The sequence below is a fragment of the Rhodoferax sp. genome (genome assembly GCF_030646845.1).
GTDB lineage: Bacteria > Pseudomonadota > Gammaproteobacteria > Burkholderiales > Burkholderiaceae_C > Rhodoferax.
Map to the genome: position 1 here is coordinate 1 of NZ_JAUSLE010000058.1, position 56,854 is coordinate 56,854.

Sequence of the window (56,854 nt, forward strand, 5' to 3'; positions counted from 1 at the left end):
TGCCAACAACACCGAATTCGGCCTGGCCAGCTACTTCTACAGCCGCGACGTGGGCCGCGTTTTCCGGGTCAGCGAAGCGCTGGAGTACGGCATGGTGGGCATCAACGTCGGCATCCTCGCCACCGAGCATGTACCATTCGGAGGAGTCAAACAGTCGGGGTTGGGCCGCGAAGGCTCTCACTACGGCATGGATGACTATGTGGAACTGAAGTACCTCTGTATCGGGGATGTACTGACGTGAACGTCCGTCTTGCGATCGGGAATCCAAGAGGGAGATACACGAAAAAATGACATGAAGCCGAATCCATACCGTGTTCTCCAATGTCAGCTTCTGTTGGTCGCACCAGATCAAAGTCCGCATTGGAGGATCGACTCCCACTGACCGCTCCTGGCCCGTTCCTGGCGCCGTAACGACCCAAAGCAGTCCTAGCGACTATTCAAGTCGTCGCCTGCTAGCCGACATTCAAGATCTCACGAAATCCATTTGTGGAAGACAGCTTCAGGGAAGGTCTATCCAAAAGGCGGTCGTCGCGTGGCGACCAGATCCAGTCATCCGCATACTCCGTCTTTCCAAAAGTATCTAATCCATAACTGCACGTTGAAATTTCGAACTCGAGAACCCATAGCGAACATTTATAGCGCAGACGTGATCTCGGGAAAGTCAACCAATCGAAAGAACAACGTTACCCGTAACCGCTCCGTTTTCGACCGCGTGATGCGCATCAGCAATCAAAGCCAAGGGGAGTTTCATTCCAATGTTGTGCAGCAGCACCTCTTGCCGCAGAAAATCGGTCAAGACTTTGATGGCGCGGCGACGGTCCGAATCGCTCAGGTTGTAGACAATAAAAAACCGGACGCCAAAGTTGCGCGAAATCATCGGGAAAAACGGCAAAGTGAACTGCCTTGCGCCACTGCCATACACCACCCACTGACCATCCGGACGCACGACCTCCATGTCAATGGCCGCATTCGCCGCGATGTCCATTTCGATCACGCGATCGACACCAGCGCCCTGTGTTTCCTCCAGCACACGGTCCACGACGGGTTCCGTTCGGTAGTTGATGGCCACATCGGCACCAGCGGCTAGCGCCAACGCGGCCTTTTCCGGTGAGCTGACTGTCGTGATGACCTGGCGCGCACCCAACAAGCGCGAAAACTGCACGGCGTAGTGGCCCACCGCTCCCGCCCCCCCCGCGACGAGAACACGTTGACCTTCAACGCCACCGTCTGTCAGTACGGCGTGCAGCGCCGTCAGCGCGGGAATGCCCAGGCAGGCACCGACTTCACCAGGTACGTTGGCTGGCAGGGGAACTGCCTGCTGCTCGGGCACGCACACTAACTCTGCTGCGGTTCCGAAAGGTCGCGCCCAGCCAGCGTTCCAGAGCCAGACCCGCTCACCGATTCGTGCCGGATCCACACCCGCACCGACTGCATCGATGATCCCCATACCGTCGCTGTGCGGAATCACGCGCGGAAACGGCATTATCGGGCCGCGCGCGCCAGAGCGCGCCTTCACGTCGGAAGGGTTCAGGCCAGACCACTGCAACCGCACGCAAACCTCGCCGGTTGCGGGCTGGGGGTCGGGCAAATCGCCCACCAGTAGCACTTGGTCAGCGGGCCCGGTTTGTTCGTAAAAAGCAGCTTTCATCTCAGGCTCCATTCGCTTTGATTGCAGACAAAAAGACACTGTAGCGGACGCGATCGCGCTGCCGAATCAAGGTACTCCGAACCACATCAAATTTGCGGACTTCAGTGCCTTGCATCAGGATTTACCCGCGCACTCATAACTTTTCACTCGGTGAAATGTTGTTCGAGATGGCTACAGCTTCGGATACGCGGGAACACATCATTCGCACCAATCCAAGACCACGTATCGGATCGAGGAAAAACAAATGACGCTTGGACATCGAAGTGGGAAAAGTGATTCCCACCGGCCGGCGCGATGGAGACAAGATGATTGATTTGAATGGCAAAGTTGCAGCCGTTACTGGCGCCGCAGGCGGTATTGGTGCAGAGGTGGCTCGCACCTTGGCAAAGGCAGGGGCACGGGTTGTTTTGGGTGATGTGCAAGCCGAGCGTGGCGAGCAAGTCGCCAAGCAGATTCGCGAAGCCGGCGGCCAGGCCGTGTTTGTTGCGCACGACACGTCCGTTGAAGATCAGTGGATTGCGTTCATCGAAACCGCACTCAACAATTTCGGCGGCCTCGACATCGTGGTCAACAACGCCGGAATCGAGCAGACCTGCTTCCTCGAAAACATCACTGTCGCTGACATTCAGAAGCTGCTCTCCGTAAACGTGACCGGTGTGCTCATAGGTCACAAGCATGCTGTACGGGCGATGAAGCCAGGCGGCCGCGCGGGCAAGGGTGGCAGCATCATCAATCTGTCGTCGGTGGCTGGCCTGATCGGCACACCTGGTTTGGGCGTGTACTCCGCGTCCAAAGGTGCGGTCCGTCTGTTGACCAAGGCGGCGGCCGTCGAGTTTGGTCGACTCGGCTATGGCATTCGGGTGAACTCCATCCACCCGGGTCTGGTGGAAACTGACATGGGTGAGAAATTGCTTAACGACTTCGTTAGTCTCGGCATGTTCAAGGATCGCGACGATGCCTACACGCAGATGAAAGCGGCGCATCCCCTGGGCATAACCGGCCTGCCAAGTGACATCGCCAACCTGGCACTGTTTCTCGCCTCCGACCTGTCGCGCTGGATGTCGGGTGCCGAACTCGTCGCCGATGGCGCGATGACGGTCAGCTAAATCTGCGCAAAAGCTGCTGGCACTAAACGAGGAGATCAACACCATGAGTGTGATGAAGATGTTTGACCTGAGCGGCAAAGTAGCCGTGATCACGGGCGCAGGCAACGGCCTGGGCTACCAGTTCGCCGCAGCGATGGCAGAGGCGGGTGCGGATGTCGTTTGTGCTGACATTGATATGGTCAGGAATGAAGAGACTGCAGCGCGCGTTGTGGCACTCGGACGCAAGGCCCTGAGCATCCAATGCGATGTGACGCGCGAAGCAGATGTCGCAGCGCTTTTCCAGTCTGCAGACAAGGCGTTTGGTCGTGTCGACATCGCGTTCGCCAATGCCGGTATTGCGGATCTCGCTCCGCAGCCGCTGCATGATTATCCGACAGACAACTGGAATGCAGTGATAGCGGTCAACCTGCAGGGTGTCTTCTACACCGACCGTGAAGCGCTGAAGCTCATGGTGCGCCAGCAAAGCGGCAAACTGATCAACGTTGCTTCGATGTGGGGCTTGGCCGGAGCATCGAGCGTGGCACCCATTCCAGCCTACAACGCCGCCAAAGGCGCGGTGGTAAACCTGACGCGCGAACTCGCACTCGAATATGCGACGCAAAACATCCAGGTCAATGCGATTTGCCCCGGTTTTTTTCGTACCCGATTGGCTGACGGCAAATACGACGACCCTGAATTCGTCGCTGCGATCACTGCGTTCACGCCGATGAGGCGCGTCGCCGACGCCAGCGAGATCAAGGGCACGGCGCTGTACCTCGCCTCAAACGCTTCGAGTTTCACGACAGGATTGATGTTAGTCACCGACGGTGGCTGCATGGCCAAGTAGATCCCGCGATAGTTCTTTCCCTCAAACCACCAGGAGACAAACATGAATGTAATTGACAAGATTGCCGCAGACACAACCACCCAACCGTTGCCCTCGCGGCGGACCGTGCTCGGTGCCGGCGGCGCAGTGGGGTTGGCTTTGCTGAACCCTACTTCCATCTTCGCCCAGGGTGCCGATGGCGCCAACACGATTCGTGTCGGCTTCATCAGCCCGCGTACGGGTGCTTTGGCAAGCTTCGGCGAGGCCGATGGCTACGTGCTCGAACTGGCTCGCAAGTCGTTGAAAGGCGGACTGACGGTGGGCGGAAGGAAATACGCAGTCGAGATCCTGGACCGCGACACGCAATCTGATCCGGCCCGCGCCAGCCAGTTGGCAAAGACCTTGATCAATTCCGACAAGGTCGACCTCATTCTCGTGACGTCCGCACCCGAGACCGTGAACCCGGTTGCAGACGCTTGCGAAGGTGCGGGCGTGCCCTGCCTCTCGACCGTGACACCTTGGGAGGCGTGGTACTTCGGGCGCGGCGCCAAGCCCGGCGAGCCATCACCGTTCAAATGGACATTCCACTTCTCGTTCGGCGTGGGCGAGTTCGTCAAGAGCTACACCTCGCAGTGGGGCCAACTGTCCACCAATAAAAAAGTGGCTGCACTCTACCCCAACGACGCTGATGGCAACGCCATTCGGGCCAGTCTGGCACCGGCATTGCAGAAGGCTGGCTTCACCATCGTTGATGCGGGTCCGTACGAGACGGGCACTACCGACTTCTCAGCGCAGATCGCGAAGTTCAAGGCCGAGAAGTGCGACATCTTCAACACCTTTCCAATCCCACCGGATTTCGCCACTTTCTGGCGTCAGGCTGCCCAGCAAGGCCTCACAAAAACGATGAAGATCGTCCAGGTCGCCAAGACCGGTCTGTTTCCGTCCAGCGTAGAGGCACTGGGGCCGCTCGGCTTCAATCTCTCCAGCGCCTGTTACTGGCACAAGACATTCCCCTACAAATCGCCACTGACAGGTGTAACCAGTATGCAGTTGGCCGACGGCTACGAAAAAGCCGCCAACAAGCAGTGGAACCAGCAACTCGGTGCTTCGATGTCGCTGCTAGACGCCGGCTTCGAAGCCTTGAAAGCCAGCACCAATCCGAAGGACAAGGCCAGCGTGGCCAAGTCGCTTGGTTCATTGGTGACCACGACCACGGTGGGCAAGGTCGACTTTACCAAGGGACCGGTGCAGGGTGCTTGCACCACGCCGCTGATTGGCACGCAGTGGGTCAAGGCCGCTGCAGGTTCGAAGTACAAGTACGACTACGTCATCACCGAGAACGCCGCCGATACCAATGTCCCGGTGGCGGCCAAGCTGCGTCCGTACGCCTGATCGAACAAGTTTGTCACACCATGTCGTCAATTGATGCATTGATTTCCGCACGAGGACTGCGCAAGCAATACGGTGCACTGGTCGTCCTTGACGGCGTGGACTTCGAGGTTCGGCGCGGCGATGCGATCGGCATCGTCGGGCCTAACGGGGCCGGCAAGACAACCCTGCTCAGTGTTTTGTCCGGATCGCAGGCCGCCACGGCCGGAACAATTGGCTTTAAGGGCAATGACGTGTCATCGCTGGACGCCGCGACGCGCTGCAGGATGGGCATCGTTCGGACCCACCAGGTGCCGCAACCCTTCAGTGGCATGACTGTGTTCGAAAACGTCTTCACGGCCGCAACGCACGGGGGTGGATTCCGTCGCACCGAAGCCTATGACCGTTGCATCGATGCGATCGAGCTCTGTGGCATGACGAAGGTGGCCAATCGGCGCGCCGCGACACTCGGCCTGCTGGATCGCAAGCGGCTGGAGTTGACCCGCGCACTGGCAACCAACCCACAGGTGTTGCTACTGGATGAGATCGGCGGCGGCCTCACCGACGGTGAGGCGGCGGAACTCGTGCGGACCATCAAGGTGCTGCACAGCCGGGACATCGCCATTGTTTGGATCGAGCACATCGTGCACGTGCTGCTGCAGGTAGCGAAGCGGCTGGTATGCATGGACTCCGGCCGCGTGATTGCCGAGGGTGATCCACAAGAGGTGCTGTCCAACGCCACCGTGGTCGATGCCTACCTGGGAGGCGGACGATGAGCCTCCTGAAAATTGAAGGCCTGGAGGCCAGACACGGTCTTCTGACGGCCGTACAAGGCATCAGCCTGGACATCGAGCAAGGCGAAACGCTGGCGCTCGTCGGCGCCAACGGCGCTGGCAAAACAACGTTGCTTCGAACGCTGGCGGGCGTGCATCCGGTGGCGGGCGGCCGCATCGTCTTCGACGGCCTAGACGTGAGTGCGCTGCCAGCGCACCACCGGGTCGCAGCTGGACTGGCTTTGGTGCCCGAAGGGCGCAAGCTGTTCCCTGCGATGACCGTGCAAGAAAACCTGCTCGTAGCCCTGTCTGCCAAGCGTGAGGGCAACTGGAACCTAAGCACGGTGCTCGAAGCCTTTCCGCAACTCAAACCCAAACTGAAGGCGGCAGCCGGCACCTTGTCGGGAGGTCAACAGCAGGCCGTGGCCATTGGCCGCGCGTTGATGACGAATCCGCGAGTGCTGCTGCTGGACGAAGTGTCCCTTGGCCTCTCGCCGCTGGCGGTCCAAGGCGTCTATGACTCACTGCGTACGTTGATGGGCAAGGGCACGGTCCACGGCACCACCGTCGTGCTGGTCGAGCAAGACCTGCAGCGAACGTTTCAAGTCGCTGACCGCATCGTATGCATGCTCGAAGGCAAAGTAGTGGCCAGCGGGCGGGCTGACGAGATGACACGCGAGCAAGTGATGGAGTATTACTTCGGCCATCGCACGTCCACAGCAGGCCCGACTTCACAACCGACAGGAACAACATGATCTGGCTGAACCAACTCGTCCAAGGCCTGATGCTGGGTGGCTACTACGCGTTGCTAGCGTGTGGTCTGTCATTCATGTTCGGCGTGATGGGCATCATCAACCTGGCGCACGGCAGTCTGGCGGTGCTGGCGGCTTACATGCTGTTCGTCTTGGCAGAACGCTTTGAGGTGCATCCCCTGCTGGGTCTCGTTGCGGTCATCCCGGTGATGGCGCTGATCGGGTGGGTGCTGCACCGGCTCGTTCTGGAGCGCAGCGCCCGCGCGGGCGCCCTGATCCCCTTGCTGAGCACCTTCGGTCTCGCGAGCGTGCTGGACAACTCCATGTTCCAGGCGTTCGATGCCGACACACGTTCACTGGCTCCCTACATCGATTCGCTCAGCTACGACGGCTGGACACTGCCGGGCGGCATCATCGTTGGCCAGCTCGCGGTGCTCACACTGGTCGTCGCCATTGCGCTGCTCGGTGGACTGCATCTCATGCTGGCGCACACCGCGTTGGGCCGGCGCATTCGCGCCGCAGCCCACGATCCAGACACTGCGCAGCTGGTCGGAGTCGACGCACGGGCCGTCTATGCGGCTTCAACTGCTATCGCGATGGCCACCGTGGCGATCGCTGGTGCCTTCCTCGCAATGCGGGCCACGTTCGATCCCTATACCGGCCCCTACCAGCTGATCTTCGCATTCGAAGCTGTGATCATTGGTGGCGGGGCACTGTGGGGAACGCTGTTGGGAGGCATCGTTTTGGGTGTCGCGCAGAGCATAGGCGCGCAAGTGCACCCACAAGGCTTCCTCATCGCCGGGCATGTCGTCTTCCTGACGGTGCTGCTGGCACGGGTGTACGCCGCAAACACCCTCCGCCGCTGGATCCGATCTTCCACTGGCCGATTCCGCAGCCGAGCCTGAACGCCATGAACCTGACTCCACACCCACCCGTTGCTACTACCACACGCACCGCCGTACGTGTCACACGATGGACCCTGCCATCGATTGCGACAGTGTCGCTGGTGGCTGCTGCCCAACTCGTGCTCGTCGCGGGACCGCTATTCTTGTCGCCCAACGCGGTCGAACGACTCACTACCCTGTTTATCTACGGCATCCTGGCCCTGATGTGGAATGCATTGGCTGGCTACGCTGGACTGCTGTCCGTGGGACATCAGGCGTTCTTTGGGCTGGGTGCGTATGCAGCCATTCGTCTGGCTGACTGGGGTGTCAGTCCGTACCCGGCATTGCTGTTGGCTGCGACGCTGGTCGGGGCGCTTTCAATACCGATAGCCGCCTTCATGCTTCGACTGCGCGGCGGTGAATTCGCAATCGGCATGTGGGTCATGGCCGCACTGTGCCATCTGCTGGTCAACCTGGACAAGCTCGTCCAAGGTGAAACTGGCACCTCGCTCATCGCGCTGCAGGCTTACGCGGCCGATGACCGTCGCAGCTACACCTATTGGGCGGCCTTGGGCACCATGGCCGCCCTGGCCTGGCTGGTATTCGTGATGTTGCGCGGCAAGATGGGTACGGCGGCGCAAGCGATACGCGACAACGAGGAAGCTGCAGGCTCGGTGGGTGTTCGGGTGTTGTCCTCCAAGCGCCTGATCTTCGTGCTGTCGGCCTTCGGCTGCGCTGCTGCGGGTGCATTGTGGCTTGCCAGCTCGATCACGTTTCAGCCCAAGACGTACTTCAGCGTGCAATGGACGGCCTACATGATCTTCATGGTTCTGGTCGGCGGCATCGGCACCTATGAAGGGCCGATCCTCGGCGCGGTTCTGTTTTTCACCATCGAAACCCTGTTTGGTGCCACTGGTGTGACCTACCTCATTGGCCTCGGCGCAACCGCGCTGTTGTTTGCCCTTTTGATGCCGCGCGGCATCTGGGGTGAGATAGAGCATCGCCTGGGGTTGCAACTCCTGCCGGTGGGTTATCGACTTAGTGGTGGCACGGGTGACCCGCCACCGAAATGATGGGTTCATCGCAAACACGCCAGGAAGCCTTTGATGTCCTGAACGACGCACTGCACGCGTTTGTCAGAGTCAGACCCACCGGGCAGTTTTCGATGGCAGAGAGCCCACTGCACGGATGGAACATCGCGATCAAGGACTGCTTCGACCTCGCGGGCGATATCGCCAGCGTCGGGACGCCAATGTTCGCGGCACGACGGGCGACAAGAACCGCCACCGCCGTACAGCGATTGCTGGATGCCGGGGCATGTATCGTCGGCCACACCCAGATGGTCGAACTGGCCTTTGGCGGCTGGGGCATCAACGCTGCCATGGGCACGCCGCGCAACCCATGGGACGGCCGCACCGTGCGAGTGGCCGGCGGATCGAGCAGTGGCTCGGCGGTCGCCGTGGCGGCGCGCATGGTGCCTGCGGCCTTGGGCAGTGACACAGCGGGATCCATAAGGATGCCGGGTGCGTTGTGCGGTATCACCGGGCTCAAAACCACTTTTGGACTGATTCCAGAAGACGGCGTGTTTCCCCTGGCTCCGTCGTATGACAGCGTTGGCCCGATGGCGCAATCCGCAGATGACTGTGCAAGACTGTTCGAGGTCCTGACGGCAACCCGCCTTCCGCCGATGCAAGCGCCACATAACAGCCGGCTCCTCGTTTTGGATAGCGCAGCCTATCCGGTCCCGGTGGAACCCGGCGTTCAGCATGCACTCGATGCGGCGGTGAATGTTTTCACTCGCCTGGGCACGCATCTGAGCAAAAGCTCGCCCCCCTTCGCGCTGGCGGACCTGACACGCGATGCAGGAACACTGATTGGCGCTGAGGCTTGGACCGTACACGGCGCGCGGTTCGAGATGGACCCGAGTGCTTTTGGAGCGGGCCTGCAGCGTCGCTTCGAACAAGCGCGCATGGCGGACTCAGGCTCGATCGCCGCCGCGCGTGGTGCGCGTGTCCAGGCCAGCGAGCGCTTCCGGCGCTGGCTGCAGGCCGATGAGGTCCTGCTTCTTCCGACAGTGCATTGCAGCGCACCGGCTCTCGACTCCGTCGACGAACGCGGATCCCCGCTGGGGCAGTTCACGCGCTGGGTCAACCATGTTGGCGGCTGCGCGCTCACCCTGCCTGCAGGATTCGACACGCTCGGAATGCCGGTCGCAATACAACTCGTTGGTCGGGCTGGCACTGAGGCTCGCCTGTTGGCACTTGGTTCCGCATTCCAGCAGGCAACGGACTGGCATCGACGGGTGCCGGACCTCGCGTGGGCCACCGATCCTTGAACCAGTGCTCCGCGACGACTATTACTGGAACTAGCTTGCCTTCGGTAAAAGCTTCAACAGCCGCATCGCATTCTCTTTCAAAATCAGCGGCTGGACCTCGGGCTTGAAGCCCGCTTCAGCGAAGTCCTTCATCCAGCGATCAGGCGTAATCAGCGGGTAGTCGCTGCCGAACAGGATGCGGTCCTTGAGCAAGGTGTTCGCGTACTGCACCAACTGTGGCGGGAAATACTTGGGGCTCCAGCCCGACAGATCGATCCAGATGTTGGGCTTGTGCATCGCTAAAGAAATCGCCTCGTCTTGCCACGGCCAGCTCGGGTGCGCGATGACGATCTGGATGTCGGGAAACGCGATCGCCACATCCTCCAGCAGCATCGGGTTCGAGTTCTGCAGCCGGAGGCCGCCACCGCAACGCATGCCCGAACCAATGCCTGAGTGCCCGCTGTGAAAGATGGCTGGCAGTTGGTATTCGTTGATGACTTCGTAGATCGGCCAGGCCATCCGGTCCTGCGGCTCAAAGCCTTGCACCGTCGGATGAAACTTGAAACCCTTCACGCCGAAATCCTCAATCAGCCTTCGAGCTTCACGCGCGCCCATCTTGCCCTTGTGCGGATCAATGCTGGCAAACGCGATCATGATGTCGCTGTTGGCCATGGCCGCCTCGGCGATTTCCTCATTGCTGATGCGCTGCCGCCCCAGTTGCGCCTCGGCGTCGACCGTGAAGTTGACAAATCCGACCTTGCGCTCTCGGTAGTAAGCCAGCGTTTCGTCCATCGTCGGGCGCCTGCTCGATCGGAAATACTTGTCGGCCGCGCGGTCGTATTCTTCCCCGTAGTTGTCAAACGGGTTGCGGCACGACACCTCCAGATGGGTGTGCGTGTCGATGGCGATTAGGTTGTCGATGTCCATGTCGTTTACTTCATTGATCGGACAGAAGGCAATGCATGCAAGGATGTCTGGCGTGCACCGATTATCTTCATGCCGCGGCAGTTGCCCGGTTTTTAGTGTAGGCCAGCACCTGCTCGACGATCGCGTCCGCAAACTGTGGGTCGTTGATGTGGCAGTTGAATTCGCGAGCCACTACGGTCTTCGGCAAAGCCTCCTTCAAGGCGTCGAGGAACACCGGGCACATATCCGGATCGTGCAGGTGGCCGTCCGGGCTGTCGTGGTGCGAGAAGCCTGTGAGCGGCACGAAGAACGACACGGGGCCCTTGGCATCGGCAATCAGACCGCCCATGTGCTTGGCCAGTGCCTTGAGTTCGCTCGGCTCGGTGCGTACCGCCGTCAGCGCGTGGTTGTGCATGTGGTAGCGGTGGTTGGGGAACATCGACTTGGCCATGTCGATTGGGCCGGCCACCATGAAGTCGGCATTGCCCGGTGCAAAGATCACCGGCACGCCCTTGGCCAGTGCCGATTTGGCGCGGTCCGGGCCGGCATTGCACAGGCCGTTGTTGAGAAAGTCGTTGATTTCCACCAGCGAGGTGTCTACCACCGCCACGACATCGCGCTCACTTACGATCTGGTCCATCGCCATGCCACCGGTGCCCAGAGTGTGGAACACCATCACTTCGAAGCCCTTGGCTTCGAGTTGCTTGCGCACGTTGACGGTGCAGGCGTCGATGGTGCTGAGCGTGGTCATCGCCACCAGCGGCTTGGGCTCAACGCGTGTGGGTGAATAGTTCTTGGCCATCACTGCAGTGGCCAGCGCCGCATTGCGGAACACGTCGCGCGTGATGCTGTTCAGGCCGGCGATGTCGCACACCGGGTTGAACATGTTGATGTCCTTGGCGCCGATAAAGGGCTTGGTGAAGCCCGACGCCATGGTGGACACCATGACCTTGGGCAAGCCGTAAGGGAACATGCCCATGACAACGGTGCCCAGGGCCGTGCCCATCGAACCACCCACGCCGATGATGCCACTCAAGCCGTGTTTGGCGTGGTATTCGAGGGCGCATTTGACCGAGCCTTCGATCATGACCCCTTGGCATTTGCCTTCGTGCTTCAGGTCGCGCACTTCTTCCAGGGTCATGCCGGCTGCCGCCGCAATCGCCTCCGGCGGGATCTCGACGCTCGAATCGGTTGACCTGCGTATGCTGGCGTCGAGGTGGACCACGTCCACGCCCTGCGACTCCAACACCTCGCGAATGAATTTCGCTTCCACTGCCTTGGTGTCCAGCGTGATGATCATCAGGACTTTGGGTTTGTTGCTCATGCTTGTCTCCTTCTTGTGTTGCTACACGGTAGGTATGCGGTTGCCGTCGAATTGCGACTTTCCGCGGGTTTAAAAAATGGGCGTTTGTGAAATCGAATCAGGTGGTCGGCAGTGCTTTCAGCTCATCGGCCAGACGCTGGAAAAAGGAAATGCTCTTCGGGTTGGCCATCGCATCGGGGCTGGCGACCTTCTCGGCCAAAGCGCCCAACAACAGCTTGCGCACCGGCACTTCCATCTTCTTGCCGGTGAGCGTGCGCGGTATCTCGTCTACCTGGTAGATCTCGTTGGGCACATGCCTGGCGGAGGCCTTGGTCCGGATCTGTTGAACGATCTGCGCCTTCAAAGCGTCGTCGAGCACCTGGCCGGGCGCCAGCACCACAAACAGCGGCATGAACGACGGACGCCCCAGGTATTCGAGGTCAACCACCAGGCTATCGCGGATCTCTTTCAGTTCCTCCACTACCCGGTAAATTTCGGCCGTGCCCATGCGGATGCCATACCGGTTGATGGTTGAATCCGATCGGCCATAGATCACTGAGGTGCCGCGCGCCGTGAACCGGATCCAGTCGCCATGGCGCCAGAGGCCGGGATACATCTCGAAGTAACTCTCCAGGTACCGCCGATGCTCCGGGTCGCCCCAGAAATAAATCGGCATCGACGGCATGGGCTTGGTGATCACCAGTTCCCCCACTTCGTCGATCACCGGCTTGCCGTTGTCGTCGAACGCATAGGCGGACACGCCCAACTCGCGGCACTGGATCTCACCCGCAGTCACCGGCAGGATTGGCGCACAGGCCACGAAACCGGACGCGATGTCGGTGCCGCCGCTGATCGAGGCGAGCCACAGATCGGTCTTTACGGCGTCGTAGACCCAGTGGTACGCGTCGATCGGGAGGGGTGAACCCGTGGCATTGATCGCGCGCAGGCTCTGCAGTGGCGCGATGTCACGCGGCCGCAGTCCGTCCTTCATACAGTTGATCAAATAGGCTGCGCCGCAGCCGAAGAGAGTGACCTTCTGTTCGTCGATGAAGCGCCACAGCGCCTTCGTATCGGGCCATGCCGGGTTGCCGTCGTATAGCACGATGCTCGCGCCGGTCAACAAGGCACCGATCTGCAAGTTCCAAACGATCCAGCCGGTACCGCCAAGGAACAGCAGCCGGTCGGCGGGTCGCAGGTCGTGCTGCAGCGCCATGGTTTTCTGGTGCGTCAGCACGATGCCGCCCTGGCTGTGCACGATGGCCTTCGGCAGTCCGGTGGTGCCAGACGAATAGACGATCCACAGCGGATGTTCGAAAGGAAGGCGCTCGAAACGCAACTCGGCATCTGCCGCAATCGCCTCCGACCACTCCATGCGATCACGCCAGGCCGGCGGTTTGTGGGACGCTGCGCGGCAGATCGGCCCTGCCACATGGATGACGTGGTGGACGCTTGGCAACGCCAGAAGCAACTCGTCGACCAGTTCGCGCCGGTCGTGCGTCTTGCCGTTGTAGCTGTAGCTGTCCACTGCAAACAGCACTTTCGGCTCGATCTGGCGGAACCGGTCCAACACCACGGTGGCGCCCATGTCGGGCGCACAACTGGACCAGATCGCGCCGAGGCTGGCGCAGGCGAGGAAGGCCACCACCGTCTCGGGCCGATTGGGCATGTACGACGCCACCCGGTCTCCAGGCCCCACCCCCAGCGCACGCAGGCGGGCGGCCAGGGCACCGGTGTCGCGCTTCAGGTCGGCCCACGATACCTCGTGGGTGCCGGTGTCCTCGCTGCGCGCGATGATCGCCGGACGCTCGTCACTTGCACAGCGAAACACGTGTTCAGCGTAGTTCAAACGAGCGTTCGGGTACCACTGCGCCCCAGGCATGGCCGAGCTGCCCAAGACGGGTTCACAGACGCCATCGGCTTGCACCCCGAAAAAGTCCCATATCGACTGCCAGAAAGCCTCCAACTCGTCCACGGACCACTGCCACAAAGCGTCGTAGCTGTTGAAGGTCAGCCCCCTGTCTGTAGCCAGCCAGCGCATGTAGGCAGCGAGTCGGGTCGGCTCGATCTGATCCGGTCTGGGCGTCCACAGCACCTCGACAGGCGCAATCATTGAATCTGATGTGCTCATGACAACAACTCCAGCAAGCGGTCGACGCCGCTGATCGACAGATGGGGGCGGCTGCCCGCCGGCAGGTTAGCGAAGTCTTCGGCATTGCTTAAGCCCGTGTGCACACCGATCGACATGGCACCGCCACGCAGGGCCATCGCGTTTTCCAGGCTGATGTCATCACCAACGATCGCCATCTGGGCGGGCTTCAAGCCCCCTAGGCGTCCGCTGGCACAGCTCATGGCCTGGGCTGAGGGTTTGCCAACGACCACCGCCCTTTTTCCCGTGACGCTTTGCACCGCTGCCGAGAGGGCGCCCGAGATGCCCAGCGTGCGGCCTTCCCGACTGGCCACGACGGCGGCCTTGGAGACGGTATAGAACGCGGCGCCAGCCCAGACAGCCCTGCATGCAGCATCCAGGTCTGCCAGCACGAAGTCAGGGTGCCAACCTATCAGCACCGCGTCCGCATCGTCCGCCCGCTCCGGCGAACGCACGACGTCAAAGCCCGCCTCTACCAGGGGCTTCCAGACACCCTCGCCGCCGAGCACCAGCAGCCGCTTGTAGCGACGGCGCTGGAAAAGATCAACCGCCACGCTGACAGGCGTCATCGTGTGCCGTTCGTCGAGCTCGATGCCGATTGCCGTCAGGGCCTCGGACAACTTCTGCGGCGTCTTGGTGCTTCCGTTGGTGAACCCCACGTGAGGGACTCCTCGTTGACGCAACAAAGCCAGCAATTCGCAGGCGCCGGGCAATGGCTGGTAGCCACTCAGTCGCTTGTCCGCGAGCGCCAGGGTGCCGTCGATGTCAAAAACAAAGCCGCGTACCTCAGCCAACTTTGCAGCGGCCAGCGTTGGGTCTGAAGATGGAACTGTGCTCGAATTCATGTCGCTGCTCCGGTGGCCGCGCCGGGCTGGTTGGCACGCAAGTCCAACAGGAAACCTTCCCGCTCGACCCGTGCATGGGTGACATCGGGCCGGCGTGCCAACTCGCCAAGCAGGCGCTCGACTGGACTGGCCACGGCGCTGTAGTTCTGGCGGCACGGCCCTGCGGCCACCATCGCATCCACCTGTTCGGCGGGCATGGTGGCGCGCAAAATGAACTCTTCGTCGGACAGGCCCGAATCGAACCGGCGGCGCAGTTCTGCCAGTTCCGGCATCGCGCTCTGCGTGGCCAGTTCGCGTGCCCGGGGCAACTGTTCGATCCGGTCGCGAACGTTCTGGTCCATCGGTGCGGGTGGCGTGCCGAAGCGGCCGATCACGTAGCGGATGACTTCGTCAGGCACGTTGGCGTAGCGCTCCGGTGCCAACACATTCATCACGGCCATCGTGCCAACCACTTGAGAAAACGGGGTGACCATAATGGGGTAACCCAATTCGCGGCGAACGCGTGCGACCTCCTCAAACACCTCTGGCAGACGGTGCTCCTGGCGCATCTCGCGCAGCTGGCGCCGCATGGTTCCGATCATCCCGCCGGGCAACTGGTGCTGGAAGTAGCGCATGTCATATTCCTGCGGCACGCCGGGCGCGAGACCCTCGGCAGAAGCGAGCGCAGCAAAGTATTTGCTGACGCGGCCGACGGCTTCCATGTCCAGATCGACCGAGACGCCCTGGCTTTGCAGATTGGCGACGACGTTCTCGATGGCGGGTTGACTGCTGCCGTTGCCCAATGGCTGCGCGGCGGTGTGAAGGGTCTGGACGCCCAGCTCGGGGGCTTCTGCATAGGTGAACGGGGCCAAGCCGATCGTGCAATGCGAATGCAGCTCCAGCGGTTTTCCGCCCAGCGCCTCGCGCAGTCCAGGGAGCAGCGTGCGGGCGCGCTCGGGCGTCAGCAAGCCGCCCGGGTCTTTCAGGTAGACGCGGGTGATGGCTGTTACAGCAGCGAGCTTGCGTGCTGCATCGGCAAAATGCGCGTCATCGTGGATGGGGCTGACGGTGTAGACGATGGCGCCGACGATCTCGCGAGCGCCCGCTTCCGCGATGGCTGTAGCGCTGTCGGTCACAGCCTGCATGTTGTTCATGGGGTCCATCACCATGAACCGCTCGATGCCGTTGCGCACCAACAATTGGTAAGACAGCGCCATCAACTCGGGGTGCGCCGTTTCCCAAGAAATGAAACGCATGCCAGTGGAGAGGAAGCTCAGTGGCGTGCGCGGCATGCGCGCCTTCATCAGGCGGATGCGCTCCCAAGGATTCTCCTTGTGGAAGCGCACCGTAACGGCCATGTGCGTGCTGGTGGAAAAGTCGAGTGCGCGGTAGCCGACGCGGTCGAGATCGGAGGCAATCTCCAGCATCATGCCGGTGCGCAGGCCGGTGGCACCCCACAGGCTCTGGTTGCCGTCACGCAGCGTGGTGTCGATGAAGTCGAGTCGATTGGCGCTCATGAGCGTTGTCCTTCAGAAGCGGTCAGTGTTTCAGATTGGCCAAAGACTGCCGCGCCGGAGCCCGCCAGAAATCGTCCGAGAAAACCGGTGTCGAAGCCACCTTCGATGAACTCGGGCGTGGCCAGAACAGCACGGTGCAGTGCGATGTTGGTGATTACGCCTTCGATGCGCACATCGGCCAGCGCAGACTCCAGCAGGCGTCGGGCATGCTCGCGGTCGCTTCCGGTGGCAATGACCTTGGCGATCATCGAGTCGTAGTACGGAGGAATCATGGCGCCGGCTTCCATGTGGGTGTCCACGCGCAGGTCCGTCCAGGCCGGGAAGTGGGCTGCGGTGAGCCTGCCGGGGGCCGGTCGGAAGTCGTGCGTCGGGTCCTCGGCATTGATGCGGCACTCAATCGCGTGGCCCGTCAGTCGAACGTCGGCTTGCTGCAAGCGCAAGGGATGTCCCTGCGCCACGATGATTTGTTCGGCCACCAGGTCGAGCCCGGTGATTTGTTCGGTCACAGGGTGTTCGACCTGGATACGCGCATTCATCTCTAGGAAGTAAAAGCGTTGGCGCGCGACATCGACCAGGAACTCGATCGTGCCCAGGCTGCGGTAATTGATATGTTTGGAGAAGCGCACCGCTGCAGCGTGCAGATCGCGGCGCATGGCATCGCTGAGGTTGGGCGCGGGTGCTTCCTCGACCAGCTTCTGGTAACGGCGCTGCACCGAGCAGTCGCGATCACCCAGGTGAACTACGCTCTCGCCGTCGCCCAGGATTTGCACCTCCACGTGGCGACCTTGTGTAACGAAGCATTCCACGTAAACCCGGCCGTCACCGAATGCCGCCAGAGCTTCGGAACTCGCGAGGTCGAACAGCGCGCTCAGCTCGACGGGAGTATTGGCGCGCTTCAAGCCACGCCCGCCGCCGCCGCCCACGGCCTTGATAAGTACGGGGTAGCCGATCTGTTCCGCCATCTCCAGCGCTGCAGGCAGGTTGTCGACTTGCCCGCCAGGCGCAATGGGCACCTCGGCCTGTTCGGCGCAGCGCCGGGCCTCCAGTTTGTTGCCCACGCGTTCGATCTGCTCAGCCGTCGGGCCGATGAAGATCAACCCGTTCTCTTCGCATGCACCAGCGAACTCCGCGCGCTCTGACAGGAAGCCATAGCCCGGGTGAATGGCCTGAGCGCCGACACCTCGAGCCGCCTCGATCAGGGTGCCGATGCGCAGGTAGCTGTCTGTGGCACGCGCCGGGCCGATACACACAGCGCGATCAGCCAGGCGTGCGCCCATGCTGTTGCGGTCGGCCGCCGAGACGGCGAGCACCGACTCGATGCCCAGGCGCTTGAGCGTGCGGATGATGCGCACGGCAATCTCGCCGCGATTGGCCACCAGCACCCGTCGGATCGGGCCGTCCATGGCAAGTTGGTCTGCTGTCTTCATGGCTGCGCTCACGCCGGACGCACACGCATCAGCACCTGATCGAACTCGACCAGGTCACCGTCGCGGGCCAGGACCTCGACAACCACGCCTTCTACCCTGGCGGAGATCGAATTCATCAACTTCATGACCTCAATGATCCCCACGGCTGTGTCCCCGTTGACGCGACCACCGACGGCGACAAAGGGCGCAGCACCGGGCTTGGGGGCGCCATAAAAGGTGCCCAGCATCGGAGCTCGGACTTCAAGCAAGGACGTGTCGCCACTGACTTGGGGTGCCGCCACAGGCGCTGAAGCAGAAGCCATCGGCGCCGCCACGGGCGCTGTAGGAGCGGTGGGAGCTGGGCTCGAGACCGCACCTCCCCTGCGCAGTGACAGCTTAATGCCATCGGCTTCAAGATGCAGCTCATCGAAATGCGAACTGTCCAACAGTTGCAGCAGACGCTGAACGTCTTCGTGGGAAAAACTCATGAACATGTCTCCTTGGATGCGACTGCGACTGTGCAGTAAATAAGGAGACACGACACACCAACCTGAATGGCAGTGCCCAGTGCTATCTTGTCTCCAGTCGATTTTTTTACACCCCGGCATCTCAGATCCGGGATTGGAGAGAGTATTTGCGGCAAGCAAGTTCATCAGGTAGGATCACGCACCAGGTTTTCTCCTGGTGAAACTCACTGGAATCCTGCAAATCATGCGCGAATACAAAGTCAAGACGATTCGTGCCCTGGACCGGGGCCTTGAAGTGCTGCTGTACCTGCACCAGGCACGGGCTGCCAGCTTGCATGATCTGTTCCTTGCGACGGACCTCCCGAAGGCCACCTTGACGCGATTAGTCGTTACCCTTGAGAAGCGAGGGCTGGTCTGGCAGCGCCTGGCCGACGGCGCCTACATGGCCAGCCACACCCTGCAGCCGCGCGCCGCGCAGCTTAGTGACGAAAATTATCTGGTCGAGGTGTCGGCTCCGGTGATGGAGCGTCTGTGTCGCAAGGTCAACTGGCCGTCTGTACTTGCCGTCCCGCGCCTCGATTGCATGGAGGTGATTGAAACCAACCGACCCAAGTCCTACTTCTCGCATGTGCCGGTGGGTCCGATCGGCTTTCGCATCAACATGCTGCGATCTGCGTCTGGCCGCGCCTACATCGCCTTCTGCAGCGAGAGCGAACGTCAGGCGATGCTGCAGCGCCTGGTGGCCAGCAGCGAGCCAGGCAATTTCATGGCGCGCCAGCCCGTGATGGTGGAGCGACTGCTCGACGAGACAAGGCGGTTGGGGTACGGACACCGAACCCCTGACTTTGGTGGGCACTTCGACCAGACCCGCAGGGAGTGGAACGACGACAGAGACTCGATTGCTGTACCAATCTGGGCGGGTGACGAAGTGATCGCCGCGCTCAATTTGACCTGGATGCACAGGGTGGCGACAGTGCCGCAAATCGTGAAGAAGCACCTGCCCGAACTCACCGCCGCATCACGAGAGATTTCAATGCGGCTCGTCGGAGCCTAGACCCCGCACGGGTACACCGTCGCGCTCCTCGCCGCGATGGATCAATCCCTAGTCCACAAGGCAGTCGTATGTACGATCGAAATGACTGTTTTCTCCCTTTAAGTGTGGCTAGTGAATGACTTCAATGGGCACTGTTGAGTCGGTCGCGACATGCAGCTTCCTGGCAACGCCATCACTCAAATTTCAAACTCCAGATAGCTGCCATTCGCGAAAGTCGGCAGATGGCCCAGACTTGACCGCCACCTTAGCTCAACGAGCACCCGCTTACGCTGCACAGAGCCGTTCGCACTGCGCTCTTGACCCGTGTGTTTACGACTTTAGGAAATCGTCTCCAAAATCCAACGCCCCGCAAACCCGCATGGATGCTAGAGGCGTGTTTACGACTTTAATAACCTGTTTACGACTTTAATTGCGCGGAATAATTCATAACGATGACGCTTGGCCCTACTCCACCGTGACGCTTTTCGCGAGGTTGCGGGGCTTGTCCACATCAGTGCCTTTGGCGCAAGCGGTGTGATAGGCCAGCAACTGCAAGGGAACGACGTGCAGCAGCGGCGACAGCTCGCCGTAGTGTTCGGGCATGCGGATGACGTGCAGGCCTTCACCCGACTCGATCCGGGTGTCGGCATCGGCCAGCACGTAGAGCACCCCGCCGCGGGCACGTACTTCGTGCATATTGCTCTTGAGCTTTTCCAGCAGTGCGTCGTTGGGGGCAACCGTCACCACCGGCATGGCAGCGGTGACCAGCGCCAACGGGCCGTGCTTGAGCTCACCAGCCGGGTAGGCCTCGGCATGGATGTAGCTGATTTCCTTGAGCTTGAGCGCACCTTCCAGTGCAATGGGGTAGTGCAGCCCGCGGCCCAAAAAGAGCGCATTCTCCATCTTCGCAAAGTCTTCCGCCCAGGCGATGACTTGCGGCTCCAGCGCCAGCACAGCCTGCAGGGCAGCAGGCAGATGGCGCATGGCTTTGAGGTGGCGTGCTTCTTCCGACTCGCTGAGTCGTCCCCGCGCTTGGGCCAGCGCCAGCGTCAGCAGGAACAGGCCGGCCAGCTGGGCGGTGAATGCCTTGGTGGAGGCCACGCCGATCTCAATCCCGGCGCGGGTGATGTAGGCCAGCTCGCATTCGCGCACCATGGCGCTGCTGGCCACGTTGCAGATGGTCAGCGTGTGGGTCATCCCCAGGCTTTGCGCATGACGCAGCGCCGCCAGCGTGTCGGCCGTCTCGCCCGATTGGGTGATGGTGACCACCAGCGTGCGCGGGTTGGGCACCGAGTCGCGGTAGCGGTACTCGCTGGCTACTTCCACTTGCGTGGGGATTTTTGCGATGCTCTCCAGCCAGTACTTGGCGGTGCAGCCACTGTAGTAACTGGTGCCACACGCCAGGATCAGGACGGAATCAATGTCCTTGAACACGCGTGCCGCGCTGACACTGCCGTCAAACAGTTCCGGCACGATGCCGTCCACGCCTTCCAGGGTATCGGCGATGGCGCGCGGTTGCTCGAAAATCTCTTTCTGCATGTAGTGGCGATAAGGCCCCAACTCGGCCGCACCGCTGTGCGCCTGCACGGTCTTGACCGGGCGCTGCGCCGGTGCCACTGGTTTGTGGTTTTTGTCCACCAGCCAGTACTTGCCGAGCTGAATGTCCACCACGTCGCCTTCGTCCAGGTACACGATCTGATCGGTGACACCGGCCAGCGCCATGGCATCGCTCGCCAGAAAATGCTCCTGGCCGTCTTTGCCAATGCCCAGAATCAGGGGCGAGCCTGCCCGAGCGCCGATCAGGCGATGCGGCTCGTCCTTGCAGAACACGGCGATGGCATAGGCACCGTGCAAGTGCCCAACCGCCGCCTTGACCGCTTCAAACAGGTCACCGTCATACAGGCTGTCGACCAGGTGCGCGATGACCTCCGTGTCGGTCTGGCTCAGGAACACATAGCCCTTGGCCTGTAGCTGCGCCCGCAGTTCATCGTGGTTTTCAATGATGCCGTTGTGCACCAATGCGATGCGGCCCGGGCGGCTGGCGGCGTCAGGCCCGGGGCCATGACTGAAATGAGGGTGTGCGTTGTGCACCACCGGTGCACCGTGCGTGGCCCAGCGCGTGTGGGCAATTCCGGTCGTGCCTTCGAGCTTGGTGGCGCTGACCTGCTCGGCCAGCTCCGCCACGCGGGCGGTACTGCGGGCGCGCTGCAAGCCGTTGGCGTAGACCGCGACGCCACAGGAGTCATAACCGCGGTATTCCAGCCTGGCCAACCCCTGCACCAGGATGGGAACGATGTTGCGAACGGATACCGCGCCGACGATGCCACACATAGACTACTCCAGAAATTAATGCGCCAATGGTAAAAGCATGTTGATGAAATAGTTCGTTGAATTTTTAACAAAATTGAATTTGTATTTCATAAAATTTTGCGTTTGTTTAAAAATTACATTTTTATTAAAATAGTGGAACAAATAACGATGGATTCAATTGATATCCAACTGCTTGAGCAGCTGCAAAACGACGCATCGCTCAGCAATCAGACCTTGGCCGCTCGAGTTCACATTTCGCCCCCCACCTGTTTGCGACGCGTCAAGCGGCTGCGCGACGGCGGCCTGATTGAGCGCGAGATTGCGGTGCTCAGCGTAGACAAGCTCAGCGTTGTGGCCGGTCATGGCCTGTGCGCGATTGTGGAGATCACGCTGGACCGCCAGGACAATGACGCGCTGGAGGCGTTTGAGAAGCGCGTGGCCAAGGACGACGCTGTGCAGCAGTGCTACCGCGTCTCACCCGGACCGGACTTCTGTCTGGTGGTGCACACAGCGCATATGCCGGACTACCTGACGCTGGCGCAGCGGCTGTTTACCAGCGACGCCAATGTGCGCAATGTCAAAACCTTCTTCAGCATCAAGCGCAGCAAATTTGGGGCACGGGTGCCGCTGCCGCTTTGAGTTGAGGGCGGTTAGCCCTGGCTCGTCGCACGCGCCAGCGGCAGCGTGAAACTGATGCTGCAGCCCGCATCCGGCGCGCCATTGGCCCAAACAACGCCGCCGTGTCGTTCCACGATCTTTCGGGTCAGCGCCAGCCCCATGCCGATGCCTTCAAACTCGCGGGCACTGTGCAGACGCTGAAAAGCATGAAACAGCTTGTCCTTGTATTGCGCATTGAAGCCAACGCCGTTGTCCGTCACAGTGATGGCGCACTGGCCGCTGGCATGCGCCTGCCAGGTGACCTTGATCTCGGCCAACGGTCGGGGGCCGGTGAATTTCAGCGCGTTGGACAGCAGATGGGTCAACGCTTGCCGTATTAGCGCCGCATCACACTGCAGCGCAGGAAACTCGGGCGCCACCTGCCAGTCAACGGACCGCCCCGCCAAAGCCGGCGCCAGGGCGATGCAGACATCGCGCACCAGCTCCCCGGCATCCACCCTGGCCAACTGGAAAGTCGCCTGGGTCAGACGCGACAGTTCCATCAGGCCGTCAATCTGCCGGCCCATCTGCCGTGCGGCATGGCTGACCGTGTCCAGATGTGCCGCAGTGGCCGCGTTGCTCTGGTCGCCCAGATCTTCCCGGATGATCTGCACATAGGCGTTCACGTGACGCAGCGACGCCCGCAGATCGTGCGACACGGAGTAGGTGAAGTCTTCCAGCTCCGTGCGCGCCTGGTTCAACTCGCGCTGGAGCAGCTCATTCTCCTGCTGCAAAGCCGCCAGCCTGCCCGTCATTTTGCGGGCCGTTTCCAGTCGGCAATGCTCACCTGCTTGGCCCGGGCCACGCTCAAGGCGCCGGGCGGCGTGTCTTTGGTAATGGTGGAGCCGCCGCCGACGGTGCCGCCCGCGCCCAGGGTGATCGGCGCCACCAGCACGCAGTTGCTGCCGATGTGCACGTCGGCTTCAATCACCGTGCGGTGCTTGAAAGCCCCGTCGTAATTGGCCGTGATGGTGCCGGCGCCGTAGTTGACGCGCTCGCCCACCGTGGCGTCGCCGAGATAGGCCAGGTGGTTGGCCTTGGCGCCGCGCGCCAGCGTCGAATTCTTCACTTCGACAAAATTTCCGATATGCACCTCGGCGCCTAACCGGGCGCCCGGTCGCAAGCGGGCAAACGGGCCGACCAGCGCCCCGGCGCCGACTTCCACCGCGTCTTTGCTGCCGGGTTTGCCACCTTCGATATGGGTGAACGGATGGATGACGGCGCCGGCCCCAATCGTGGCATTGACGATCACGCAGTTGGCCCCGATGCGCACCCCTTCACCCAACGTCACCTGGCCCTCAAAGACACAGTTGACGTCAATCGAAACGTCCTGTCCACACTGCAAGTCACCGCGCACGTCAAGACGAGCGGGGTCCGCCAGACGGACGCCCTGCTCCATCAGCTGCACCGCCGTGCGCGCCTGAAAAGCCCGCTCCAGCTCGGCGAGTTGCACCGGGCTGTTCACGCCCTCCACCTGCAAGGCATCGGAGATCTTGTGCGCCACCACCGGCACACCATCGGCCACCGCGAATTTCACGATGTCGGTGAGGTAATACTCGCCCTGGGCGTTCTGGTTGTCCAGACGCGCGAGCCACGCTTTCAGCCGTGCGGCGGGCACCGCCATGATGCCGCTGTAAACCTCGGGAATCGCCCGCTGCTCGGCGCTGGCATCCTTGTGCTCCACGATGGCCTGCACGACGTCACCCCGGCGAACAATGCGGCCATAGCCAGTGGGGTCGGCAAAGTCGATCGTCAACAGCGCCAGTTTCTCCCCGCCACAGGCCGCGATGAGCTGACGCAAGGTCTCGGCCTGCGTCAGCGGCACATCACCCGAGAGCACCACGACAATCCCATCATCGCGCAGCGCCGGCACGGCTTGCTGCACCGCGTGGCCGGTGCCCAGCTGCGGTTCCTGCCGCACGAAATTTATATCAAATCGGGCTGTAGCCCCCGTGGAATATGCGAGAGATGCTTCAACTTCGATAGCACCATGACCGGTGATCACCACCACCTGGCGCGCCGACAGTTGCGCTGCCGTGTCCACCACATGCTGCAACAGGGCACGTCCGGCCAAAAGGTGCAACACTTTGGGCAGCTTGCTCTTCATGCGCGTGCCCTTGCCTGCGGCCATGATGACCACATCCACCGGATTTATATTGGCTGCCATGTCTCCATCCTTCATATCTTCAGGTTTCTTCAATCGGTTAACTTGTTGCTCCCGAATTATCGGCTGGCTGCTGGCCATCGCCGCGCTTTCGCTGTTGCAGGCTTGCAGCGCCATCAAACTGGCCTACAACAATGCGCCGGAGCTTGGCTACTGGTGGCTGGACGGCTATGCTGACTTTGACGACAGCCAGTCCCTGAAAGTGCGCGCGGAGTTGGCCCGGCTGCAGCTGTGGCATCGGACCGACGAGCTGCCAAAGATCGCCGACATGCTGCAGGAAGCGCGACGACTGGCTGGCGCCGACCTGGGCCCGGCGCCAGTCTGCGCCCTGTATGCAGAGGCACGCGCCCGGTTCAGCGCCGTCACAGCGCAGGCAGAACGCGCCGCGGTAGAGGTGGCATTGAGTCTTGGTCCTGAGCAGCTGGCGCACATCGAGCGAAAATTTACGAGGAAGAATGCCGACTGGCGCGATGAATGGCTGGTGATCCCGGCCAGCCAGCGGCTTGAACACCGCCTCAAAACCAATGTAGAGCGCAGCGAAGATTTCTACGGCCGACTCGAAGAACGTCAGCTCGCCACATTGCGGGCGGGGTTGGAAACTTCCATTTTTGATCCGCAGCTGGTCTATGCCGAGCGACTGCGACGGCAGCAGGATTTGCTTCAGACTCTGCGCCTGGCCAGTGGTGCCGGGCCCGGTGTGGTGCGCAAACCCGGCCAGGCCGAAGTGCTCACCGCGCTGCGGGCCTACTTCGATCGCTCTCTCAACTCCCCAAACCCAGCCTACCGTGCCTACAACGACAGGCTTGTTGCCGAGAGCTGTGCCGTGTTCGCCCAGGTCCACAACAGCACGACCCCGGAACAGCGCAGCCGCGCCGTGCGGCGGCTGGCCGCCTATGAGCGTGATGTCGTGGAGTTGAGTGGGCAGCGTTGAACAGCGAGCATTTCTGACTTCGGCACGGGGCATCTGACGCAACGCTTCTCGGCTGACCCAGCCCCGCCGACCGTCATTTCCGATCCAAGGCGACCACCTCTCCCGTGCTGCTTCTCTTGAGGTAGAGCCTGTCGTCACTTGTCCGGAATTCGGTACAGCCTGAGGGGAACGCGCCCCGAAACTCCAGGCACAAACGCCCGTCCTCAGTGCGCCACGTGGCGGTGTCACGTTGGCCGGTACTGACGTCGAAGAACAGGTAGCCCGAGGGCTTGTAGTCCATCCGCCAAGTGACACCGTTGGCCAGTTTGGCAGTGAACACCTGGCCGCCCAGGCGATCGGCCAACTGGGCGGCATTGGGCGCTTGTGCGCCGGCAGGAAAGTCGACAGGAACCGCACTCGGGGTTTGACTGTGTACGACGCTGCAGCACAGGGCTGCTGTGATGGCAAGTTGTTTGATCATGATGGCTCTCTTCGGAGGTTGCGACCTACAAACCCAGCTGGCTCTTCATTGCGGCCCAGGCGGTGGGATTCAGGCGTTTCGCGGTGCTCACACTGACGTCCAGGGATGGTTTGGTTTCGCGCGCCCGGAACACCCAGTTGCCAGAAATAACGCCCGGTGCATCCTTGACCTCGGCATACAGATTCGTCTGATTCATGATGGTTTCGGCATGGCCAGCAAAGCGCATTACCCGCATGCCGCCAATGGTGCTGATGCTGAAGGTACCGGTCTGCGCTGTGACGCAGTTGGACGCCACCGTCTGCGCACTATTGAGGTCGCAGTCGTAGAACTGCACGGTGCCTGCCGTCGGGCTGGTGGTGCCGGTAAAGGCCACGCGCAGGTTCTTGAGGTTGCCGCTGCTCAGGCCCAGGGTCAAACTGCCGGCGGCAGTAGCCAGATTGACGCCCGAGCTTGGCTTGGCCGCAATCAATTGCTCCAGCGTCGTCGCCTCCAATTGCGGACGGCCGTCGGTGTTGATGCTGTTGATGTAGATCGGCTGGGTCAGGTTGAGCGAGCTGCGGGCGCGGATGACAGAGCCCGACGGGAAGGTGGCTGAGCCCAGCGCTGCCAGCAGGCCGGTGGCGGCTACGCCGTTGTTGATGACGTTGGTGGCGGTATCAGCCTGCAGGTTGTTGACCACTTCGGTCATGACCTGGCCGGCAATGCCGGACGGCACGGTATAGCCCACACTATTCGAGGCATTGCAGAAGGTGCTGCGGTTCGGGTTACCGCGCGTAGCGGTGATGGGAACGGTGTCATCGCAACGCACCCAGCCACTGGAGGTCAGGTAGGCCTGGTTGTAGAGAACGCCATTCGCGGTGGTGCCGCCGCCGGTCTTGCCGTTGCGCGCGTCCACTATGAGCACGCCCGCGGTCCCGGCCGGTTTGGCCAGGAAGTCGAGGGTGCGGAAGAAGTGGTTGGAGGGATCGGTAAAGTTCAAGCTGGCCAGGTCGCCTGCCGCGGCTTCAACTTCGCCCGTGGGATCGCCCACCTGCAATACTGCTCCGTGTTCGAGGGCGTCTCCAGTGGCCTTGGCCATCACTCTGGCGTTGTCCTGCACCTGGGCGTTGTTGAAGGCCGGGTCGTTTTGGTAGTTGTCGATCTTGGCTTCTGCAATGGCCAGCTGTGCGGCAACGTTGCTCCGCGCCACGGCTTCGGTCATGCCCGCGGAAACCCCGGCAGCCATGAGCGTGGTCAGCGGGTTGATCTGGCCGCTCTGGCCCGGCACCTGCTTGAGCACATAGGGCTTGGCGGTGAGGCTAGCGTAGGGGTCGGCCGCGTCGATGGTGGTGTCTGCACCGGCAGGACTACCCGGCACCATGGGTGCGATCAGCGATGCGGCCGCCACTTGCGCCGCCGTCACTGCGGCCGTATCGTAGGTCAGGCTATAGGCGCCGTCGTCGCCGGTCCTGGCTGATGCGGGCTCGTTGGCATCGCAGACGTTGTTGGCATTGAGGTCCATGCAAACCACAGCGTTGCGGACGGCCTGGTCAACCATCACGGCGCCCGTGAGGATGGCGGTGGGGACGGCAACCGTGAGAGGGGCGATGGGGCTGGGCGTGCTGCCGTCCGAAGACGAGCCGCCGCCGCATCCCGCCACCGAGATCATGGCTGCGTTGACCAGGGCCAACGACAGCCGATTAAGTTGAGTTTTCATGACTTTCTCCATTGAGTTACATACGACACCTACCCACCACGGGCAGCGCAACAATAGGCAGCAGAACGGGTTCTCACATCATCCGAGTTGATGACGAAATGTGCTGTGAAGGGCGTTCCGCGGCATTTGGTGCATACGTCACAAAACCGCAGGATCAGAGTTACAGCCTGAGATGGCTGCAAGTTTTTAAGCTCGCCTCAGCGCACTGAAAAAGCGTCTGCAACCGCAGATGCAGCGCGCTGATGGAGGCAAAAATCATGCTGCACTTTGACGAAAACGACACAGCCGCGGGCACGCCTTTCATGGAGCCAGGCTTGCTGCAGGCCGTGCTCAACCAGGTGGATTACGGACTGGCCGTGATCAATGCTGACACACGCCAACTGCTGTTTGCCAACACACCGGCTCAAAACGCCCTGCATCCGGCAAGCCTGCAGAAGACCGGGCTGTGCGTGACCGATGGCCGGCTGTGCACGCGCCAGCACGTTCACGCGCAACAGCTGACACTGGCGCTCACCCGCACCAAATCGAGTTTGCGCGGCCTGCTGAGCCTGAGCGATTGCGAGAGCGGAACCACGGTCGCGGTCATGCCCCTGCCCACGCCCGCGCTGCCGACGCCAGACGCCAGCGCCTGGGATGCAGCCACCGCATCGGCCCCCTGTTACGCCCTGCTTCTGTTTGCCAAGCAGCAGTTGTGCGATACCACCAGCATCACGCTGTTTGCAAGCGAGCGCGGCCTGACGCGTGCCGAAGGTCAGGTGTTGGCACAGGTGTGTCGGGGCTTGCGTCCGTCCGAGATCGCCACACACCACGGCGTGCAGATCTGCACGGTGCGCTCACAGCTGCGCAGCATCCGGCAAAAAACGGCGAGCGACAGCGTTCGCGAACTGGTGGAGAAAGTGTCAGTACTGCCACCGCTGGCCCGCCAGCTGTCCAGTGGAGTGACCGGAATCAATGGCCGCGCCATGGCGTTTGGCTAACGCCATTGGTCATATTGACCTCTAGCCCTCGTGGAATGGGCGCAACAAGCTATCAAATATATAGCAACCGGCGAGTCCAGGGGTTCCAGACGCCGTTTGGGGCGGGCACAGCGTGAGTGCGGGCGTGGCGCGGTGCGCGGTTTTCGGTACAGTCAGGTAAACCACCCCGACTGCGCCATGTCCACCGACCAAGCCGATCTTGCCCGCACCTTTGCCACAGACGAGCGCCACCCTGCCCTGCTGCGCGAACTGGCCGCGCTGGGGGACGTGCGTCGCTATCGCAAGGGCACCATCCTGCTGCACGAAGCCGACGTCGGTGACTCGCTGTTCGTCGTATTAGCCGGCCAGGTCAAGGTGTTTTGCACCGATGCGAACGGCAAGGAAATCACCTTCGGCGTGTTTGGCGCCGGCGAGTACTTTGGCGAGATGGCACTGGATGGCGGCCCACGCTCGGCCAGCGTCATTACGCTACAACCGACGGCGTGCGCCCTGGTCACCCGCAGCACGCTGCTCGCCTTTATCGCGCAACGCCCGGAGTTTGCACTGGAACTGTTGTCAAAGGTAATTCGACGCTTGCGCATGGCCACCACCAGCGCGCGCAACCTGGCATTCATCGACGTCTATGGCCGCTTGACCGGCTGTTTGCAGAGCCTGGCCACGCCACAGGCTGACGGCACCCGGCGCATTGAAGAGCGCATCACCCACCAGGAAATTGCCAGCCGTGCCGGCTGTAGCCGCGAAATGGTGAGCCGCATCCTGAAAGACCTGGAGAACGGCGGCTACCTGCGCATTCAGGAGCGACGCATTGTGCTGGTCAAGAAGTTGCCGCTGCGCTGGTGAATCCCGGTGTGGCTCAGGTACCTGAGCCACACCTGCGGGGAACGATCCGGCTTCGACTTGCGTCCTGCGCTTACATATCCTCACAATTTGGAGTAAAAGCACCGATTCATCATCAATTTTGAGGATGTCCCCCATGCCTCCAACCGGCACCATCTCTGGTACCGATACGCAGAAGCCTGCAGACCTGCTGCATCTCGCGTTGCCGATAAGCCAAAAGGTGATCCTGGTGATTGATCTGGTGGAGTCCGTTCGATTGATGTCAGCCGACGAAGCGGGCACGGTGGCGCGCTGGCACGACTTTGTGCGCCACGCCCAGACCCACGCTATTCCCGCCCACCAAGGTCGCCTAGTGAAAAGTCTGGGCGACGGCCTGATGCTTGAGTTCTTGCAGGCACGCGACGCGGTGAATGCCGCGCAAGCGCTGCACCAGGCTTTAAGCCGCAGCAATGCCGGATTGAGCGCCGCGCTGCAAATGCATCTGCGTGCGGGCATCAACGCCAGCCAGATCTACTCCGACCAGCTCGACATCTACGGCGCCGGCGTCAACTTGGCCGCGCGGCTCGCGACACTGGCCGGCCCCGGCGAAACCGTGGTTTCCGCCAGCGTGCGCGATGGCTTGACCGACGGGCTGGATGCCAGCATTGAAGACTTGGGCGAGTGCTACCTCAAGCATCTTGAGGCGCCGGTGCGAGCCTACCGGGTGGGCGTGGAGGGGACGGCGCCGGTGGTGGCGGCACGGCTTGACTATGAAGTCGCGCTGCAACCAACGATTGCGGTGATCCCGTTCGAGTCACGCAGCACGGCGCCCGCGTTTGACGCGGTTGGGGAGTTGATCGCCGATGGCGTGATTGCGCAGTTGAGTCGATCACGGGATTTCACGGTGATCTCACGCTTGTCGGCCACCGCGTTTCGCGGCCGTGGCGCGTCGCTGGGGGACATTCAGCGCTGCCTGGGGGCCAACTACGTACTTTCCGGCACTTATTGGGTCATCGGCAACCAGGGTGGGGGCAAGCTACTGGTCACCGTCGAGTTGGCCGAGTCGAAAACGAACCAGATTGTCTGGCTGGAGAGGTTTCATACCGAGGTGGGTGATTTGCTGCAGAGCGAATCCGAATGCGTCCATCGGATTGCGCAGGCGACCCACATCAGCATTTTGAACCGGGAAACCGAGCTGGTTCGCCAGCAACCCATGGCCACCTTGTCGGCCTACGCCTTGAAACTGAGCGGTATCGGCCTGATGCATCGTTCACAGGTGGCGGACTTCGAGACCGCCCGTCTGGTCTTGAGCGAGCTGACCGAAAGACACCGGCGTGTTGCGGACACCCACGCCTGGCTGGCAAAGTGGCATGTGTTGCGGGTCATCCGGGGAATCAGCGCGACACCGGCCGACGATGCCCACCACGCGCTGGACGCCTGTCAACGTGCTTTGGATGTGCAACCGGAACACCCGCTGGCGCTGGCAGTCAAGGGATATGCCCTGTGCCAAATGCTTGGCCAGCCTGAGCAGGCACGTGACTGCCTGGACCGGGCGATAGCTCTTTCACCCAACGAAGTGCATGCGCGGCTGTATCGCAGTGTCTGGTCGTCGTTATACGGCTCAACCAGTGAGGGGGTAGAGGAGGCTGTCATGGCCAAACAGCTCTCTCCGTTCGACCCGCACGCCTATTTTCTGGAGACCATTCTTGCCAGTGCGTACGCCTTCAATCACGAATACGACAACGCGATCCACGCGGCCAGGCGCTCACTGAAACTCGACAAAAACCATGCCCCAACCTTGCGCGCCTTGCTGCTGGCCCAGGTGGAAGGCGAGCATCTGGAAGACGCACAGGACACTCTCAAGCGGCTGTTGGCGACGACACCGGGCTTGACCATTGGCGCCTACAAAGCGATGGGCAGCGATGAAAGTCCGGGCCGCCAACGGGTGATCGCGGCGCTCAGAACATTGGGTGTGCCAGAAAACTCTTGATTGAAGGAGAACGATGATGCCAACGTATCGGCCTTGGAGTGGTAGCTTTGGGGGAGGGGCTGGCGGGGGCGCCGGGGGCGGTGCTGGTGGCGGTGCTGGCGGGGGCGCCGGTGGAGGGGCCGGGGGCGTTGGCCCGATGGCCGCTTCTGATGCCTTGCGCAAGAGTCGGGATGCGATTGTCGATCCCGGCGACGACGCGCCCTACCCGCTGCATGCGACCATGCCGGATTTCCCCACGTATTCGATCGTCCCGCAACAAGACATTGAAAATCGCTTGTGGCACTGGGATGCCTGGGTGATTCCCTATATCGCCGTGCCTTCTTTGCTTCAACCCCTGGGCTTCAGAGTGGCGTGGGACAAGTCATCGGCAACCTTGACCGTCGGTACTGCCGCTGCGCTGACGCTGAATCGTCCGAGCCTTGACCAATTCAAGACCGAACTCAAGGACGTGATTGCCGATGCCGAGTTGCGGGAAGATCGTGCTTCGGAGATTCTGATGCAAGTGTCAGACACCTGGTCTTTCTGGGCCACCATACTGCCGGTCGGACCGGGCAAGACCCCCGCCACGTGGCGGCTGATGACCATAGCGCAGCAACTCGCGCTGCACGTGGAAATGCGGTTCAAGCATGAACTTGCCTGCGCACGCCCCGATGAATATTCGGCCCAGGTGCAACCCATGATTCGCACGCCGGGTCACGGCAGCTACCCGATGGGCCATATGTGCGAAGCAGTCCTGACAGCCAGGCTACTTGCCGAACTGACAAAACCAAGAAAAACAATGCCCGCGTGGGATGGCCTCCAGCAGCAGCTCTTGAAGTTGGCCGAGCGCATTGGCGAGAACCGGATAGTCGCCGGCCTGCATTTCCAGGTGGATTTGCACGCTGGACGCGCCGTGGGTGATTGGTTGGGAAACTACTTTTCCCAGGCTTGTCAGCTCGAAATTACAGGCGACATTCCCTTTCAGCATATTGAGTTTGACCCACTGGCACCGACGGTGCCCAAGACTGGTCCGACGGTTGAAGCACTGTTGACGCCCAACGATGTTCTGTCAACGCTTTGGCGCGCGGCCAGGAAGGAATGGGAATGGCTAAATGCCTAGAGACAGCACGACAATGAAATATAACGTCACGCACTAGCCCATCATGAGCTTACCCACCAGCCATCCTGTGGTTGACCACCTTGCCATGGCCGACTTCCCCGCCTCTGCGCAGGCCAAACTGGACCCCTATCTGCTCGCGGCCATCAGCACCGGATTCGCAGACTATTCGCTTGGTCTTGGTGACACATCCACAGTGGCGATCGGATTCAAAGTAGTCGCGACGCCAACGCAGGGCGCCGAAGATGTAGAACACGAACTTGGCCGCTTGTTCGCAAGCACCGGTCACGAACGGCTGACCACTGCGCACCTGGGCAGTCTTGTGCAAACAGGATGTGCGTACTTGACCGCCAATGTCAGTTTTGATCTGTTGCGTCAACTCGCGGCGGCGGCCGTGGTGACCGAGATTCAACTTTGCGCCAACCTGGCGCCTAATCGACCAGTGCCCAGGCTGGTTGCAGATCAAACGGGCAAGTCAGCGTCACGCAGCCCACTGCGTGCAGCAAAGGACAAAATTCTGGGCTTGATTGATCACGGCTGTCCTTTTGCGCACCGCGCGTTTCTTGCGGCCGGCAAGACGCGGGTCTTCGCCATCTGGGATCAAGATGAGCTGCCGGACTTTCCGGTGAAGATGGGATCGATTCCCAGCGGCTACGGTTATGGTCGCCAGGTGGGCGCCGACAGCCTGAATCAGTTCATTCGGGATGCCACAACAACGGGCCGCATAGACGAAGACCTCTGCTACCGGCTGGCCGAATACGGCGCGGTCCGAAGCCGCTCCACCCACGGATCATTGACCATGGGTTTGTTGGCATCTCGGTGGCTGTCCCCCAGCCTGTCCGCTACCGGCCGCTCCCAGCCTGTCGCCGAGGCGGCGGATGCAGACATCATTTTCGTTCAGTTGCCCCGCGATGTCCTGCTGGCGCCGGCGCGCGGCAGCATCGATCGCTGCACACTGGACGGCATTCGCTACATCCTGGATTGCGCGCCTGACAATGCCCATGTTGCGGTGGTGGTGGACTACGGCACGGAAATGGGACCGCACGACGGCAGCTCCTGGTTTGAGCGTGCGCTCGATGCCATGGTCGATGAAGCCCTGCGTCAACGCAACATCAAACTCGACGTGGTCTTTCCTTCCGGCAATTCCCATGACAAATACCGCCATGCCGTCGTGTGGCCTGGAGCCTGCGTGGCCGATTCGCAGGCGGAACTGGGCTGGTGGATTCCCAAAGGCAATGACGCGCCCGTCACCGTTGAGATCTGGATGGAGCATGTTCATTCAGATTTTGAATTCAGTCTGATACCGCCTGGCGCTGCATCGACGCCGATCACGTTCAACGCGAACACGGACATCATTCGGGCGTGGCCCGCTGCGGGCGCACCGCTGTGCGTGATTGTCGACCGGCAGTTTGGAGAGCAGAGACAAATAGTGCTGCAGGTCAGTCCGACCAATTTATCGCGTAAACACCCGGCGGCGGCGCCTTCTGGCATCTGGACTCTTACCTTCAAAGCCTCAGCCGGTGCACTGGCTGGCCCGCTGTTCGCCTACGCTTGCTGGGGTGGGCAAAACCCGGGCATTCCGAAGCGCCTGGATGCCGGCCGGTTCATTGTTCGCCCCAATCAAATGGGTCTGGTTTCGGTGCAAGGCGATGGCAGCATTCTGGGTTCTGCCTGTGGTGAAAAGACCTTGATGATCGGGGGCCATGAAATGTGGGGCCACCTGGACCGCGCCAACTATTCCAGTGGTGGCGCATGCAGGGGTGGGCCACTCAAAAACAAGGCAAACGGAGCCAATTGGCTTGCAGCGACCGAGGAATCACCTGTTCTGGGCGGCTTGCTGTGCCTTGGAACACGCAGCGGAAGTCTGGTGCGAGCGCGCGGAACAAGTTTTGCCGCGCCTCAGGTCGCCGGGAAAATCACTGCAAAAGCCAGCCGCTCAGTCCCTCATGTCCCCTACCCCGGTCCCTTAAAGGCGGGGTACGTGAAGAACTGCAAGGCACGAAAAGAATATGGTGAAAGAAGGCTTCAGAACTAGTAATTACCGTCAAGTGCGGAGATGGGATGGCCACAAAACAAGCCGCCAACAACAATCATTTCACGAGGAATATTTGACGTTGTTGTAGACCTTCTTGAAACAATCCGGGTTTCAAGCCTGCAGCGCCGCCCACATTTCCTTGTCGCGCTCGGCCGTCCAGATGCGCGGGTTCTTGATGCCGCTGGCTTCGTCATAAGCACGGCTCACGTCAAACGGCAGGCAGTGTTCGTAGATGAAGACATGGCCAAAAATGGGGTCCATGCTTTTGCGCGTGTGGTCCATCGCCGCCTTGAGGTCCAGGCCCTGGGCCGCAGCCTCCTTGCCACAGCGGAACAGGGTTTCAACCCAGCGCTGGGTGTAGTCCAGCGCCTTGTTCACATTGGCAGCACCCTTCATGGCTTCGCCACGGCCCGGTACGATCGCCTCGGCCTTGAGCGCGCGCAAGGCCTCCAGTGTGGCCGGCCACTCCTCAAGCTGTGCGTCACCCGTGTAAACACCGGCCTCGTACTCCACCAGATCGCCTGAGAACAGCACTTTTTCTTCCTCGACCCAGGCAATGGTGTCGCCACGGGTGTGGCCGGGGCCCGGATGCCAGACTTGCACCTTGACGCCGCCCAGGTCCAGCGTGAGCTTGCCCGGGACTTCACCTTTCACCGGGTTGCCGCCACCGATCACCAGCGTCGGCCAGGTCAGCCCCGGCACTGAATCAGCACCGCGGAACAGGCGCGGAAAACGTTCCATCTCGCTTTGCATGTCCTGCGCGCCGCGCTCGATGATGAGCTCCAGCGTGCCCTGGCTTGCTATGACTTCAGTAGCACCTTCGGCAATGTAGGCGCTGGCTCCGAGCACGCGCACGGCATGGTAGTGGGTGAGAAGCACATATTTGATGGGCTTGCTGCTAATCGTGCGAATTCTGGCAATCAGGTCTTGCGCCATGGCGGGCGTGGCAGTGGCATCGCTGACCATGATGAATGTGTCACCGATGATCACGCCCGAATTGGGATCGCCCTCAGCGGTATAGGCCCAGCAATGGGGGCTGAGCTGCTCAAACGTGATCTTTTTGTCGGCGAGGTCGGCTTGTGATGCAAACGCTTTGGTGGGGGTGATGCTTGTCATTGGGTTCTCCATTCAGGCTGCCAGTTTAACTAAACGTAATGAATTACGAATGGTGGAATGCTAGGATTCCACCATGGCTGCTCCGCCCAACGAATTTGCCCGTTACTGCTGCGATTTGCTGATCGGGGCCGGTCCCTGCGTGGCGCGCCGCATGTTTGGCGGTTACGGGATCAGCACCAACGGTTTGACGTTGGCGCTTCTGGCCGACCTGGGCGGTGGCGAGAAGCTCTGGCTCAAGGCCGATGAGGCATCGCGCCCGCTGTTCGAGGCCGCCGGCTGCGAACGTTTCGTCTACCTGGCAAAAGGCAAAACGATGAGCATGAACTACTACAGTGCACCCGACGACGCGATGGAGTCACCGCAACTGATGGCTCCCTGGGCCCGACTGGCGCTGGAGGCGGCACTGAAAGCGCGCCAGGCCAAGCCCGCCGCGAAACGCCCGGTGAAACCCAAATCCCCGAGCCGACCCAAGGCGGGGATCAAGACTGGAATCAAGGCTGGTTAGCTTCCAGCTTCGGCAGGACCCGACCGCGGCCGGCAACGAGATACTCGCCATAACCGGCCAGCCCCGTGACCAGTCGCACCAGCGCACCGCCAGCCATTGACAAAGCCAACCCCAGGTCGTGCAGTGGGTGGATGACTGCCAGCTGCCATCGGGAGTCGGAGACCGCGACGGCCGAGGGGTGCGGCGTCCACCCAAAGTAGACCGGCGTCTCGCTTACCAGAGGCCAGGGCTCAAAAACCAGGTGTTGCCCGGTGCGCACATCCAACCGCTGACCGCTCTGCAAAAAGTGGTCCCCCAGCTCGTTGCCGTGCCCCTGGTGCGGACCGTCAACCGTGGCCCACACCTGCCCCTGGGCGATGCGCAGCGCGCCTGCCTCGCGGGGTTGCAGGCTGATGGCCCGCCCCGGCGCCAGTTCCCAGTAGCCCGACAAGGTGATGCCGCGGGCCGGTTGATGCAATTCCAGAAAATTCTTCGTGACCATGACGGACTCCATTGGTGCGATTTGGCACTCAATAATCGGCACAAACCGCTTGTTCGTCCAATGAATTCGGGATAAGCTATTCATTCCGTTTAAGCATCAATTGATGAATCGACCCCCAGGGATCACGCCCCATGCAACATTCCGAGAATCATCTGCGTACCCGGCCCATCTCGGTAGGCCAGCTGCGGGCCTTTGAAGCGGTGGCGCGGCACCTGAACTTTCGGGCTGCGGCAGAAGACCTGTCGCTGACGCAAAGCGCCGTGAGCCGCCAGATTCAGAGTCTGGAAGAGGAAGTGGGTGTGGGCCTGTTCCTGCGCCACACCCGCGCGGTCGAGCTCACCAGTGCTGGCGCGCAGCTGCTGCGGGCCGTGCTGCCTTCGCTGGAGCGCATGGACAGCGCGGTGCGGCTGATCCGGCGTTCGGCAGGACGCAAAAGCGTGGCCATCAGCACCTGGGCCTCGTTTGCCTCCATGTGGCTCATCCCGCGGCTGGAGGCCTTCCAGAGTGAACACCCTGACATCGACATCCGCATTGACGCCACCGATGTTCCAGTCGATCTGGACACCACCGACATCGACCTGGCGCTTCGCTACACCACACCAGGCCACGTGCCCGCCACCGCCGTGCGCCTGTTCGGTGAACAGCTCACCCCCGTGGCCAGTCCCTGGCTGCTCAAAAGCGGGCACGCCCTGAAGCGCGGCGAAGACCTGGCGCATTTCGCCCTGATAGAAGCCAGCGACGCGCACCGCACGCAACATCTGGAGTGGCTCACCTGGCGGCGCTGGCTGGATGCGCACGAATTCAAGAAACTGGAGCCGAAGCGCTGGCTGTACTTCAACTACGCCCACCAGATCGCGCAAGCCGCCCTGACGGGGCAAGGCGTGGCATTGACGCGCATGCCGCTGGTGGCCGACAGTCTGGCGTCGGGGGATCTGGTTGAGGTGTTGCCCGGCATGCGCCTGGACTCACCCATGGCCTACTGGCTGATCGTCGGGCCCCGCAGTGCCGCGCGACCCGAGATCCGGGCCTTTTGCGACTGGCTGACCGGCCAGGCCGCGCTGACGCGCCAAGCCATCGGCGAACCTCTCTAAAAAGACAACGTTAACTACACCGGCCAGACGACGCCGTTGTCGTTCAGGATCGCGTCCAGCGGCAGGTCATGCGGTTCCGGCTCGAAGTCCGGCAGAAAACCCGACGAAAACCCCAACCCGACCGTGAGCGGGCGGGGCTCCAGGGTCGCCAGCATGCGGTCATAAAAGCCACCGCCATAGCCCAGGCGATAGCCGCCGGGGGCATAACCCACGCACGCCACAAACAGCAGCGTGGGCACGATCACCTCGGTGTCCTTGGGCTTGGGGATGCCATAGGCGTCTTCTTCCATCGGGCAACCTGGGTACCAGGCGTGAAAAGTCATGGTTTTGTGAACTTTGTCCACCACGGGCAATCCAATTCGCCTGGGCTGGGGTTGATCGAGCAGTTCGCCATCTTCTTTCCAGCGGTGCAGGGCGGGTAACGGATCAAACTCACCCTTGATCGGCCAATAGGCGCCAATGACGGCATCGGGGCGCCCGACCAGCCAGATCCGCATGACACGCTGTAACAGATCGGCGCGTTGTAGTCGGTCCGGCAGGTTCAGCCGTTGTTCGATCAGAAGCTTGCGTAGAGCCTTCTTTTCAAGTGCTTTTTTTTCATTAGAGTTATCAGAGTTATCCATAATCCCCACATGCAGTTACCTACCATTTTGACATCGATTGCGCTCGCCGGGTGCCTTGCCTTGTCAGCTTCCATCCCCGCCTTCGCCCAGTCCAGAGGGACCGTCGTAGCCCAGGCGGACGAGGCGATTCTGGAGATGAATCAGGCCTTCAAAAAAGGGGATGCCAGGCGGCTCACAGCCCTGTTGCCCCAGGTGCGCGGCCACGCGCTGGAGCCATGGGGCGCCTACTGGGAACTGCGTGCCCGGCTCGATACGGCATCCCCAGGCGAGATTCAGGAATTCCTGAGCCGTTTCGCCGGCACCTACCAGGAAGATCGCCTGCGAAACGACTGGCTGCTTCAACTCGGGCAAAACAAGGAGTGGGGCACCTTCATGGCCGAGCACCCCAACTACCGCATGAATGACGACCGTTCCGTGCGCTGCTACGCCCTGCTGACGGACTTCAACTCGCGCGAACTCGATGTGGCGCGCCAGGTCGAGGCTTTGTGGCTGGCGCAGCGTGACGCGGACGACGGCTGTGCTGCGGCAGCAGAGCAGCAAATCAAGGCCGGCAAGCTCAAACCCCATACCGCCTGGGTGCGGGCCCGCCTGGGCATGGAAAACGATCGCCAGCGCGTTGTCAGCCAGTCCCTTGGCCTGCTCAACGCCGACTGGGCCGCCACGGCCAGTGCCATCTACGCCAATCCCGCGCGCTACCTGGACGGCAAGCTGCTGGCCTTACGCCCCCGCACCAAAGAGATGGTCACGCTGGCGATGGTTCGCCTGGCGGTCAGTGACCCTGAGGCGGCGGCCGTTGAGATCGACAAACTCCGCTGGAAGACCCAGCTCACCCAGGAAGAGCGCAGTTGGGTGTGGGGGGTGATTGGCAAGAAGGCCGCGATGCGCCTGTCAGGTGGCGCACTGGCCTACTTTCTGAATGGGCAGGACCAGTTCATGCAGGACGACCATCTGGCCTGGAAGGTTCGCGCCGCGCTTCGAGCCGGCAACTGGGAGCAGGTGTCAACCGCCATCGCCGCCATGAGCGAAGGCCAGCGCAAGGAGGCCACCTGGATTTATTGGCGGGCGCGCGCCCTGTTGAAACTGGCCAGGACCGAGACCGACCGTGCCGAAGCCACCCGTCTGCTGGAAGGCATGGCCGGCGTGCAGGGCTTTTACGAGCAACTGGCGCTGGAGGAACTCGGCCAGCGCATCACCGCGCCAGCGCGGCCAGCGCCCCTCACCACCGAAGAAAAGGACGCGGCCCGCCTGAATGCCGGCCTCAAACGCGCCCTGTACGCCATTCAAATCGGCTTGCGCAGTGACGGCGTGCGCGAGTGGAACTACAGCACCAACCTGCATCAGCGCGGCGGCATGAACGACCGCGAACTGCTGGCCGCGGCCGATCTGGCCTGCCAGCGCGAGGTGTGGGACCGCTGCATCAACACCAGTGACCGGACGAAAGCCATGATCGACTTCGAGCAGCGCTTTCCCATGCCCCACAAGGACGCGGTGCTTCAACGCGCCAGACAGATCGGCCTCGACCCGGCCTATGTGTATGGCCTGATCCGCCAGGAGAGCCGCTTCATCATGGATGCCCGCTCTGGCGTGGGCGCCTCTGGCCTGATGCAGGTCATGCCGCCAACCGCCCGCTGGACCGCCAAGAAGATCGGCCTGGTTGACTTCAAACCGCACCAGATCACCGACCGCGACACCAATATTGCCATTGGCACGGGTTACCTCAAGCTGGTGCTGGATGACTTCGCCGGTTCCATGCCGATGGCCGCCGCCGCCTACAACGCCGGCCCCAGCCGCTCCAAGAGTTGGCGCGGCCAGACTGGCGGGCCGGTGCTGGAGGCCGCCATCTGGGCCGAGAACGTGCCGTTTACGGAAACGCGCGACTACGTGAAGAAAGTCCTGTCCAACACCACCAGCTATGCCGCGCTGATCTCCGGCCAGCCGCAGTCGCTCAAAAGCCGGCTCGGAACGGTGGGGCCCCGGGATGTGAACACACCCGAGACAACCAGCGATTTGCCTTGACGAGGCCGGGAAGCGATCCGCGCGACTGACCCGTTGCGCTAGCATGGACATTTTGGAGACCCCCCATGCTCAAGCTCGTGATTGGCAACAAGAACTATTCGTCCTGGTCGATGCGCCCCTGGGTGCTGCTCAGGCAGGCGGACATCCCGTTTGAAGAAGTCAAGGTCCGTTTTGACTCGTTCGAGGCGGGTTCCGCTTTCAAAAACACCGTCAATGCCCTGACACCCACCGGCAAGGTGCCGGTGCTGGTGGACGGCGACCTGGTGGTGTGGGACACGCTGGCGATTGCGGAATATGTGGCCGAGTTGTTTCCGGACAAACAACTCTGGCCGCGTGACCGGGCCGCACGGGCGCGCGCCCGCAGCGTCTGCGCCGACATGCATGCCGGATTCACGCATCTGCGTGGCAACTGCCCGATGAACATTGAAGTATCACTGGCCGACACTGGCGCCCTGATCTGGCGCGACAAACCCGGGGTGCGCACCGATGTGGCACGCCTGGTGGCCATGTGGCAAGGCATGCTCAGCGAGCATGGTGGCCCGCTGCTGTTTGGCAGCTTCTCGATCGCCGACGCCTACTTTGCCCCGGTGTGCATGCGCCTGAAAACCTATGCCCTGCCGGTGCCACCATCGATCGCCGAATACGTGGCACGGGTGTGCGCGCTGCCGGGCGTCAAGGCGTGGATGGACGACGCTGTGGCAGAAAGAGACTTTCTCGATTTCGAAGAGCCTTACCGCCTTGCTCCCACCGACCCACAACACTGACATGCAAATCTACCTGGTGGGTGGCGCGGTACGGGATGCCCTGCTGGGTTTGCCAGTGAAAGACCGCGACTGGGTGGTGGTGGGTGCCACGCCAGACACCCTGACGACGCAGGGCTTTCTCCCGGTCGGCAAGGACTTCCCCGTCTTCTTGCACCCCAAGACCCGTGAAGAGTACGCACTGGCCCGCACCGAGCGCAAGACCGCCCCCGGCTACCACGGCTTTCACGTCCACGCCGCGCCCGATGTGACGCTGGACGAAGACCTGGCGCGCCGCGACATTACTATCAATTCAATAGCTATTCAGGCAGATTCCATAAGGGCTGATGGCACATTTGACTCTGAAGACGAGGGAATTGTTGACCCCTGGGGCGGGCGGCAGGATCTGGCGTGCAAGGTGTTCCGGCATGTCACGACCGCCTTTCGCGAAGACCCGGTGCGCATCCTGCGCGTGGCCCGGCTGGCAGCGCGCTTCCGTGACTTCACGGTGGCACCCGAAACCATGGCGCTGATGCGCGACATGGTGCACTCGGGCGAGGTGGACCACCTGGTGGCCGAGCGTGTCTGGCAGGAGCTGGCCAGAGGGCTGATGGAGGACACGCCGTCGCGCATGTTCGGGGTGCTGCGTGAATGTGGGGCGCTGGCGCACCTGCTGCCCGAGGTCAACCAGCTGTGGGGGGTGCCGCAGCGGGCCGAATACCACCCGGAGATCGACACCGGCATCCACCTGATGATGGTGCTGGACATGTGTGCCCGGCTGCAGGCCTCCCTGCCCGTGCGTCTGGCCTGCCTGTTCCATGATCTGGGCAAAGGCACGACACCCGTGCACCTGCTGCCACGCCACCTCGGGCATGAAGAACGCAGTGCCCGCCTGCTCAAGGGGGTTTGCGAACGCCTGCGCATACCGACCGAATGCCGGGAATTGGCCGACGTGGTGGCGCGCGAGCATGGCAACATTCACCGCAGTGGCGAGCTGGGCCCGGCAGCCACAGTGCGCCTGCTGGAACGCTGCGACGCTTTTCGCAAGCCGCAGCGCTTCGGTGAGGTGCTGCTGGCCTGCGAGTGCGATGCGCGTGGGCGCCTGGGGCTGACCGAGGCAGCCTACCCACAAGGCCCGCGACTGCTGGCCGCGTTGTCTGCTGCCCAGGGTGTCGCTACACATTTGATAGCTGAACGGGCAATTGCGACGGGGGCCAGTGGCAAAAACATTGGGAAACTCATTCACATCGCCCGAGTGGAGGCGGTGCGTGCCAGTCTGTAGTCATGCCGGGCCTTGCAATCACTGCGCCATGCCGCCGACGAATGGAGGGATTCTCCACGCCAAACCTGGCGTTAGCGGCGACACGAGTCATGGGATACTGCGCGTGGAGCAGTGTCTGTTGACACTTTCTCCGTCACTCTCATTTTCTCTATTCAAGCGTGAAAGAAGAACTGACCCCACCTTCTGACAGTCAAGTCTCCCAGGCTACACAATGCAGTCCGTCGGGTTTGTACCCGCCTGAGCAGGAGCAGGACGACAGCGACAACCCCTGGAAGCTGGCGCTGGAGAGTTCGGGCGAAGGCGTCTGGGACTGGAACGTGGTCACCGGTGAGCAGACGCACTCCAGGCAATGGAAAGAAATGCTCGGCTATGCGGAGCATGAGGTCGGCACGGGTTATCACGAGTTCACCGACCGGGTCCACCCCGATGACATTGCCCGTGTGCAGGCCGCAGCCACAGCCTACATGGAGGGCCGCGCACCGGCCTATTCGGCTGACCTGCGCCTGCGCTGCAAGGACGGCTCCTGGAAGTGGATTCTCACCCGCGGCATGGTGGTCAGCCGCGATGCCAGAGGTCGGCCCCTACGCATGATCGGCACCCATACCGATATCACCGAGCGCAAGCAGACTGAGGAGACGCTGCGCGAGCTCAACCTGCGACTGATTGAGCAGACCGGTCTGATGCAAACCACACTGGCCAGCATCAGCCAGGGGATCTTCATGCTCGATGCCACTGGACGGGTCAGCACCTTCAACCCCAGGGTCTGCGAGTTGCTGGATATGCCGGAGAGTTTCCTGGCGAACCACCCCACCACGCAGGAGATGACGATTTACCAGCTGGAACGGGGCGATTTCGGTCCCGACGCGCAACTGATGGACCCCAAGACGCGCAGCTACGTGATGAGCGTGGCGCAGGGGACTCCGGGGGTGCTGCCCAGCCACTATTTGCGGCTGACGCCGGCGGGTCGTACCCTGGAGGTCAAGACCCAGATCCTGCCCGATGGCAGCATGGTGCGCACCTTTGCGGATGTGACGGACTATGTTCAGGCCGAAACGGCCCGCAAGCAGTTGAACCTGTTGCTCGATGCCACGCAAGCCATTGCCCGTGTGGGCGGCTGGGATGCTGACATTGCCAATGACCGGATTTTCTGGACCGCCGGTATTTATCGCCTGCTCGAAACATCGGCGGAGCAATACACACCGACAACGGCCACGGCGAGCCAGTTTTTTACGCCGCAGGCGCGCGCGCTGATCAAGGCGTCCTATGGGGACGGCATCGATCAACCCGAGGGGCATGATCTCGAACTGGAAATGGTCACGGCCCGGGGGCGGCGCATATGGGTCCACTCCATGGGCACAACAACATGGGAACAGGGCAAGCCGGTGCGGCGAACCGCCGTGTTGCAGGACATCACCGAACGCAAGCAGAATGAGGCCGCCTTGCGGGAGAACGAGGAGCGCTGGAAGCTGGCGCTGGAGAGTACCGGCGATGGCGTGTGGGACTGGTATGTCCAGACCGGCGAGGAGTTCTTCTCCCGGCGCCTGAAGGAGATGTATGGCTTCGGCGAGCACGAAATGCCCGATCTCGCATCCGAACTCGACGCTCGCACCCACCCCGAAGACGTGGCGAACATGCACAAGGACCGGCAGGCCCATTTTGACGGCCTCACGCCCACCTACATCAACGAGCACCGCGTGCGCTGCCGGGACGGCAACTGGAAATGGGTGTTAGCCCGGGGCATGGTCATCAGCCGCGATGCACAAGGCCGCCCATTGCGCATGATCGGCACCCACACCGACATCACCGATCGAAAAAGGTCAGAGGCGCTGGTCTGGCAACAAGCCCATTTCGACGCGCTCACCGGCCTGCCCAACCGCAACATGCTGCGCGACCGGCTGGAACAGGAAATCAAGAAGAGCCGGCGCGACGGACTGCAGCTCGCCTGCCTGTTCATTGACCTCGACCATTTCAAGGAAGTCAACGACACGCTCGGCCACGACACCGGCGACCTGCTGCTGATTGAAGCCGCCCGCCGCATCCGGGACTGCGTGCGAGCGTCCGACACCGTGGCCCGCATGGGCGGCGATGAGTTCACCGTCATCCTGACCGAGGTGACCGACGCCGCCAGCATCGAGAGCATCCTGCAAAAAATCCTGCAGGCACTGGAGGCCGTGTTCGAACTGGGTGACGAGCGGGTTTTTGTCTCCGCCAGCATCGGCATCACGATGTACCCGCTGGATGCCACGGAAATTGAAGGTCTGTTCAAGAACGCGGACCAGGCACTCTATGTGGCAAAAGGCGCCGGACGGAATCGATTCAGCTTTTTCACGCCGGCACTGCAGGAGGCGGCCCAGATGCGCGTGCGCCTGGCGAATGACTTGCGCGGCGGGCTGATCCATCAGCAGTTCAGGGTGGTTTACCAGCCCATTGTCGAACTCGCCACCGGGGCCGTTCACAAGGCGGAAGCGCTGATTCGCTGGCATCACCCCACGCGCGGGCTGGTCAGTCCGGCCGACTTCATCCCGATCGCAGAAGCCAGTGGCCTCATCGTGGACATTGGGGACTGGGTGTTCCAGCAGGCGGCCCACCAGGTGAAGGCGTGGCGGGCCGCGCTGGACTGCGATTTCCAGATCAGCGTCAACAAGTCACCGGTGCAGTTTCACGAACGTGGCGGCAGCCACGCACCGTGGGACCGACAACTGCAGGCGATGGGCTTGCCGGGCGAGAGCATTGTGGTGGAAATCACCGAAGGGCTGCTGCTGGACACCAGCTCCAGTGTGGCCGACCAGCTGCTGGAACTGCGCGACGCCGGCATTCAGGTGTCACTGGACGACTTCGGCACCGGCTATTCGTCGCTGTCCTACCTGCAGAAATTTGACATCGATTTCATCAAGATCGACCAGTCCTTCGTGCGCCACCTGATTGCCGACTCTACCGACCTGGCCCTGTGCAAAGCCATCATCGTCATGGCCCATGCATTGGGCATCAAGGTGATTGCCGAGGGCGTTGAGACCCCGCTGCAGCGCGACCTGCTGGTCGCTGCGGGCTGCGACTACGCGCAGGGCTACCTGTTCTCGCGCCCCATCCCGGCGCCGGACTTTGAGGCCTTCATGGCAAGCAAAGGCCGGTCTGGCCGTTGAACCAGTGGCCCCGGCCCCTACCGGTGCGGACCTCAAGCCACCAGTGCCAACGCGCCGAAGTCACCCACCCGTTCACCCAGGCCGGCCGGCACCAGTTCGCAGCCGTCGGTCAAAGCCGCCAGTCGGCCGCTGATGTGGGTCTGCAGCTTTGGCAACAGCATCGCGCGGTGATGCCAGAACACGCTGCCCCCGATACTGATGCGCTGCAGGTCGAGCGTCACGATCAGGTTGTACAGGGTACGACCAATCACCCGGCACAAGTCATCAATGATGGCCGCAGCCCTTGCATCACCTGCATTGGCAGCGATGAAAAGCGTGGCAGCATCCGTGTAGCCCAGATGTCCAAAACGCCGGGGGATCGCGTTACCGGCGGCCAGACCTTCCACGTCGCCAACATTGCCGCAACCGCACAGGGCGTCTTCGTTGTCACTCACAAAGAGATGACCGGCGTGGCCGGCATTGCCGTTCTTGCCGCGCAGCACATGCCCGTCCACGCACAGACCCACGCCAATGCCGGTGCTCCAGGTCAGGTAAGCGCAGTTGGCCAGGGGCTGGCCGTTGATCTGGAGGGCGCCCCAGCGGCGCTCGGCCTCCAGTGCGCCGATGCCGTCGTTCTCCACCCGCACCCTGGCGAAAACCTGACGCAAGGGCGCCTCCAGCAAAGCGGTCTGCCATTCGTTGGGCAGGCCGCGCGCCTGGCCCGCCAGACCGCCGCAGATATTGGGTGCGGCCAACTCCACGCAGCCGGCATTCATGACAAACGGGCCGCAGGAGGCCACGCCCACCGCCGAAAGATCGGCAATCGCCACACCGGCGGCCTGGCAGCTTTGCCCCACCAGCCGGATGATCTGCTGCGCCAGCGCATCGTTGGCACCCACTTTGGCAGTCGGTTCAGCCACACGCCCTCGCACCCCCCGGGCGTCGGCGATGCTGACCGCCACCTTGGTGCCACCAACGTCAACGCAGGCGACTGGCGCGGCGCCTTCAGGAAGTCGAAATCCGTCAGACTGGAAAGGCTTGTTCATGCGTGCTGTCACTGATTGCTGATGCAAGCGGGCTGGACCCAGGACGGCCTTCAGGCGCGTTGTGATTGCGCCCAGCGGACGATGTCGGCCGCCCCCATGGCGCCGGCCTGGCGCGCGACTTCGCGCCCGTTGGCAAACAGCGCCAGCGTGGGAATGCTGCGAATATTGAATCGGGCGCCCAAGGATTGGGACGCTTCGGTATCGACCTTGACGAGCCTGAAACGCGGCTCCAGCTGCGCCGCCGCCTGTTCAAACGCCGGCGCCATCTGGCGACACGGACCACACCACGGCGCCCAGAAGTCCACCAGCACCGGAATCTGGCTGCGGTTGATGTGCCGGTCAAAATTGCTCTCATCCAGGGCCAGCGAATGCGCCACAAACAGCGGCTTGTGACAGCTGCCGCAATCGGGCGCGTTGGCCAGGTCATCGCCGCGCACGCGGTTCGTCGTGTGGCAATGCGGACAGACAATGTGCAGAGAATCAGTCATCAAAATACCTTTTAACGAATCAATCAACCAAGTAGATGGAGGCCGAACCGGCAGGCTTCAAGCCTGGCATTGCCTCCAAAACCGCCCATGCAGCCTAGATCACCTTGGCCACGAAGCTGGCCAGCAGGCTCAACAAGATCGTGGTGGTCAGCGGAATGAACCAGTCACGGCCAAACAGGCGGAAGGAGAAGTCACCGGGCAGCTTGCCAAACCCCAGTTTATGCAGCAAGGGCGTGAGGCCGTTGATCAGCATCAAGGCAAGCAGGATGACGAAAAACCAGCGGATCATGGATTGCTGCCGATCATGGTTCAGAGCGTATGGGTCCGGTCGCCCTGCGAAAACCCGATCGCCTCCCACGGCTCGCCCTTGTACAGGCCGATGACCTTGAACAGCTCACCCATTTCATGCTCCATGATGAGTTTTTGCGCCTGCACCCGCACGGCCAGCGGCGCCGTCTCCATTCGGGACACCAGACCGCAATTGATCAGAAACCGCGCCTGCGTGCAATAGCCCAGGACGTTCAAGCCCGCCTCCTGGGCGGCCAGGGCGATGCCGGTGAAGTTGACGTGCGCCGTGATGTCCTTGAGCCCGATGTCGCTCAGGGGGTCGGGGTCGGACCGGTGGCTGCGGTGGCACATCACGGTACCCATGTGCCGCTGCGGGTGGTAGTACTCGTGTTCCGGGAAACCATAGTCAATCAGGAAGGCAGCGCCTACGGTGAGCCTGTCAGCCAGGGTGCGCACGAACGATTCGGCCTGGGGATGGATTTCCGTCAGATAGTCATGCACGCCTTCAATTTCCACCGGCGGACGCAAATCGGTGAGGCGGTCGTGCCAGACGAACCGGGGCGCGCCGCCGCCCTGCTGCTCGTCCATGGCCGGGTCCAGCGCGACGCCGCGCTCGTACCAGACGCCATTCACCCGGGCCAGCAGCTTGACCGGCATGGCGTCCAGCACCTCGTTGCCGAGCACCACCCCTTGCAGGGTGTCGGGCAGCTCGCTGACCCAGCGCACGGTGCCGGCAAACCTTCCCAGGGTTTCTTGCTGGCGCGCCCGCAGGCTGCCCGACAGGTCAACAATGCTGTAGCGCGCCAAGGGCAGGCCCATGGCCTCCAGGGTATCCAGCACCTGCAGCGCCAGCGCCCCGGAGCCGGCACCAAATTCCCAGACCTCGTTGGTTTGCGTGACCTGCAGGGCCTGGGCCACCTGGGCCGCAAGCGTCTGGCCAAACAGGGGCGTCATCTCGGGCGCGGTCACAAAGTCGCTGCCGGCCACGGGCACGCCCGCCTGCAGGCGCGAGGGCATGGTACCGAATTTGGCACTGTCGTTGGCGTAATAGCCCAGGCCCGGCGTGTACAGGGCCAGCGCCATGAACGCATCAAAGCCGATCCAGCCCTGGTCCGCCGCAATGACCTGGGCGATGCGGGCTGAGAGGGCGCTCGTTAAACTGTAGGGTGTTGTCATCACAGCCTGAATTGTCCCCGAATGTCTTCGCCCGCTCCCGCCCGCACGGTTCTCGTCACCGGTTCTGCCAAACGGCTGGGGCGTGAAATCGCGCTCGCGCTGGCGAAGGACGGCTGGCAGGTGGCCGTGCACTACCGGGATTCACTCGAAGATGCTACCAAAACAGTAGCTGACTGCGCACGTTTGGCGGGGGCTAGCGCCTCTTTTCGTGCAAACCTGGCGAACGAGGCGGCGGTGCGCAATTTGCTCCCGCAGGTGATTGCCCGATTTGGCCGGGTGGACGCCGTGGTCAACAGCGCCTCCACTTTTGAGCACGACACCGCGTCGACCTTTGGCTTTGCCGCCATGGAAAAACACATGCGCAGCAACGCAGGCGCCGCCATTCTGCTGGCGCAGGCGCTGCACGCGCATGTGCTGGCGCGCGAGGGCGCGGACAATCCGACTGCGAGCGGGTCGCAGGGCGTGGTGGTGAATCTGCTGGACCAGAAACTGTGGAACCAGAATCCCGATTTCTTCAGTTACACCCTGTCCAAAGCGGCGCTGGAAGCCGCCAACACCCTGCTGGCGATGGCGCTGGCACCGCAGCTTCGCGTCGTCGGCGTCGCGCCAGGACTGACGCTGACCAGCCACCTGCTGACGCAGGAGAAATTTGAAGCGCTGCACCAGCTTTCGCCGCTGGGCCGCTCGTCAACAACGGCCGATGTGGCCGCCACCGTGAAGTTTGCGATCGACAACCAGTCCATCACCGGCACCACACTGCTGGTCGATGGCGGCCAGCATCTGATGAAATTCGAACGTGATTTTTCCATGCTGTGACCCCTTGCAGCGAACGAACCCATCCACCCCATGCCCAACACACTAGGCCACCAGACCCTCACGCTCACCGGTTTGCGTTTTGACGCCAACCTGGGGATTCTGGAGCTGGAAAAAACCGCGCCGCAGCCGATTCAGGTCGATGCCGAACTGAGCCTGGGCCAGCAGCCGCTGCTGCCGCACGACGACGACATCCACCATGTACTGGACTACCGCAAGGTGCGCCAGATCATCATCAATGAATGCACTGCCGAGCATGTGAACCTGCTCGAAACCCTGATCGGCAAGCTTGCCAACCGGCTGATGCAGCTGCCCGGCGTGCTCGGGGTGCGGGTGAAAATTGCCAAGCTGGAAATTTTTGACGACTGCGAAGTCGCCATTCGCATGGAAACCGGTCAGTGGTAACAGGAAAGAAATATATGAGTGCAGTCTGGACAGACAACGAGGTGACGCCGCTCGACCAGGAGCCGGCAAAAAAACCCAAAATCGAGCTCGAAACCCACAAGCTTGAAAAGCGGCTGTGCCGTCAGGTCGGTCAGGCCATCATGGACTTCAACATGATTGAAGAGGGCGACCGTGTGATGGTGTGCGTGTCGGGCGGCAAGGACAGCTACGGCATGCTCGACATCCTGCTCAAGTTGCAGGCCCGGGCTCCCATCAACTTCGAGCTGATTGCCGTCAACCTGGACCAGAAGCAGCCCGGTTTTCCGGACCACATCCTGCCCGAGTACCTGAAACAACTGGGGGTGCCGTTTCACATTGAAACGCAGGACACCTACAGCATCGTGAAGAAGGTGATTCCCGAAGGCAAGACCATGTGCAGCCTGTGCAGCCGTCTGCGCCGCGGCATTTTGTACCGGGTGGCCGATGAGCTCAAGATCACCAAGATTGCGCTGGGCCACCACCGCGACGACATGCTGCAGACTTTCTTTCTCAACATGTTCTTTGCCGGCAAGCTCAAGGGCATGCCGCCCAAACTGGTGAGCGACGACGGTGGCCACATCGTGATCCGGCCACTGGCCAATGTGGCCGAGAAAGACCTCATCCGCTGGGCCGCGCACCGCCAGTTCCCCATCATTCCGTGCTCGCTGTGCGGCAGCCAGGAAAACCTGCAGCGCAAACAGATCGGCAACATGCTGCGCGACTGGGAGAAGCAATACCCCGGGCGCATCGAGAGCATGTTCACCGCGCTGCAAAACGTGGTGCCCTCGCACCTGATGGACACAAAGCGCCATAATTTCAGGGACGTCAAGACCACCGGGGTGCCGTGTGCAGACGGCGACAAGGTGTTTGACGAGGAAGAGTTCCCGGTGGCCTCGTTGCCCAGCCTGCAGATGGTCAGCATTCAGGTCTGATTTCCTTCACTGTCTTACACGGGAGGTCTCATGTTCAGGTCATTGCTTGCTCTTGTTTTTGCGGCGTTCTGGTTGACCGGCTGTGGCGGCATGCGGCTGGTGGAGTCAGATGTCCGCAGCTACGCGACCCCGCCGCTGGTGCCGCCTGGCGCCAGCTACCGGTTTGAGCGCTTGCTGTCGCAACAGGCTGATGTAGCGCGGCAGACCCGGCTGGAAGCCATGACGCAACAGGCGCTGGCAAAAGTCGGCCTGCAACGCAATGACGCGGTCGCCCGTTATAGCGTGCAGGTTTCGGCCGCCATGAAAGTGACACCCTATGCGCCGTGGGATCAACCTGCCCCGGGCTGGGGCCTGGGCTGGAACCTGGGCCTGGGCGTGCACAGCGGCAATGTGCTGCTGATGGGGAACACTGGCTGGCCCGGCTTTGGCATGGGCGAGTCACCCTATTACTGGCGCCAGGTCAGTCTCATCATCCGCAACCTGAGCACGGCCCAGGTGGTTTACGAAACCCACGCGACACATGACGGGCGCTGGGCCGACAGCGAAGCGGTCATACCGGCCATGCTGGACGCTGCGCTGAAAGGCTTCCCCAACCCGCCACCCGGCGTGCGCCGGATCAACATCGAAATCCCACGCTAGAAATATGGCCCCCACGCTCGGCACTTCGTGTCCTCCCTGCCCCCCGCGGGGGCTGATCCGTCTTGGGGCGGCCCGGCGCCGGATCTATCCAGAATCATGCCCATGAACGCCACCCGCATCATTGCCGTTCGGCACGGTGAAACCGCCTGGAACGTGGACACCCGCGTCCAGGGGCAACTTGATATCGAACTCAACGAGACTGGCCGCTGGCAGGCGCAGCGTCTCGCACTGGCGCTGGCTGGCGAGCCCGTCAACGCCATCTACTCCAGCGATTTGTTGCGGGCCAGGGATACGGCGCACGCCATTGCCCGCATCACCGGACAAGCGCTGCAAACCCACGAGGGCTTGCGGGAGCGCGGTTTTGGCGTCTTGCAGGGCAAGACCCACTCGGAAATCGAAGCGCACTGGCCCGAGCAGGCGCTGCGCTGGCGCCAGCGCGACCCGCATTGGGCGCCACACGGCGGTGAATCGCTGGTGGACGTGCGCGAGCGCATCATCCGGACCGCGTCTGAGCTGGCAGCCCGGCACGTGGGCGAACAAATTGTGCTGGTGGCCCACGGCGGTGTGATGGACGTGCTTTACCGCGCCGCTACCGGGCAGGACCTGCAGGCACCGCGCAGCTGGCAATTGGGGAATGCGGCCATCAACCGGCTGTTGTGGACGCCGGACGGCCTCACCCTGGTGGGCTGGTCCGACACGCGCCATCTGGACGACGACGCGACGCTGGACGAAACGACGGCCTGAGAAAGGCCCCCAAGGCGGGCGACAACGCCGGCTTCATCAGGGTTGATGCCAAGGGCATTACGGCGTGACCCACGGCAAAATCAAGGCATGAATCAATTCCAGGTCATTGTGCTGGCCACACCCTTTTTCTTGGTGCTGATTGCGCTTGAGTTTGCCTGGGGCTACGCGCGCCAGCGCCGCGGCACCGGCCACAACACCTATCGCCTGAACGACGCCATCAACAGCATCAGCCTGGGCGTGCTGAGCCAGCTCGGCGGCATCTTCACCAAGCTGCTCACCGTGGGCATCTACACCGCCATCTATTCCTCGGTCGCGCTGTTCGACGAGCCGGTGTTCTGGGGCACCTGGTATGGCGTGCTGCTGGCGCTGGTGTTCTATGACCTCTGCTACTACTGGCTGCACCGGGCGGGCCACCGCATCGCGGTGTTCTGGGCGGCGCATGTGGTGCATCACCAAAGCCAGCACTACAACCTGTCCACCGCGCTGCGCCAGACCAGTAGCGGCGCCTTGCTGGGCTGGTTGTTCTATGTGCCGATGGCGATCGCGGGCGTGCCACCGCTCATCTTTGGCATCGTGGCCCTGATTGACCTGCTGTACCAGTTCTGGGTCCACACCGAGCAGGTGGGCAAGCTGGGCTGGTTTGACCGCGTGTTCTGCTCGCCGTCGAATCATCGCGTGCACCATGCTGTGAATGACCACTACCTGGACCGGAACTACGGCGGCATTCTGGTGCTGTGGGACCGCCTGTTTGGCACCTTCCGCGAGGAAGACAAGAAATGCGTTTATGGCACGCGGGGCCAGCTCGACAGCTGGGACCCGCTGTGGGCCAATGCTGAGGTTTACTGGGCCCTATTCAAGGATTCGTGGCACACCCGCCGCTGGAGCGACAAGCTGCGGGTCTGGCTCAAGCCGCCGGGCTGGCGCCCTTCTGATGTCGCCGCACGCTTTCCCAAAGCCGACTTCGACATGGCCAAAGTCAGCACCTTCGATCCGCCCGCCAGTCGTGCGACCCTGTGGTTTGCGGGCGTGCAGTTTGCGTTGCTGCTGCTGGGCGTGTCGACCGTTTTGTGGTTTGCCGAGAGCTGGCCCACGCGCGACATCGCGGTCTGGAGTGCGGCACTGGCGGCGGGCTACTGGGCGATTGGCGCCGTGCTGCAGGGCCGCATCAGCGTGCTGGAGGTGCTGCTGATCGAGGTCGCGGCACTGGCGACGGCCACCAGCACGCTGGGGCTGCTGGAGCTGCACTTCATCTTCAAGCCGCTGACCATGCTGGTTGCTATCGTTTTTGTAGCTATGCGCGCAATGGAATCGGGAGCTGGAGGCCGATTTGATGCCTTATTGATGGCGGCCCTGGCGGCCTCGCTGGCAGGCGATGTGTTCCTGATGCTGCCCGGCGGCTATTTCATACCGGGCCTGGCCTCCTTCCTGGTGGGCCATCTTTTCTACATCGCGCTGTTTCACCGGGGCATGCCGTGGTTTCCCAGTCGCCGCGCCCTGCTGGGCACGCTGGGCGTGGGCGCCGCCATGTACGCCTGGGTCTGGGGCGGCCTCAATGACCCGGTGCTCAAAGTCGCGGTCGCCGCCTACGTGACGGTCATCGCGCTGATGACCGCGCAGGCCATTGGCCGGGCCCAGGTACAGCGCGACCCGGCCTCCACCGCCGTCGCAGTCGGCGCCTGCTTCTTCATGCTGAGCGACTCACTCATTGCCATCAACCGTTTTGTGCAGCCCGTGCCGCTGGTGGCTTTGTGGGTGCTGTCGACCTACTACATGGCGCAAATCCTGATCGTGCACAACGCACGGTCAGTCAGGCCATCCACCGAGCCGCTTCAGTCATCGCCGATGCCCTACGGCGGATAGACAACGGGCTCGTCGCGTGCGATGCGGCCGTCGATCAGCTCCACCGTCCGGTCACAACGCGCCGCCAGGCGCGGGTCGTGCGTGACCACGACGAACGAAATACCGCGCTCGGCATGCATGCGCCGCAGCAAGACAAACACTTCGTCCGACGAGGCCGTGTCCAGGTTGCCGGTGGGTTCGTCGGCCAGCACCAGCGGCGGCGCCATCACCAGCGAGCGCGCAATGGCGACGCGCTGCTGCATGCCGCCCGACAGCTCGGACGGCCGCTTGTCCATGGCCTGGGCCAGGCCCACGGCGGCCAGCAGTTCGCGCGCGTGCTCAAGCTGTTTCGCACCGACCCGGCCCTCGGCCATCAGCACCGGCAGCGTCACATTTTCCAGCGCGCTGAAGGCCGGCAACAAGTGGTGGAACTGGAACACGAAACCCAGGGTCGTGCGCCGGCGCAGGGTCAGGCCGGCGTCGTCCAGGCTGCTCACCTCTTCGCCCTGCAGCTGGTAGCTGCCGGCCGTCATGCGCTCCAGCAGGCCGATGATGTTGAGCAGCGTGCTTTTGCCCGAACCCGAAGGTCCGATCAGCGCAATGAACTCGCCCCGCTTCACCCGCAGGTCCAGGCCGTGCAGCACTTCAGCTTCGTTCGGCAGGCCCACGTTGTAGCTCTTGCGAACGCCGTTCAGTTCGATCAGCGCCGAAGATGCGTTGGACTGGTCCACACTAGATCCTGATGGCCTGCGCCGGGTCCATGGCGGCGGCGCGACGCGCCGGGGCGATCGCGGCCAGCACGCCGCAGACCGTCGCAATGAACGCCACCTGCAACGCAGTGGCCAATGGCAGCGTGATCGCAAACAGCGGCAGCCCGTCAGAGCCGCGCACAAAGTGGGTGAACAGCCAGATCAGCAGCACCGCCAGCGCGATGCCCAACAGCGAGCCCACAGCCCCGACCACGGCGCCCTGCACCAGGAACACACGCAGGATCTGCCCCCGCGTCGTCCCCATGGCGCGCAGGATGCCGATCTCGCGGCGCTTTTGCACCACCGACACCACCAGCACACTGGCGATGCCCAGCACCACGACCACGAGCACCACGCCGCGGATCATCGCCGTGCTGACCGACTGGGCGTTCAACGCGGAAACCAGCTGGGCGTTGTTCTCCTGCCAGCTCTCGATCTTGTAGGGAAACTGCCGGCGCAAGTCTTCTGCCAGGGCCTGCGCCGTCCAGACGTTTTTCAGGGCCAGGTCCAGCCCGGTGGCGCCGCCCGGCAAACCGAGCAGGCTTTGCGCCGCCCGCAGGGGCACGATGACGGTGCGCCGGTTCAGATCCTTCACGCCCAGGTCCACCAGGGCGGTGACGCGCACCGAGTCACTGACGATGCCGGTCTGCAGTGTCAGCCGGTCGCCCACGCGCACCCCCAGATCGGAGGCCAGCTCCCGGCCCAGGATGGCCTCGCCCGGCGCGAGCCTGGCGCTGCCGCTGTCCACCTTGCTGCGCAGCCCGACGATGCGGTCGTAGCGGTCCAGGTCCACGCCCATCAGGGCAATGGCCTGGGTGGCTTCGCCGCGCAGGGCCAGGCCACTGCCCGATACCAGAGGCGAGACGGCCGCGACGTTGTCATGCCGCTCAAGCAGGGGCACCAGTGCCTGCCAGTTGACGACCGAGCGCAAACGCTGCGCGCGCGGCTGGGTTTCGGTCAACGCCGTGCCCTGCGGCACGGTGAGCCGCGCGGGCAGCACCACATCGTCAGGCGAACGCAGGGTGATGTGGGCCTGCGCGCCGAGCGTCTTGGCCAGGGTGTTGCTCTGCAGACCGTTGATAAGGGCGGAGATGTAGGCAATCACCGCCACGCCCGCGGCCACGCCCACGATGATGAGCAGGGTCTGCATCCGCCCTTCACGCAGGAAACGCAGCGCCACCCGCCGTTCGAAACCAAGCCAGGAGTTCATGGCCGCGAACCGCTCAGCGCCCCATGGCGTTGGACATCGCCGATCCCGCGTCTTCGCTGCGGGCACCGGGCGTGATGGCTTTGCCCGGCTGCCAGGCCACCACCTGCGTGCGAACCCGGTCACCTGGCTTGAGCGTGCTTTTCAGCAAGACCAGGTCGCCTTCGGACAGGCCTTCCAGCACTTCCGCCGCGTCCAGTGTGCGCAGGCCCAGGCGCACCGCTCTCTCCTGCACCCGCCCCGCCTGCAGCACCAGCACGGCGGCGCCCGATGCCCCCAGCGCGGCGATTGGCAGCACCAGCGCCCGCTCGCGCCGCGCCGTCTCCACATCCACCGACAAGGTCATGTCCTCGCGCAGGAAAACGGATGCCTGCTGCTCCAGCGCAAACTTGACCTCGATCGCACCGCGTTGCGAATCGACCACCGGCGCAATCGACAGCACGCGCGCGGCAAATGGCTGCGTGGCAAAGGCGTCAGCCACCACCATGGCCTTCTGGCCCGGCTGCAACTGGTCAAGAAAACGCTCGTCCACCTGCGCACTCAGCTGGGTGGGGCCGGTCAGCGCCAGGCTCAGCAGGGCCTTGCCCGGCTGCACGATCTGGCCCGGCTCGACCTGGCGCGACAGCACGCGGGCGTCTGCCGGCGCCACCAGCGTCGTCTGCGTCAGGCGGGCGCGGGCGGCAGCCGCCGAGGCGCGGGCCGAGCCCCGCTGCGCCAGCGCCACATCCACCGCGCGCTTGGCCTCATCCAGTTGGGCGGCACTGTAAAAGCCCTGCGCCACCAGTTGCTGCACCCGCCGCAGCGTGGCCTGACCCGCCTGCAACGTCGCGTCGGCCTGCCGTTCGGCAGCCACGGCTTGCGCCAGGGCGGCATTCAGTTCATCAGTTTCAAGCCGGATGAGCGTCTCGCCGCGCTGAACCTGCGCGCCCTCGCGCACCAGCACCTGCGCCACCCGGCCGGTCAGCGTGCTGCCAATATCGACGCGCGACAGCGTGGCGACCCGTGCCGAAAACTGCAAGGTGCGCACCAGAGGGGCCATCTGCATCACCAGGACCTCCACCCGCGGCGCACGCAAGAAGAGCCAGGCCGCCCCGGCCAGCGCCACGGCGAGCACGCCCGCCATGATCCAGATCCATCGACGTTGCATCGCCGC

At 62.4% G+C, this 56,854-nt stretch carries 52 protein-coding genes; 29 read left to right on the top strand and 23 right to left on the bottom strand.

Features of this window, described 5'->3' with window-relative positions; all coding sequences use genetic code 11:
* Positions 1-241, top strand: a 241-nt coding sequence (locus Q7T10_RS13775; RefSeq protein WP_304749217.1) for an aldehyde dehydrogenase family protein, incomplete at its 5' end; no start/stop codon positions are given.
* A gap of 420 nt (positions 242-661) precedes the next feature.
* Here Q7T10_RS13775 and Q7T10_RS13780 read toward each other — a convergent pair.
* A complete protein-coding gene (locus Q7T10_RS13780; protein ID WP_304749220.1) occupies positions 662-1,648 on the bottom strand; it encodes an NADPH:quinone reductase in 987 nt (328 codons plus the stop codon).
* Positions 1,649-1,953: 305 nt separating this feature from the next.
* Between Q7T10_RS13780 and Q7T10_RS13785 the strand changes: the two genes are divergently transcribed.
* Genes Q7T10_RS13785 through Q7T10_RS13820 form a run of 8 tightly spaced genes read left to right on the top strand, consistent with a single transcriptional unit; the run spans position 1,954 to position 9,671 of the window.
* Complete coding sequence (locus Q7T10_RS13785; protein WP_304749223.1) at positions 1,954-2,754, top strand: SDR family NAD(P)-dependent oxidoreductase; 801 nt, start codon at positions 1,954-1,956, stop codon at positions 2,752-2,754.
* 43 nt (positions 2,755-2,797) lie between these two features.
* Positions 2,798-3,580, top strand: coding sequence for an SDR family NAD(P)-dependent oxidoreductase (locus Q7T10_RS13790; RefSeq protein ID WP_304749225.1), 783 nt, complete (start codon positions 2,798-2,800; stop codon positions 3,578-3,580).
* Positions 3,581-3,622: 42 nt separating this feature from the next.
* Positions 3,623-4,951, top strand: coding sequence for an ABC transporter substrate-binding protein (locus tag Q7T10_RS13795; RefSeq protein ID WP_304749227.1), 1,329 nt, complete (start codon positions 3,623-3,625; stop codon positions 4,949-4,951).
* Between the two features lie 20 nt (positions 4,952-4,971).
* Complete coding sequence (locus Q7T10_RS13800; protein WP_304749229.1) at positions 4,972-5,703, top strand: ABC transporter ATP-binding protein; 732 nt, start codon at positions 4,972-4,974, stop codon at positions 5,701-5,703.
* Positions 5,700-6,455, top strand: a complete 756-nt coding sequence (locus Q7T10_RS13805; RefSeq protein ID WP_304749232.1) for an ABC transporter ATP-binding protein — start codon at positions 5,700-5,702, stop codon at positions 6,453-6,455. The genes Q7T10_RS13800 and Q7T10_RS13805 overlap by 4 nt, the downstream gene beginning before the upstream one ends.
* Entirely contained in the window at positions 6,452-7,357 is a 906-nt protein-coding gene (locus tag Q7T10_RS13810; protein ID WP_304749234.1) for a branched-chain amino acid ABC transporter permease, read from the top strand. Before Q7T10_RS13805 ends, Q7T10_RS13810 begins: the two co-directional genes overlap by 4 nt.
* Positions 7,358-7,362: 5 nt before the next feature.
* On the top strand, positions 7,363-8,409 hold the full coding sequence (locus Q7T10_RS13815; RefSeq protein ID WP_304749237.1) for a branched-chain amino acid ABC transporter permease: 1,047 nt from the start codon (positions 7,363-7,365) through the stop codon (positions 8,407-8,409).
* A complete protein-coding gene (locus Q7T10_RS13820; RefSeq protein ID WP_304749239.1) occupies positions 8,406-9,671 on the top strand; it encodes an amidase in 1,266 nt (421 codons plus the stop codon). The genes Q7T10_RS13815 and Q7T10_RS13820 overlap by 4 nt, the downstream gene beginning before the upstream one ends.
* A gap of 30 nt (positions 9,672-9,701) precedes the next feature.
* Here Q7T10_RS13820 and Q7T10_RS13825 read toward each other — a convergent pair whose 3' ends face one another.
* The 7 genes from Q7T10_RS13825 to accB form a co-directional block, all read right to left on the bottom strand.
* The gene (locus tag Q7T10_RS13825) at positions 9,702-10,577 is read right to left on the bottom strand and encodes an amidohydrolase family protein (RefSeq protein WP_304749241.1); all 876 of its coding nucleotides are present in this window, start codon (positions 10,575-10,577) and stop codon (positions 9,702-9,704) included.
* A 67-nt stretch (positions 10,578-10,644) separates the two neighbouring features.
* Positions 10,645-11,880: a Tm-1-like ATP-binding domain-containing protein gene (locus Q7T10_RS13830; RefSeq protein ID WP_304749242.1), complete on the bottom strand. Its 1,236-nt coding sequence runs from the start codon at positions 11,878-11,880 to the stop codon at positions 10,645-10,647.
* 97 nt (positions 11,881-11,977) lie between these two features.
* Complete coding sequence (locus Q7T10_RS13835) at positions 11,978-13,987, bottom strand: acetoacetate--CoA ligase (protein ID WP_304749244.1); 2,010 nt, start codon at positions 13,985-13,987, stop codon at positions 11,978-11,980.
* Positions 13,984-14,850 (bottom strand): HAD-IIA family hydrolase, encoded by an 867-nt coding sequence (locus Q7T10_RS13840; RefSeq protein ID WP_304749247.1) that lies wholly within the window; start codon positions 14,848-14,850, stop codon positions 13,984-13,986. The genes Q7T10_RS13835 and Q7T10_RS13840 overlap by 4 nt, the downstream gene beginning before the upstream one ends.
* Positions 14,847-16,346: a hypothetical protein gene (locus Q7T10_RS13845; protein WP_304749249.1), complete on the bottom strand. Its 1,500-nt coding sequence runs from the start codon at positions 16,344-16,346 to the stop codon at positions 14,847-14,849. The genes Q7T10_RS13840 and Q7T10_RS13845 overlap by 4 nt, the downstream gene beginning before the upstream one ends.
* Positions 16,343-17,773, bottom strand: a complete 1,431-nt coding sequence (locus Q7T10_RS13850) for an acetyl/propionyl/methylcrotonyl-CoA carboxylase subunit alpha (RefSeq protein WP_304749252.1) — start codon at positions 17,771-17,773, stop codon at positions 16,343-16,345. Before Q7T10_RS13850 ends, Q7T10_RS13845 begins: the two co-directional genes overlap by 4 nt.
* A gap of 8 nt (positions 17,774-17,781) precedes the next feature.
* The gene (gene accB, locus Q7T10_RS13855; protein WP_304749253.1) at positions 17,782-18,240 is read right to left on the bottom strand and encodes an acetyl-CoA carboxylase biotin carboxyl carrier protein; all 459 of its coding nucleotides are present in this window, start codon (positions 18,238-18,240) and stop codon (positions 17,782-17,784) included.
* A 196-nt stretch (positions 18,241-18,436) separates the two neighbouring features.
* Here accB and Q7T10_RS13860 point away from each other — a divergent pair, with 196 nt between their 5' ends.
* Positions 18,437-19,273 carry a helix-turn-helix domain-containing protein gene (locus Q7T10_RS13860; protein WP_304749254.1) on the top strand — a complete coding sequence of 279 codons (837 nt, stop codon included), beginning with the start codon at positions 18,437-18,439 and terminating at the stop codon, positions 19,271-19,273.
* 444 nt (positions 19,274-19,717) lie between these two features.
* Here Q7T10_RS13860 and glmS read toward each other — a convergent pair whose 3' ends face one another.
* The gene (gene glmS / locus Q7T10_RS13865) at positions 19,718-21,583 is read right to left on the bottom strand and encodes a glutamine--fructose-6-phosphate transaminase (isomerizing) (protein ID WP_304749255.1); all 1,866 of its coding nucleotides are present in this window, start codon (positions 21,581-21,583) and stop codon (positions 19,718-19,720) included.
* 147 nt (positions 21,584-21,730) lie between these two features.
* Here glmS and Q7T10_RS13870 point away from each other — a divergent pair, with 147 nt between their 5' ends.
* On the top strand, positions 21,731-22,201 hold the full coding sequence (locus tag Q7T10_RS13870) for an Lrp/AsnC family transcriptional regulator (RefSeq protein WP_304749258.1): 471 nt from the start codon (positions 21,731-21,733) through the stop codon (positions 22,199-22,201).
* A gap of 11 nt (positions 22,202-22,212) precedes the next feature.
* Here Q7T10_RS13870 and Q7T10_RS13875 read toward each other — a convergent pair whose 3' ends face one another.
* Both Q7T10_RS13875 and glmU read right to left on the bottom strand, forming a co-directional pair.
* On the bottom strand, positions 22,213-22,974 hold the full coding sequence (locus Q7T10_RS13875; protein ID WP_304749260.1) for an ATP-binding protein: 762 nt from the start codon (positions 22,972-22,974) through the stop codon (positions 22,213-22,215).
* A complete protein-coding gene (gene glmU, locus Q7T10_RS13880) occupies positions 22,971-24,386 on the bottom strand; it encodes a bifunctional UDP-N-acetylglucosamine diphosphorylase/glucosamine-1-phosphate N-acetyltransferase GlmU (RefSeq protein WP_304749262.1) in 1,416 nt (471 codons plus the stop codon). Before glmU ends, Q7T10_RS13875 begins: the two co-directional genes overlap by 4 nt.
* On the opposite strand from glmU, the gene Q7T10_RS13885 reads away from it, so the two are divergent.
* Complete coding sequence (locus Q7T10_RS13885) at positions 24,385-25,314, top strand: DUF6279 family lipoprotein (RefSeq protein ID WP_304749264.1); 930 nt, start codon at positions 24,385-24,387, stop codon at positions 25,312-25,314. The two genes, glmU and Q7T10_RS13885, sit on opposite strands and share 2 nt — an antisense overlap.
* Positions 25,315-25,387: 73 nt before the next feature.
* Here the strand turns inward: Q7T10_RS13885 and Q7T10_RS13890 are convergent, their stop codons facing one another.
* Together Q7T10_RS13890 and Q7T10_RS13895 are read right to left on the bottom strand one after the other, a co-directional pair.
* On the bottom strand, positions 25,388-25,774 hold the full coding sequence (locus tag Q7T10_RS13890) for a hypothetical protein (protein ID WP_304749266.1): 387 nt from the start codon (positions 25,772-25,774) through the stop codon (positions 25,388-25,390).
* Between the two features lie 25 nt (positions 25,775-25,799).
* Positions 25,800-27,470 carry a hypothetical protein gene (locus Q7T10_RS13895; RefSeq protein ID WP_304749268.1) on the bottom strand — a complete coding sequence of 557 codons (1,671 nt, stop codon included), beginning with the start codon at positions 27,468-27,470 and terminating at the stop codon, positions 25,800-25,802.
* 257 nt (positions 27,471-27,727) lie between these two features.
* On the opposite strand from Q7T10_RS13895, the gene Q7T10_RS13900 reads away from it, so the two are divergent.
* The 5 genes from Q7T10_RS13900 to Q7T10_RS13920 all read left to right on the top strand — a co-directional run bounded on the left by Q7T10_RS13900 (position 27,728) and on the right by Q7T10_RS13920 (position 34,384).
* Positions 27,728-28,447, top strand: coding sequence for a helix-turn-helix transcriptional regulator (locus tag Q7T10_RS13900; protein WP_304749270.1), 720 nt, complete (start codon positions 27,728-27,730; stop codon positions 28,445-28,447).
* A 177-nt stretch (positions 28,448-28,624) separates the two neighbouring features.
* Positions 28,625-29,287, top strand: a complete 663-nt coding sequence (locus Q7T10_RS13905) for a Crp/Fnr family transcriptional regulator (RefSeq protein ID WP_304749273.1) — start codon at positions 28,625-28,627, stop codon at positions 29,285-29,287.
* Between the two features lie 133 nt (positions 29,288-29,420).
* Positions 29,421-31,253, top strand: a complete 1,833-nt coding sequence (locus Q7T10_RS13910) for an adenylate/guanylate cyclase domain-containing protein (protein ID WP_304749276.1) — start codon at positions 29,421-29,423, stop codon at positions 31,251-31,253.
* A 136-nt stretch (positions 31,254-31,389) separates the two neighbouring features.
* Positions 31,390-32,352: a hypothetical protein gene (locus tag Q7T10_RS13915; protein ID WP_304749278.1), complete on the top strand. Its 963-nt coding sequence runs from the start codon at positions 31,390-31,392 to the stop codon at positions 32,350-32,352.
* A 43-nt stretch (positions 32,353-32,395) separates the two neighbouring features.
* Positions 32,396-34,384: a hypothetical protein gene (locus tag Q7T10_RS13920; protein WP_304749281.1), complete on the top strand. Its 1,989-nt coding sequence runs from the start codon at positions 32,396-32,398 to the stop codon at positions 34,382-34,384.
* 111 nt (positions 34,385-34,495) lie between these two features.
* Here the strand turns inward: Q7T10_RS13920 and Q7T10_RS13925 are convergent, their stop codons facing one another.
* Positions 34,496-35,500, bottom strand: coding sequence for an MBL fold metallo-hydrolase (locus Q7T10_RS13925; RefSeq protein WP_304749282.1), 1,005 nt, complete (start codon positions 35,498-35,500; stop codon positions 34,496-34,498).
* Positions 35,501-35,573: 73 nt separating this feature from the next.
* On the opposite strand from Q7T10_RS13925, the gene Q7T10_RS13930 reads away from it, so the two are divergent.
* The gene (locus tag Q7T10_RS13930; RefSeq protein ID WP_304749284.1) at positions 35,574-36,005 is read left to right on the top strand and encodes a TfoX/Sxy family protein; all 432 of its coding nucleotides are present in this window, start codon (positions 35,574-35,576) and stop codon (positions 36,003-36,005) included.
* On the opposite strand, the gene Q7T10_RS13935 is transcribed toward Q7T10_RS13930, so the two are convergent.
* A complete protein-coding gene (locus tag Q7T10_RS13935; protein ID WP_304749287.1) occupies positions 35,992-36,486 on the bottom strand; it encodes a DUF2917 domain-containing protein in 495 nt (164 codons plus the stop codon). The genes Q7T10_RS13930 and Q7T10_RS13935 overlap by 14 nt on opposite strands.
* 131 nt (positions 36,487-36,617) lie before the next feature.
* Between Q7T10_RS13935 and Q7T10_RS13940 the strand changes: the two genes are divergently transcribed.
* Positions 36,618-37,577: a LysR substrate-binding domain-containing protein gene (locus Q7T10_RS13940; protein ID WP_304749289.1), complete on the top strand. Its 960-nt coding sequence runs from the start codon at positions 36,618-36,620 to the stop codon at positions 37,575-37,577.
* A 14-nt stretch (positions 37,578-37,591) separates the two neighbouring features.
* On the opposite strand, the gene Q7T10_RS13945 is transcribed toward Q7T10_RS13940, so the two are convergent.
* Positions 37,592-38,200, bottom strand: a complete 609-nt coding sequence (locus Q7T10_RS13945; protein ID WP_304749291.1) for a 5-formyltetrahydrofolate cyclo-ligase — start codon at positions 38,198-38,200, stop codon at positions 37,592-37,594.
* Between the two features lie 9 nt (positions 38,201-38,209).
* Between Q7T10_RS13945 and Q7T10_RS13950 the strand changes: the two genes are divergently transcribed.
* The 4 genes from Q7T10_RS13950 to Q7T10_RS13965 all read left to right on the top strand — a co-directional run bounded on the left by Q7T10_RS13950 (position 38,210) and on the right by Q7T10_RS13965 (position 45,378).
* On the top strand, positions 38,210-40,216 hold the full coding sequence (locus tag Q7T10_RS13950; RefSeq protein WP_304749292.1) for a lytic transglycosylase domain-containing protein: 2,007 nt from the start codon (positions 38,210-38,212) through the stop codon (positions 40,214-40,216).
* Between the two features lie 65 nt (positions 40,217-40,281).
* Positions 40,282-40,980: a glutathione S-transferase family protein gene (locus Q7T10_RS13955; RefSeq protein WP_304749295.1), complete on the top strand. Its 699-nt coding sequence runs from the start codon at positions 40,282-40,284 to the stop codon at positions 40,978-40,980.
* Position 40,981: 1 nt separating this feature from the next.
* Entirely contained in the window at positions 40,982-42,238 is a 1,257-nt protein-coding gene (locus tag Q7T10_RS13960) for a multifunctional CCA addition/repair protein (RefSeq protein ID WP_304749296.1), read from the top strand.
* 158 nt (positions 42,239-42,396) lie between these two features.
* The gene (locus tag Q7T10_RS13965) at positions 42,397-45,378 is read left to right on the top strand and encodes an EAL domain-containing protein (protein ID WP_304749298.1); all 2,982 of its coding nucleotides are present in this window, start codon (positions 42,397-42,399) and stop codon (positions 45,376-45,378) included.
* A gap of 32 nt (positions 45,379-45,410) precedes the next feature.
* Here the strand turns inward: Q7T10_RS13965 and Q7T10_RS13970 are convergent, their stop codons facing one another.
* From Q7T10_RS13970 to Q7T10_RS13985, 4 genes are all read right to left on the bottom strand, one after another.
* Positions 45,411-46,403, bottom strand: a complete 993-nt coding sequence (locus Q7T10_RS13970) for an ROK family protein (RefSeq protein WP_304749299.1) — start codon at positions 46,401-46,403, stop codon at positions 45,411-45,413.
* A gap of 50 nt (positions 46,404-46,453) precedes the next feature.
* A complete protein-coding gene (gene trxC / locus Q7T10_RS13975) occupies positions 46,454-46,891 on the bottom strand; it encodes a thioredoxin TrxC (protein ID WP_304749300.1) in 438 nt (145 codons plus the stop codon).
* 94 nt (positions 46,892-46,985) lie between these two features.
* A complete protein-coding gene (locus tag Q7T10_RS13980) occupies positions 46,986-47,180 on the bottom strand; it encodes a DUF2905 family protein (protein WP_304749302.1) in 195 nt (64 codons plus the stop codon).
* 20 nt (positions 47,181-47,200) lie between these two features.
* The gene (locus Q7T10_RS13985; RefSeq protein WP_304749304.1) at positions 47,201-48,355 is read right to left on the bottom strand and encodes a class I SAM-dependent methyltransferase; all 1,155 of its coding nucleotides are present in this window, start codon (positions 48,353-48,355) and stop codon (positions 47,201-47,203) included.
* A gap of 21 nt (positions 48,356-48,376) precedes the next feature.
* Between Q7T10_RS13985 and Q7T10_RS13990 the strand changes: the two genes are divergently transcribed.
* The 6 genes from Q7T10_RS13990 (at position 48,377) to Q7T10_RS14015 (ending at position 53,766) form a co-directional block, all read left to right on the top strand.
* Positions 48,377-49,171, top strand: coding sequence for an SDR family oxidoreductase (locus Q7T10_RS13990; protein ID WP_304749307.1), 795 nt, complete (start codon positions 48,377-48,379; stop codon positions 49,169-49,171).
* Between the two features lie 30 nt (positions 49,172-49,201).
* Positions 49,202-49,573 carry a dihydroneopterin aldolase gene (locus tag Q7T10_RS13995; protein ID WP_304749309.1) on the top strand — a complete coding sequence of 124 codons (372 nt, stop codon included), beginning with the start codon at positions 49,202-49,204 and terminating at the stop codon, positions 49,571-49,573.
* 14 nt (positions 49,574-49,587) lie between these two features.
* Positions 49,588-50,523, top strand: coding sequence for a tRNA 2-thiocytidine(32) synthetase TtcA (ttcA, locus tag Q7T10_RS14000; protein WP_304749312.1), 936 nt, complete (start codon positions 49,588-49,590; stop codon positions 50,521-50,523).
* Between the two features lie 30 nt (positions 50,524-50,553).
* Positions 50,554-51,162 (top strand): DUF4136 domain-containing protein, encoded by a 609-nt coding sequence (locus Q7T10_RS14005; RefSeq protein ID WP_304749314.1) that lies wholly within the window; start codon positions 50,554-50,556, stop codon positions 51,160-51,162.
* Positions 51,163-51,264: 102 nt separating this feature from the next.
* Positions 51,265-51,906, top strand: a complete 642-nt coding sequence (locus Q7T10_RS14010; RefSeq protein WP_304749355.1) for a histidine phosphatase family protein — start codon at positions 51,265-51,267, stop codon at positions 51,904-51,906.
* A gap of 87 nt (positions 51,907-51,993) precedes the next feature.
* Positions 51,994-53,766 (top strand): lysoplasmalogenase family protein, encoded by a 1,773-nt coding sequence (locus tag Q7T10_RS14015; protein WP_304749315.1) that lies wholly within the window; start codon positions 51,994-51,996, stop codon positions 53,764-53,766.
* Here Q7T10_RS14015 and Q7T10_RS14020 read toward each other — a convergent pair.
* Genes Q7T10_RS14020 through Q7T10_RS14030 form a run of 3 tightly spaced genes read right to left on the bottom strand, consistent with a single transcriptional unit; the run spans position 53,754 to position 56,848 of the window.
* On the bottom strand, positions 53,754-54,476 hold the full coding sequence (locus Q7T10_RS14020; protein WP_304749318.1) for an ABC transporter ATP-binding protein: 723 nt from the start codon (positions 54,474-54,476) through the stop codon (positions 53,754-53,756). The two genes, Q7T10_RS14015 and Q7T10_RS14020, sit on opposite strands and share 13 nt — an antisense overlap.
* Before the next feature lies 1 nt (position 54,477).
* The gene (locus tag Q7T10_RS14025) at positions 54,478-55,704 is read right to left on the bottom strand and encodes an FtsX-like permease family protein (RefSeq protein ID WP_304749321.1); all 1,227 of its coding nucleotides are present in this window, start codon (positions 55,702-55,704) and stop codon (positions 54,478-54,480) included.
* A 13-nt stretch (positions 55,705-55,717) separates the two neighbouring features.
* Positions 55,718-56,848 (bottom strand): efflux RND transporter periplasmic adaptor subunit, encoded by a 1,131-nt coding sequence (locus Q7T10_RS14030; RefSeq protein WP_304749323.1) that lies wholly within the window; start codon positions 56,846-56,848, stop codon positions 55,718-55,720.
* Between the last annotated feature and the right edge of the window lie 6 nt (positions 56,849-56,854).

Coding starts and splice junctions, on each gene's coding strand:
- Q7T10_RS13780 (WP_304749220.1), bottom strand. CDS start 1,648: ATGAAAGCTGCTTTTTACGAACAAACCGGGCCCGCTGACCAAGTGCTA.
- Q7T10_RS13785 (WP_304749223.1), top strand. CDS start 1,954: ATGATTGATTTGAATGGCAAAGTTGCAGCCGTTACTGGCGCCGCAGGC.
- Q7T10_RS13790 (WP_304749225.1), top strand. CDS start 2,798: ATGAGTGTGATGAAGATGTTTGACCTGAGCGGCAAAGTAGCCGTGATC.
- Q7T10_RS13795 (WP_304749227.1), top strand. CDS start 3,623: ATGAATGTAATTGACAAGATTGCCGCAGACACAACCACCCAACCGTTG.
- Q7T10_RS13800 (WP_304749229.1), top strand. CDS start 4,972: ATGTCGTCAATTGATGCATTGATTTCCGCACGAGGACTGCGCAAGCAA.
- Q7T10_RS13805 (WP_304749232.1), top strand. CDS start 5,700: ATGAGCCTCCTGAAAATTGAAGGCCTGGAGGCCAGACACGGTCTTCTG.
- Q7T10_RS13810 (WP_304749234.1), top strand. CDS start 6,452: ATGATCTGGCTGAACCAACTCGTCCAAGGCCTGATGCTGGGTGGCTAC.
- Q7T10_RS13815 (WP_304749237.1), top strand. CDS start 7,363: ATGAACCTGACTCCACACCCACCCGTTGCTACTACCACACGCACCGCC.
- Q7T10_RS13820 (WP_304749239.1), top strand. CDS start 8,406: ATGATGGGTTCATCGCAAACACGCCAGGAAGCCTTTGATGTCCTGAAC.
- Q7T10_RS13825 (WP_304749241.1), bottom strand. CDS start 10,577: ATGGACATCGACAACCTAATCGCCATCGACACGCACACCCATCTGGAG.
- Q7T10_RS13830 (WP_304749242.1), bottom strand. CDS start 11,880: ATGAGCAACAAACCCAAAGTCCTGATGATCATCACGCTGGACACCAAG.
- Q7T10_RS13835 (WP_304749244.1), bottom strand. CDS start 13,987: ATGAGCACATCAGATTCAATGATTGCGCCTGTCGAGGTGCTGTGGACG.
- Q7T10_RS13840 (WP_304749247.1), bottom strand. CDS start 14,850: ATGAATTCGAGCACAGTTCCATCTTCAGACCCAACGCTGGCCGCTGCA.
- Q7T10_RS13845 (WP_304749249.1), bottom strand. CDS start 16,346: ATGAGCGCCAATCGACTCGACTTCATCGACACCACGCTGCGTGACGGC.
- Q7T10_RS13850 (WP_304749252.1), bottom strand. CDS start 17,773: ATGAAGACAGCAGACCAACTTGCCATGGACGGCCCGATCCGACGGGTG.
- accB (WP_304749253.1), bottom strand. CDS start 18,240: ATGAGTTTTTCCCACGAAGACGTTCAGCGTCTGCTGCAACTGTTGGAC.
- glmS (WP_304749255.1), bottom strand. CDS start 21,583: ATGTGTGGCATCGTCGGCGCGGTATCCGTTCGCAACATCGTTCCCATC.
- Q7T10_RS13870 (WP_304749258.1), top strand. CDS start 21,731: ATGGATTCAATTGATATCCAACTGCTTGAGCAGCTGCAAAACGACGCA.
- Q7T10_RS13875 (WP_304749260.1), bottom strand. CDS start 22,974: ATGACGGGCAGGCTGGCGGCTTTGCAGCAGGAGAATGAGCTGCTCCAG.
- Q7T10_RS13885 (WP_304749264.1), top strand. CDS start 24,385: ATGTCTCCATCCTTCATATCTTCAGGTTTCTTCAATCGGTTAACTTGT.
- glmU (WP_304749262.1), bottom strand. CDS start 24,386: ATGGCAGCCAATATAAATCCGGTGGATGTGGTCATCATGGCCGCAGGC.
- Q7T10_RS13890 (WP_304749266.1), bottom strand. CDS start 25,774: ATGATCAAACAACTTGCCATCACAGCAGCCCTGTGCTGCAGCGTCGTA.
- Q7T10_RS13895 (WP_304749268.1), bottom strand. CDS start 27,470: ATGAAAACTCAACTTAATCGGCTGTCGTTGGCCCTGGTCAACGCAGCC.
- Q7T10_RS13900 (WP_304749270.1), top strand. CDS start 27,728: ATGCTGCACTTTGACGAAAACGACACAGCCGCGGGCACGCCTTTCATG.
- Q7T10_RS13905 (WP_304749273.1), top strand. CDS start 28,625: ATGTCCACCGACCAAGCCGATCTTGCCCGCACCTTTGCCACAGACGAG.
- Q7T10_RS13910 (WP_304749276.1), top strand. CDS start 29,421: ATGCCTCCAACCGGCACCATCTCTGGTACCGATACGCAGAAGCCTGCA.
- Q7T10_RS13915 (WP_304749278.1), top strand. CDS start 31,390: ATGGCCGCTTCTGATGCCTTGCGCAAGAGTCGGGATGCGATTGTCGAT.
- Q7T10_RS13920 (WP_304749281.1), top strand. CDS start 32,396: ATGAGCTTACCCACCAGCCATCCTGTGGTTGACCACCTTGCCATGGCC.
- Q7T10_RS13925 (WP_304749282.1), bottom strand. CDS start 35,500: ATGACAAGCATCACCCCCACCAAAGCGTTTGCATCACAAGCCGACCTC.
- Q7T10_RS13930 (WP_304749284.1), top strand. CDS start 35,574: ATGGCTGCTCCGCCCAACGAATTTGCCCGTTACTGCTGCGATTTGCTG.
- Q7T10_RS13935 (WP_304749287.1), bottom strand. CDS start 36,486: ATGGTCACGAAGAATTTTCTGGAATTGCATCAACCGGCCCGCGGCATC.
- Q7T10_RS13940 (WP_304749289.1), top strand. CDS start 36,618: ATGCAACATTCCGAGAATCATCTGCGTACCCGGCCCATCTCGGTAGGC.
- Q7T10_RS13945 (WP_304749291.1), bottom strand. CDS start 38,200: ATGGATAACTCTGATAACTCTAATGAAAAAAAAGCACTTGAAAAGAAG.
- Q7T10_RS13950 (WP_304749292.1), top strand. CDS start 38,210: ATGCAGTTACCTACCATTTTGACATCGATTGCGCTCGCCGGGTGCCTT.
- Q7T10_RS13955 (WP_304749295.1), top strand. CDS start 40,282: ATGCTCAAGCTCGTGATTGGCAACAAGAACTATTCGTCCTGGTCGATG.
- Q7T10_RS13960 (WP_304749296.1), top strand. CDS start 40,982: ATGCAAATCTACCTGGTGGGTGGCGCGGTACGGGATGCCCTGCTGGGT.
- Q7T10_RS13970 (WP_304749299.1), bottom strand. CDS start 46,403: ATGAACAAGCCTTTCCAGTCTGACGGATTTCGACTTCCTGAAGGCGCC.
- trxC (WP_304749300.1), bottom strand. CDS start 46,891: ATGACTGATTCTCTGCACATTGTCTGTCCGCATTGCCACACGACGAAC.
- Q7T10_RS13980 (WP_304749302.1), bottom strand. CDS start 47,180: ATGATCCGCTGGTTTTTCGTCATCCTGCTTGCCTTGATGCTGATCAAC.
- Q7T10_RS13985 (WP_304749304.1), bottom strand. CDS start 48,355: ATGACAACACCCTACAGTTTAACGAGCGCCCTCTCAGCCCGCATCGCC.
- Q7T10_RS13990 (WP_304749307.1), top strand. CDS start 48,377: ATGTCTTCGCCCGCTCCCGCCCGCACGGTTCTCGTCACCGGTTCTGCC.
- Q7T10_RS13995 (WP_304749309.1), top strand. CDS start 49,202: ATGCCCAACACACTAGGCCACCAGACCCTCACGCTCACCGGTTTGCGT.
- ttcA (WP_304749312.1), top strand. CDS start 49,588: ATGAGTGCAGTCTGGACAGACAACGAGGTGACGCCGCTCGACCAGGAG.
- Q7T10_RS14005 (WP_304749314.1), top strand. CDS start 50,554: ATGTTCAGGTCATTGCTTGCTCTTGTTTTTGCGGCGTTCTGGTTGACC.
- Q7T10_RS14010 (WP_304749355.1), top strand. CDS start 51,265: ATGAACGCCACCCGCATCATTGCCGTTCGGCACGGTGAAACCGCCTGG.
- Q7T10_RS14015 (WP_304749315.1), top strand. CDS start 51,994: ATGAATCAATTCCAGGTCATTGTGCTGGCCACACCCTTTTTCTTGGTG.
- Q7T10_RS14025 (WP_304749321.1), bottom strand. CDS start 55,704: ATGAACTCCTGGCTTGGTTTCGAACGGCGGGTGGCGCTGCGTTTCCTG.
- Q7T10_RS14030 (WP_304749323.1), bottom strand. CDS start 56,848: ATGCAACGTCGATGGATCTGGATCATGGCGGGCGTGCTCGCCGTGGCG.